Here is a 57,671-nt window from a genome sequence, read left to right as displayed (position 1 = left end):
GTAAGCCATCCGCAGCTGGTGAACAGTTACCTAAGTTACCGCCCAAAGTTGCCTGATTACGAATTTGTGGAGAGCCCATAGTCTGACAGGCCTGCCAAAGAGCATAGGCGTTCCGAAGAACCAGTTCACTCTTTCCTAAATCTGCAAACGTAGCCATGCTCCCGATGTTCAAAAATCCGTCGGTAATTTTGATCTCACGAAGAACTGATACTTTGCCTAAATCAATGATTCCGGAAGGCTGTACTTTACCTGTACGCATGTGAAGCACGAGATCAGTTCCCCCAGCTAAGAAAGTAGCCTCTGCTGTTTGAGCGATTTCTAGAGCATCTTCCACGCTGTGCGGTTGAAAATACTTCATTTTCTCACCTCATTTATAAATTTGAAGACACGAAAAAGCAACCTCTATTACAAGACTCTATGGCCATCCCTGGCTCATAGAGAAGCAATTAAGGTTGCTTCGTAGAAACCCTCGAACCAATTATCGAGGTTATATGAGTAAAGAAACATTATTTAATTAATTCTGGATTCTCGGATCAGTCAACACTTCTCAGTATGATAAGAATAAGGATTAAGAATCAGGAACAATTCTTTATGTTATAAAATTCGATATTAATCTAAAATATCCTTCTTTAAAGGTTCAAATAATTATTTACTATGTATCCACTATTTACCTATAAACATTATAAATCTCCAACTCACAAGAACACTTTCTTGATTCCCCGAGAACTGCAACTATAACTATTCTAATACAAAAAACAACCCTATCTCAACTCTAATAACCATGTCCGGCACATAGAGAAGCAATTACGGTTGCCTCGCAGAAAGCTTTATTCTATTATCAAGAATTTATTAGTGACTAAGCATTATGTAATCCATAGTTTGAATCTACTTTTTACTTCGATATGCCTGACTCTCTCTCGTCCGTTAGTTATACACTACAGCTAGAAAGATAGGATTCTACCACGATCTTGTTTTCTCGAAGTTCTGCACTGGAACCTTCCAGAAAGATCCCTCCCTTTTGCAAGGCATACCCTCGTTCTACAATTGACAAAGCTTTTAAAGCATTTTGTTCAACTAAAAGAATGGCCAGATTCTTTTCTCTTTTAATCCTTTCAATAACAGTATAAACTTCATGAACCAAAGCAGGAGCAAGACCCAGGGAAGGTTCATCTAGCAATAACACTTGCGGATCAGCTAAAAGCGCTCTCCCAATCCCCAGCATCTTCCGTTCACCACCACTCAGGGTACCTGCATTCCGCCGGAACCTCTCTTTTAGTTTAGGAAAGATTGTTAAGACTTCTTCCATTCTGTGGTTGATTTTTTTCTTATCTTTTTCGTAATAAGCCCCCATCAGCAGATTATTTTCTACAGTAAGTTTGGGGAATAATCCTTCCCGCTCCGGTACAATAGCGATTCCTGCCTGAATTACTTTATGTGAAGGCAGAAGATCAAGCCTTTGACCATTAAAATAGACCTCTCCCTTAATAGGCTTAACCATACTGATAATAGTTTTTAACACAGTTGTCTTTCCGGCCCCGTTAGCCCCTAATAAACAGACCGCTTCACCTTTCTCAACCTTAATACTTACCTCCATTAACATAGGAATCTGACCATATTTTGTACTGATATTGCAAAGTTCTAGCATGATCTTATCCTCCTAGATAAGCAGTTTGCACCTGCTCGTTCTTACAAATTTCTTGATAGGTGTCGTCGGCGATTTTCTTGCCAGCATTTAAAACAACAACCCTATTACAAATGCTCGAGATAACGTTCATATCGTGTTCGATAATGATCATACATATCTGCTGGTCGCCCTGGCGAATCTTTCCGATATCGTTGATGATTTGGGTTGTTTCTTCAGAGTTTAGCCCAGCTGTTGGCTCGTCAAGCAATAATAACCTGGGGTTACCAACGATTGCCCTAGCAATTTCAATTCTGCGCCGATCGATAAGGGCTATACTAGTAATGGGATCATAGGCTTTGTCAACTAAATCTGGATTGAAATGCTCAAGCAATTGCAAACATTTCTCAATATTTTGTCTAAGTTCTTTTCTGCATTGCTTCGGTTGAAGAATAGCTTGCCACCAAGTGGATTTCTTCTTACTGTAAAGACCAAGGAGCATATTATCAATAATACTAAGGTTTAGGCAAAGCCGATTAGTCTGGAAAGTGCGGGCTATACCTTTACCCCGAATAACATGGGCTCCCGATCCAGTAATATCTTCTTGTTGAAAGATGATTTTGCCGCTGGTTGGCCGATAAATTCCGCTTACCAGATTTAAAAAGGTCGTTTTACCCGAACCATTGGGGCCTAATAATCCTACTACCTCATCAGCAATTGCAAAATCTACTTCATCGACAGCCTTTAGTCCTCCAAAATTTATTGTAAGAGACTCTGTCTGCATAACTTTCATGGCCTTAATTGCCCCCCATTCATCCGTTAGAAATTAGGTTCTATCTTGCTGTCTCTTAATTTACCGTACTTTCTAATTCGCTTTGGCAGCAAACCTTGGGAACGGGCTAACAAAATAATGATTAAGATTAAGCTGTACATTAACATCCGGTAGTCAGCGAAATCGCGAAGTTTCTCATCAACTATGGTCAGCAGCATTGCTCCAAGGACAACGCCAAGTACATTGTCCATTCCTCCCAATAAAACCATGCAGATGAAGATGAGGGATATGGAAAAGTCAAAATTCTCCACACCAATAAAACTCGTATAATGTCCATATAAGGCGCCTGCTAGGCCGGCGAAAGCTGCTCCCAAAGCAAAAGCCAATAGTTTAATCTTAGTCTGATTAATTCCTTGGGTAACAGCCACAATTTCATCTTGTTCGATGGCATTCCAAGCTAAACCCACATGGGAATTATACAAACGTCCCGCTACCAAAACTGCCAAACCAAGAATGGCGAAAACCAAGTAGTAGTAATTTGCTTGATAAGGTAATTTCATACCGAATAACACGACAGATGTCTTGAAGGAAAACCCTGCGATATTGTAAGCAGGTATACCTGGAACACCATTGGGGCCGCCTAGCCAACTTGTATTAATGATCATCAGAGTAAATATGACCTGCAAAGCCATGGTAACAAGAGAAAGGTAATAACCGCGTGTTTTTAAAGCCGGGATACCAAAGAGCAGCCCCAGAAAAGCAGCCGCTGCCAATCCACTTACTGTACCCAGCCAGGGTGAAATGCTAAACTTCGTAACTAAGAGAGCTGAAGTATAGGCACCCGTTCCAAAAAACGCTGCAGTTGCAAAGTTTACCATTCCAGTACTACCCATCTGAAAGTTAAGCCCCAGAGCCACGACACTGTAGATTCCCCCCATGACAACAATATGGAGCAAATAATTGTTGCCCTTTAATAAAAATGGGAGGGTCAGGACAAACATGATCAACACGGCTATACCCAAAATCCTGTGTTCTCCAAAGGCTGTGTGAATTGCTTCAGCTTTGCCCATATATTCACCAAATACAATTAAGGCTAAACCTAAGCCTATGACAGTCAAGGCAACAAATAAGGATCCCACCAAGGCAAAATATAAAAACACACAAGCTAAGACACTAACGAGCAGTGTAACCAGACTATTTTTTGAAGCAAAAGCAGCTCTCTGCACTTGTTAACCTCCTCCTCTGGGGCATACTAGACCTTTTCGACTGTTTTTTCTCCAAGAATTCCTTCAGGCTTAAATAATATAAAAACGATGACCATCAAAAATCCGGCAACACCGGAATAGGCTGAGCCTCCGGGAATATAAGCGGTAACAAAAACTTCGATAAAGGCAATGAGCATGCCTCCAGCTATTCCGCCGAACATACTGCCTAGACCACCTACCACAGCAGCACTGAATCCTTTTAATCCATACATTGAGCCCATGTCAAAACGCACAACTTCAGAATAGGATGCTACCAGGAAACCACTGACCCCTAGTAAAAATCCCCCAATCAAGAAGGTCACCAAAATACTTAGCCGCCAGTTAAGCCCTACCATCATGGCCGCTTCTCTATTCTGAGACACAGCTTGAATAGATAAACCAATTTTAGTTTTATTGACAAACCAATAGAGCAGTGCCACTAGGAATACTGTGGCCAGAATAATAATAACATTTCGCCAGGATATCATAAGGCTGGAAGAAATTGTTCCACTAGGGAGCATCTGAGGAAAAGCCTGGGGATTTCTTCCTTGAGGATAGAAAATACCAATCAGTTCTCGAAGGACAATACCGGAAGCTATGGTACTGAGAAGGGGCATCAGCGGACTCTTCCCTTCAAAGGGTTTAATCACTAGACGATACATCAGCAACATGAGTAAGGCAGTGATCATTGCCCCCACGAAAACAATTACCACTGAAGAAACAGCGTGAGGGAGTATAGAGTCCAGAACAGGAAGCATTTGAGTTCCCATGAGCACCAAAATGCTAAATGCAGCAACAATCGCTACGTCTCCTGCTGAAAATACAACTATATCCATAACTCCAAAGAATAGGGAGAAGCCAATGGCAATCAATGAATAGGTAGAACCCAGCATTATTGCATTGATAACCTGAGATAAGAGAAGTGACAAAAGCCCCAACCTCCTTTTTGTTTAGTCTTGTTCACTAAGGGTACCCGGGTTAACACTTTGACATTTTGCTTCCGACTTAATTGCCTTAACGATTGCTGCATAACCAGTACAGCGACAAAGATTGCCCCTCAGATACTCGCGAATTTCCTCCTCATTAGGATTAGGATTTTCCTTAAGTAAGGCCTCACCAGCCAACAACATCCCCGGGGTACAAAAGCCGCATTGTACAGCGCCATGCTCAATGAAGGACTCCTGAAGGGGATGCAGTTGAACAGGATCACCCATCCCTTCTATAGTTGTAATCTCTTGACCGTCAACCGTTACAGCTAAAATAAGGCAAGCCAAGGCGGTTTGGCCATCTAAGAGCACTGTACAAGCTCCGCATTCTCCGATACCACAACCGTACTTGGTACCCATGAGGTTTAAATCATTGCGCAAAACATTGAGAAGGAGATCATTCGGCTTAACGAACAATTCTCGTACCCTACCATTAATAGTGATTTTAATTAACCTTTTCTCCATTACAGCTCACCTCCAGCCCGCTGCCATGCTGACCGTATACCCTCTTCCAGGATCACTTTACTTACTTGTTGACGATAGCTATTCGTTGACCGTTTGTCGGTAATCGGTTTGATTAGGCCAGCCGCGGCCTTGGCAGCTTTGACTATTAACTCATCGCTCATTTCTTCACCCTTAAGGATTTCTTCTGCCTCAGGTATTCTAATGGGTGTAGGCGCTACCGAGCCGAAGGCAATCCTACAATTGCCGATAATCTTGCCGGTGCGATTTAAACAGACTGCAACATTAATTTTGGCGATATCAGCTGATACCCTCCCCAATTTAAGAAAGCTGCTGCCAACTTGGTCTCCTAAATCAGGCAGGCAAATTTCTGTTAGCAGTTCATCACTCTCCAAAACCGTTTGACTAGGTCCTACAAAAAATTCTTCGACCGGAACAATTCGATCTCCCCGTATACTGGATAATTTCAGAGTTGCGCCATAGACCAGCAGTGGGGATGCAGTATCTGCAGCCGGTGACCCATTACAGAGGTTTCCGCCAATAGTCGCCATATTTTTTACTGAGGTAGCTGCCATTGAACGAACCGCTTCAAACAAAGCACTGTAATAGGCCTTGACCTGCTCATTCTTTTCAATGCTCCTTAAGCTGATCATGGGCCCGATCCTCAAGGTTTTCTTGTCTGAGATAAGATAATTCAGGGCTTCAATCTTCTTAACAAAAATAAGGTATTGGCATTGGAGCAGCCCACTTTTCATTTTTATCAATAAGTCAGTCCCCCCTGCAAGAATTTTAGCCTTGCCATTATACTTCGACAGACAGTTTAAAGCTTCCGCAAGGGTTGGACATTCCAGATATTCAAATTCTGACGCCAAGATTTTTGTATTAGTTTTCAACGGAGGTACCTCCTTCCAGGGCCTGCAGGATTCTTTCCGGTGTAATTGGAGTATGGTAAAATCTAATACCTATTGCATTGTAAATAGCATTAGCATAAGCTGCGGCCACGGAATTCAGCGCTGCCTCACCAATTCCTTTAGCCCCGAAAGGCCCGGTAGGCTCATAGGTATGGGCAAAATACACTTCAATATTATCCATTAAAGGCATCTCGCAGCTGGTGGGAATCTTATTATCCGTGATGAAGCCTCCACATAACAGCTTACCTGTTTCCAAATCATTTTCCGTACTTTCATAGGCAGCATATCCCAGCCCTCTGGATAAAGAGCCAATTAACTGGCCTTCCAGCATATCCGGATTAATAGGGGTTCCGGAATCCGCAAGCAGTATAGCCCTCGGAACCTTAACGATTCCTGTCCAGGTATCAACCTCCACCTCAATAAAATGAGCGACGAAACAAGGTGGGCAGTTTCTCTGCCTATAACTGTCCGAAACTGCTATGGTACCCCAACTATAAATTTGAGCAAGCTTGGCAACTTCACCAATGCTTATTTGTTTTTGTTTAAATCTCTTAACATGAATTATGGTTTTCTTTTCTTCCGGTTCATAACTCAAGTCCAAATCGTCAGGATTTTCCTCCAAAATCCGGGAGGCAAACTCTAAGAGCTTAGTCTTGACTTGTTTTGCCACGTGCAATGCAGCGCCGCAGCCACAGTAGACCCCTCGGGTGGCATGGGTATTCACATCATAGCCCGTTGTTCTGGTATCCACAATTGCCAGTTCTACTTTGTCATAGGGGACTTTGAGCAGCTCAGCAACTACTTTAACCGTGGCCTCCCCTGTGCCTCCGCCTAAATCCATCACCGGGGACAGTACATCTACCGTTCCATCTTCATTGATTTTAATCGTTGCACTGGAATAATCGATAACTTCTCCTGGTTTAGGACCGCCTGTGCCTGAAGTATGAAAACCACGAGCGATACCCACCCCTTTGCGGTAACGTCCAGTTTTGGCTTGGCTAGATCGACGCTCACTCCACCCTATTTTCTCAGCGCCCACCGTCAGCATTTCTTCGACACCGCAACTTTTAATGATGGATTTTACCGTGGGGCCTTGACCCCAAAATTCATCGCCAATACCTACATAGTTTTTCAGCCGAAACTCGATCGGGTCAAAACCGCACTCATTGGCTATAACATCCATATGGGACTCCACAGCGAAGTTAACCTCGGGATTGCCGTACCCTTGCATAGCACAGCCCGGTACCTTATTTGTATAGACTGCTGTCCCGTCAAATCGAAAATCCTGCCACTTGTATAAGGAAGCGTACCAGCCGGACATACAGCCCAGGAGAGGATACGAATTGATTTGATGGGCGCCAATATCTACAAGAACCCGCATATCTGCTGCTACTATTTTAGCGTCCTTCGTTACACCTACTTTTAACTTAATACGAGCTGGAAATTTCACGTGGTCATGGATATCATCTTCTCGACTGCTAACCAGCTTGACTGGACATCGGGCCTTCAAGGCTAAAGCGACACAAATGGGTATCATGGAATTCATCTGGATACTAGAACCAAAGGATCCGCCAATACTCAGTTTCTTGACGTTAATCTTGCTTAAAGGCAGCTCAAAAATTTGGCCCAGCAGTTGACGCACATTATGAATTGTTTGAGTTGTGGTCCAGATTGTAATGCCGCCGTTGGCTTCTGGTTGGCAAACCACAGTTTTAGTCTCCATTTGATGATGATAAATCCGAGGTAAATCATAGTCCCTTTCAACGATATAATCTGCAGCGGCAAAACCCGCCTCAGGGTCACCGATGACAATATTACGTTCGCAGGCTACATTATGCTTAACTTTAAGCTGTTGTTTTCCTAATAGGATTTCATCATAGAGAGATTCAGCCTCAGGCTTCATGGCCTCCTCAGGATCCAACACAGAGGGCAAGACATTATACTCAACTTTTATGGCCTGCATAGCTCGAAAAGCCAGTTCCTCTGTCTCGGCCGCTACAGCAGCTATAGCTTCACCAACATGACGGACACGCCTGGGTAAAACCTTGCGGTCACAGTAAGTCTTTTCAGGGATACTGACGGTTCGTTCATTATAAGTAAAGTCCGGGACTTCAGTAGGAGTTATACAAACTGCCCCCATGCTTTCAGCTTCCGAAGTATCAATCTTAAGGATCTCAGCGTGGGCGTGTTCACTTCGTAAAGTCACTGCGTATAACATATGCGGAACCACAATATCACTTGCAAAGGGTTCTTTACCGCAGACCTTGGCGATTCCATCTTTTCGTGGTAATACTTTGCCTATTACCTGAAAATCCATTTAATACTCCCCCTCAATCTGCTATCCATCTTCAACCTTTAAAGGCTTCTTACCGACTAAACAATTATCATTGAAGAGCCGGCAAGAAGTTATCCACTTTATTCCTTCATTGAGCCTTCCACTTCGTATAGTGGAAGTGCTGCCCCGTGCTCCACTTAGGTGGGGGTAGACTCTCCACCTAAGACTGGTTAATCAACAGGTTATTTAGCACCCGGCAATTTTCGTTCTCCACTCTTGTATTTTGAAGCGTCCCAAGCAACCCATTTTCCATCTTGAACAACTGAAATAGTACTTGCGATGTTGGTAGTTTGGCCCACTTCATTAAAGGTTGTGGTACCTAGTAGTCCGTCATGTTTAGCTTTAGTAATTGCATCTACTAAGGCCTTCTTATCTGGACCGGCTTGTTTCAGGGCTTCCACCACTATATTTGCTGCATCATAAGCATAGGGACCATAAGCACCATAAGGTTCTTTATAGCCGGCTTGTGTATAAGCTTCATCAAAGGCTTTACCGCCTGCCATCTCGCTTACGTCCTTACCAGGCTTAGTAGCAATAACCCCTTCAGCGGCTTCGCTGCCGGCGGTTTCAATGTATTTGTCATCCAAGATACCGGAGATACCCACGAGCAAAGTATTGTTTAATCCCAGTTCGTTAGCTTGACGTCGAACCATAGCGCCTTCCATCACGACTCCACCGAAGTAGATGGCATCGACATTTTGATTTTTGATTTTACTGAGAATAGGTCGGAAGTCTATTTGGCCTACTTGAATTTCGTCCACCGAAACTACTTCTGTGTCAGAGGATTTAGCCAATTCGTTTTTCCAAGCATCTGTGTTGCTTTTACCATAGGTGCTGGTATCTGAGATAATAGCCCACTTTTTGCGTCCTAAGTCATTAATGACAAAGTCCGCCAGAGGAGCGTTTTCTTGAACCTGAGTAGGGGCAACCCTTGTAACATAAGGATAGTTATCAGCACTTGTAAGTTTAGGCCCAATGGCTCCCCAGATAACCAAGGGAATCTCAGCTGATTTAAAGATGGGTATTGTTGCTTCTGCAACCGGGGAATTCCAGTGTCCCACTGCCGCTACGACATCCGGGTCTGCAACGGCTTTCTGCGCTGCTGAGGCTCCGGTCCCGGGATTGGAGGCATCGTCCAAATCCACAACTTCCAATTTATAGGCCAGTTTGCCAGAGTCATTGGCTTGTTTAATCGCTAATTGAAAGGCATTGCGAGCCCCAACCCCTTGCATGGCGTTAGAACCTGTCAAGGGCCCAAGAAATGCTATTTTGACTGTTTTAGTCTCCGTTTTAGGGGCACTCGCGGTTCCTTGTGTACCACAACCGGCAACGAGAGAAAATACCATTATTAAAGCCAACAACTTAATGGATAGTTTATTCAGTCTTTTCATTCTCAAAATCTACCTCCTCCTTTTTTGTGTACCACAATTTCCTTACCACCGTCTTACCACATCAACAACCTTACTTGACTAATCTGAAGGATCCCTCCTTTTTAGTTTTCTGCTATTCTCCAGTTACTTTTGGGAAATCTATTTAAACCTCTCCAAAGTAACCTAAGCAGTTGCAGCACAGCGTACACCATCGCCAAGGTTTAGCATGAGCTTACTTAATTCTGGAAAGCATGGCAAAAAGGATCTTCTCAGGAGTCGCCGGCAAGGAAGTGATTCTAACCCCGACGGCATCACGGATAGCATTAATAATTGCCGGAGCCATGGCATTACAGGCTGGTTCACCTATCCCTTTCGCACCATAGGGCCCAATTCCCGCGCCTGATTCCACTAAAATCGTCTCTATGTCTGGTACATCCAAGGCTGTCGGCAAAAGATACTCCGCTAAGGAATGGCTCTTTAGATAACCTTGCTCCACCACAAAGTTCTCTGTCAGCGCATAGCCAATGGAATCTACGCCGCCTCCCTCTAATTGTCCCTCAACATTAAGTGGATTGATGGCTTTACCAACGTCGTAGCAGGTTACAGCTCTTTCCACATTGACTTCTCCTGTTTCCTCATCGATGGCCACCTCAACGGCATAGGCTCCGAAGGTAAAATCTGCAAAGGTTTGTCCAGTAATCACATCTGAAACCGGAACCTCTGTAAAAGGCGCATTAAACTGAGCTTCACTGTATAGCTCATCTCCATCAGTAGAGCATTGCCCTATAACCGTGCTCAGGGCTAAATACTTATCGGGTTCGCTGATCCGGATGATTTTTTCATTTTCGAACTTCAAGTCTGTTTTATCTGCTTTTAACATCACTGACGCCTTGTTTATCAAGCGTTCCTTAACCTCTCGAGCTGCTTTTAAGGTCGCATTACCTGACATATAGAGTTGTCTAGTGGCCGTCGAAGTGCCAGCCAAAGGGGTCAAGGAGGTATCTGAAGTGAAAATTTTAATTTTTTCTAAGGGTACCCCAAGTTCTTCGGCAGCAATTTGGACTAAGGCCTGTGCCTGACCAGCACCCAGATCAGGAATACCCGAGCGCATCAGCACGCTGCCGTCAAGTTCAAGTTTAATGTAGGATCTGGAAGTGTCATGCAGGAAAGTTAGACGACCATAACTCATCATACCTACTGCCAAACCCCGACCAAGTTTAATGTGTTTACCAGGGTCTGCTCTTTTTGGGCCTAAGGCCTGCCAAGCTTTCTCCGCTACCTCTCGAACTGCTACACTCCCCCCAAAATCCGCCCCAGTTGTCAAAGTATCTCCTTGCTGCAGACAGTTCTTTAGTCGGATAGTCAAAGGATCTAAGTCTAGAATCCGCGCTAATTCATCCATTTGAGATTCATAGGCAAAATTAGGCTGGACAGCGCCAAAACCCCGATAAGCGCTGCTAAAAGGATTGTTTGTAAGAACAGCAACTGTGTCCACTTTGACATTGGGGATGTTATAGGGCCCCGCTGCATTCACTGTGGCATAGAGTAAAACCCAAGGGGATAGATAGGTGTATGCCCCGGAGTCGGCGATCAATTCTGCTTCCAATGCCACGAGCAGCCCGTCCTTAGTCGCCCCTGTTTTGTATTTCATGACAAAAGGATGTCGCTTGCTGTGAGCTAAAAAGGATTCCTCCCGTGTATAGGTCAGCTTAACAGGCCGCTTGGTTTTCCAGGTTAGAAGGGCCAGAAAACTTTCAACAGTAATATCTTCTTTTCCTCCGAAGCCCCCTCCTACCCAAGTACCAATAACCCTCACATGGTTATGAGGAATACCTAAAACCTCAGCGACAGTTCGGAAATGTTCTATGACTTGAGTGCAGACACGAATAGTGATGATTCCATTCTCATCCACCCAGGCCACACCGGATTCTGGTTCAAGAAAGGCGTGGTCTTTGAAAGGGACGCTATAGGTATTTTCGACAATCACATCAGCACTTTTAAAAGCTGTTTCAACGTCCCCCTGACGAATTTTAAATTGGGAAACCAGATTAGTGTCATTATCTCCGACGAGATAAGCGTCTTGTTTAAGGGCCTCAATGGGATCAAAAACTCCCGGTAACTGCTCATAAATTACGTCAATTAGAGCCAAGGCTTCTTCAGCAATTTTCTCACTGTCCGCTGCGACAAGAGCAATGGCCTCTCCTAAAAAACGCACCTTTTCTTCAGCTAACACTCGATATAAACCTTCAAAATTAGGTCCAATATCCGTACTCTGACCGAATTTGGCACGCAAATTATTGTGGGGTACATCTTTACCGGTCATGACCGCATGAACTCCCGGAAGTGACTTTGCCCGGGCAGTGTTGATGGAGATTATCATTGCCGCGGGATACTTACTGCGTAGAACTTTGGCATACAGCATTCCCGGCAGACTAAAGTCATCTGCATAGGCAATAGTTCCTTTAGCTTTGGTATAAGCATCAAACTTTGGCAGTCCCTTGCCAACAACGGATGTTTCCATATTCTTAACCCCCTTTTATACACTCGTGCCTGCAACAGCGGATACAGCATCAACGATTTTCTTATAACCGGTACAACGACAGAGATTACCCGCAAGAGCTGCCTTAATTTGCTCTCGGCTTGGATAAGGTTCCTGTTCTAAGAAGCTCTTGGCCGTAACCAGCATGCCTGGTGTACAAAATCCACACTGCACTGCGCCATGCTTAGCAAAGCTTTCCTGCAGATCATGCATTAGTTGATCGTTCTCCATACCTTTCAATGTCCAAATCTCTTGCTTATGAGCCTGGGCTGCCAGAACCAAGCAGGATTTAACGGTTTTCCCTGCAAAAACCACGGTACAAGTTCCACAGTCTCCTTTTTTGCACCCACACTTTACATCAAAGCTTCTGACCTTATCACGTAAAAATTCCAACAAAGATTCTTCTGGTAAAACAGACGCTCTAATATCGATACCGTTAACTTTCACCCTTATGGCAACTTCATTTAAGCGTGAGACTCCTGGGTCAATTGGGCGGACAGACTCGATTTCTACTTTAGAGGGGATCGACTCCCCTTCATCCTCTAAATCTTCTTGTACCGCCTGAGCCGGTTGTAAACTTTCAGCCCTGTCGTTGTCGTCCGAAAATTCCCTTTGAGCAAGTTCACTTCCGGGTGCGATGGCAGCTTCAATAGTACGTCGAAGCAAGACACCGGCTAAAAGTAATCGATATTCACGAGAAGCACGAATATCACCAATCGGATTTATTTCCGTCTGAACCAGTTCTGCAGCTTGGGCTAGTACCTCAGGGGTAATTTCTCGTCCGCATAAGAAAGCTTCGGTTTTCCTGGCCCGTACCGCTGTGGGAGCAACAGACCCCAAGGCAATTCTGGCTTTAGAAATAGTTCCATCCTTCATCTCAAGCACAACTGCAATATTAATCAGGGAAATGGCCATGGCCTTCCTTAAACCGAACTTGGTGAAAGAACCTAAGGGATTATTCCCTTGGAAAGACACGGAAAGGATTAATTCATCAGGCTTTAAGGCACTCTTTCCCGGTCCCACTAAAAATTCTTCTATTGGCAGATCCCTTCTCCCCGTTGTCAAACTCCCTACAGTTACAGTAGCCTCCAAGGCCAATAAAGGAACTACACCATCTGCTGCCGGGGAAGGTTTGGCCATATTTCCACAAAGAGTTGCCCGATTGCGAACTAAAGGATCAGCAAATTGACGGCAAGCTTGCCATAGAACAAAAGCATTTTCTTCAATTACCTCAGAATGGATTAATTGATCTATCGTCGTCAAAGCACCAATGGTTATTTTGTTGTCAATTACCTGAATACCCTTTAGTTCATCCAAACCACTAATATCTACCAGAAGACACTCAGTAATCTTTTTCGACTCAATATCAGGCAAAATATTAGTACATCCCGCTGCAACACGTGCTTTAACCCCTTGTTCCTGCAGAATACTTAAAGTCTCCTCCACCGTCTGGGGCGCTCGGTAAGTAAAACTGCTCAAAATTAATCCAGCCTCCTCTCAAAATTATAATTATATAGCTCGACTGTCCTTTTTTCTTATACTTACAATCGTCCCGGATCCCCCACTCCCGTTGAGGTGAGCAGATAGGCTGCCGCCATACGTTCACTGGCTTTTTCTCCAATTTCTAAGAGTTCTTTTACTAAAGAATCACGACGGGAATCAAGATGCTGAGTTGCCTCAAGTAAGCCAATGCTGAAATGGGCCTCTCCCTTTTTATGAAACACCGGAGTAGAAATTGCTGAAACCCCCGTCTCTATCTCTTCCACACAATAGGCAACTCGAGTTTGCGCAACTTCATCTAATTCTGCTCTAAGGTCTTGTAGGTCCAACTTCGTAAAATCCGTATAACGTTGTACCTGCTCTTTAGCAAATAAGGATGCAACAGCACTCGGAGGCTGATATGCCAGGATGGCCTTGGCGGCAGCTGTACAATGGAGAGGCATTCTTTGACCTACATGAACGAAATAGGCGGTTCGTCCTTCAGAGGGCTGCCTAGTATAGACGCAATAGACCTCACCAGCATCAAAACGGCACAGATGGGTATAGAGCCCTGTGCGTTCAGCAAGTAGGTCACAGTATTCCGTAAGCAGCGCGAAGGTATCCTGTCCTGCTAGAAACTTACTTCCCCAAACCATGGATTTAGGCCCAAGTCGGTATTTCTTAGTTTCTGAATTCTGACTGACCAAATTATGTTTAACCATGCTGGTTAACATCCTATGGAGAGTACCTTTACTCAGCTGTGTGCGATTGACCAATTCTGTAACGCCTAAGCCCTCCATTGAGGCTTCGCAAATTGAATCCATGACCATGGTCATACGATCTAACCACTCCACTTAAATCACCCCACTAATTTCTGAATCATTCTTAAGACTGTCTTGGAGGTTTAACCAATTTCCCTTGCGGTTCACCTATGACTTCCCCATCCTTCACGATCTGCCTTCCACGCAAAAATGTTGCCACTAAACAGCCTTTTATGAAGGTGCCATGAAAACCGGTTAGAGGTTGCTTACTATGCAATTTCTCGTTTCGAATCTCTGTTTCTTTAGTTAAGTCAATCAAAACTATATCTGCATCCGAACCAATCTCAAGGCTGCCCTTTTGGGGATAGAGATTGAAAAGTTTTGCCGGATTTTCTACCAACTTTTGAACAACAAACGGGAGAGTAATAGCTCCCCGGCTGACCTCATTGATCATTAGAGGAAGCATGGTTTCCACATCACACATTCCTGCCGGAACTGTAAAAAGATCCCCCTTCTTATCTGTCAATTTGTGAGGAGCGTGGTCAGAACATACCAGAGCCACCGTTCCCTCCTGTAGACCGGACCATAAAGCTTGACGGTCACATTTTCCTCTCACAGGTGGGTAGACCTTCATCGCTGGACCAACACGGTCATAGTCGCTGGAATCTAAGAAAAGATGATGAGAACAAGTTTCGGTTGTTACGGAGATCCCCTTTTTTTGAGCCTCTTTGACTAATTCGACACCCTCATGGGTAGAAATATGAGCAATATGTAATCTAGCACCGGTCACTTTGCTAAAAGCAATAGCTGTCGCGATAGCTACTTCTTCTGCAAGATTTGAACGGGCTTCAAGTAAAGCCGTGTAGTCACGACGTCCGGATTTTAGAACTCGTTCTGTCAGGGTTCGAACTAGTACGTGATCCTCTGCATGTATGGCAAGCAAGGCGCCTGTGCGGGCTACTTCTTCAAACAACTCATAGACCTCTCCATTGTTTAAGGGCGCTATAAGATCCGGCATGTCTGGCTTATAGTTATAGATTAATTCATAGGTTTTGCTATTCAAGGCGTAGCCCCAGAAAAACTTAAAGGCTATTGCTCCGGCTTCAACCATTTCGGCCAGTTTAGAACTATTCATCTTACCTAACGCTAAGCCCCACAAGGCAAAGTCTACATAGGCCCGATCACTAAAATAAGCTGCTTTCTCTCTAAAGCTCTGGGCATCCCTTACCGGAGGATTAGTATTTGGCATATCAAAAACAGTGGTAACCCCCCCCACGGCAGCAGCTCTAGTTCCATGGAGCATGTCTTCTTTGTCAATATAACCGGGATCTCGAAAATGACAGTGGACATCCAAACATCCTGGGATTATATGCAAACCTTCAGCATTATAAATTTCTGTTGCTTCAAGAAGTTCCGTTGTTACAATTGCAATCTTTCCATCTTGAATGTAAAGGTTAGCCTTTCTAATTTCCTTCCCGGAGACAATATGCCCGTTTACTATCCCAAGCTTGTACATAAATGAATATTCCCCCCTACTTCTTTTGGGATTTTGGCAAATCACTATATTACTCCAAGCATAACTTGTCGTTTTAGGACTTCACATAAAACTTCCACCCCAAGGAGCAGGTCTTCCTCATCTGTATCTTCGGCAGGGTTATGACTGATCCCGCCCCGGGAGGGTACAAATATCAGAGCAGAGGGACATAGCCGGGCCATGTTCATAGCATCATGACCTGCTCCGCTGGGCATAAAGCGGTAACTAATCCGTCGCTCCGAACAGACTTCGGCCACTGACTGATTAAGTCCAATGTTCATGAATACTGGTGCTTCGTCACCCAGAGAATTCCAGCTCCACTCCAATCTTCGCTTCTGGCAAATATAATCAAGGCTCATTCTAAGCTCATTAACCACCCGTTGTTTACTATCAGACTCTATACCACGCACATCAACTTGCAGACGTACCTCACCCGGAATTACATTCATAGCTCCCGGATAAACCTCACATACCCCGACAGTCGCTACTGTTCCATATCCCTCCTCAGCCAGTCCGCTTCGCTCGACGGCTAAAATAAACTCAGCCGCAGCAGGCAAAGCATCACGTCGATAAGACATCATCGTCGCCCCAGAATGAGATGCGATGCCAGAAATTGTTACTTGAAAACGGGTAGGAGCTGCGATACCTGTAACAATCCCTAGTTGTTCTCCATTACTCTCCAGTGTAGAACCTTGTTCAATATGTATCTCAATAAATAAAAGCAGATCGTCTCGAGCAGCTTCCGAAATCCGGTCAAATGAATATCCCCAAGATACCATAGCTTCATCAAATACTATCCCATCTCGGTCCATTAACCGGCGCACCTTATCTGCTTCCAGTTGTCCCGCCACGGCTTTGCTCCCAACTGTCGAAACTCCAAAACGTGAGGATTCTTCGCAAGCAAACACCACGATTTCTAGCGGAAAGTAAGGAGTTATACCTTGTTCCTTCAGAGTACGTACTGCTTCAAGAGCAGCGAATACACCATAGGTTCCATCTAATGGGCCGCCGTTGCGCACCGTATCTAAGTGTGAACCACAGAGAACTACCGGCAGATCAGGGTTCACCCCCTCCCAGCGTGCATAAGCGTTGCCCACCGAGTCAACTCGTGTAACCAAGCCGATTTTTTCACAAGCTTCCAAGAAGTACTGAACCGCACTTCGTTCTGCTTCAGTATAGGCAAGCCGGTTCCAACCGGCGGTTGTCTTCCCTATTTCATTTACCGCTTGCAAATAGTAGCTTAGCTGTCTATGACCAACTAATATTCTCTCCATCTGCCACCACCTCTGTTAATATTGGTTTAAAGCAGGCAACAGAAATTGCCAGGAAGTATCATACTTTTTGTTCCGCTGAGCGGTACGTTATTCCATTGTATGATTAAAAAAAATGATACAAATATTCTAAAATTTAAGATTAAATTAATAACGACACAAAGGTTTTTAATTAAGATCGTGTCATATTTATCATAAGCTCAGTCACTTAGTCAAAGGGAATAAAAAACGAGGATCTAAAAGGCGTAATCTAAACACCGATTAGAGCCTCGTTGCTCTTTTGATTAAGATTATGTGTATTATAGCTTACTTTATCAACTCTGTCTATAGTTTTCTATAAAATGTAATTCCACAAAAATTGTATTTGAGAAACCCTACGATTCTATGAGTTGTAGTTTTACTAAACTGGATTCCATGATACTTAACAAAACAGCTGCCCCAATAGTACGTGCTTTCTCTGAGATGGTCCAACAATACTCTTCTTGCCCACGAGGATCTACATCCCCAACCTTAACATTAGCAGTGATTTGAGTATTGGTCCTTAATAGACCTCTTAAAACACCATCAATCAAGGTTGAGACCTTTTCAGTCTGGGTACCATCTGAGATTTCTCCCAAACACTCTCCTGCTAAAACTTGTTCTCCGATAGCACGCTTCGCTATAAAGACCCCTGCCTGAGCAGAATAAACAACACGATCTCTGGAAATGCCTTTGATTTCACCTGGGATACCCGTATTGGGTTGAGCAGGTCCAGAATAAATAATCCTGCCTAGATTATGTCCTCGGTTCGTCTCTATAACAATATCTACATCTTCACCAGCTGTAAAACCCGGTCCCAAACCGATGGTCATGGGAGCCATTCTCCGCTTTGTTCCTAAGTTTTTTTTGGCCATGATAGCATCCACTAGTATTAGCGGTTTAAGCATCGGTAAGGTCTTTAAGTCAGGGTCGACTAAGATCGGGATTTCTCCTGCTTCCCAGGCGGCTTCACAATCTGAGGCTAAGGAATCTATCCGGCAAGCCGTAATTCCTTCAACTTCCCAGCGCCCTTCCTCAACAGCCGTTCCGAAACAAACGGGCCAGCGAACCATTAAAGGTTTAGCTACTTCCGTCATCACTACTCGAAACCCTGCCTTAGCCAGAGCCCAACCAACTCCAGAAGCTTGTTCCCCAGCTCCACGAATTAAAACCACCGGTCTGTTCCCACTGTCCATCCGTATCATTTCTCCTTATCCATGTGACAAAGCATGACAAAGGGACGGTCCTTTTTGTCACAAGTTTTCTAATACCACCAAAATTGCTCCGGAGCGTGTCAAGGAGACGGTCCTTTTTGTCACATGTTTGCGGATAACGCTTCGTATTGCTCAGGAGTATCGACGTCGCAAAATAAGCTTTCCTCGACAGGGTATTTGTACCATCGATCCGGGTAGCGATTTAAAACAACCTTTCCTCCTTGTTCCCCTTGGAGCTCTAACAGTTCCGGAAGATAGCGTTTATGAAAAAAAACAGGCGACCCGGCTTTATCCCCAGCAATCGGCACAAGAAAGTCTGGAAAGGACCTAAGTACCACATCTAAACAGCCTGAGAGGTCTTGAACCGTTATTCCTACCTGATCCCCGGGTAAGAATGCCAAACTATGGACCTCCTTTTTTAGGTTTTGCAGCCCAATCCTAATCGTCTCCGCTAGAGGTCGAGAACTAGGTGCATCATGCCATATTCCACCGTATCGTTCAAATTCAGTTATGCCCTCATCCGAAACATATGCTCCTATGGGTTGTCTTGAGACAACATGAACCTCAATCCTGCATTGGGGAGAGTTATGTTCCTGAAGCTTGATTGCCTCAAGAACTGTTTGTAAAACATACCCCAGGACAGTGGTCTCCTTCCACGGTAGTGCTAGTTTATCTCGACCCATTCGACTAGCTAAACCAGCTGCCATTACCACAAATCGAACCACAGTAGATCCCCCTCCTTAGCATCTCCCGCAGCTAAGCGTAAATGCCTCGGCCTCTTTTCGGCGGCAACAAGGCTTGGTTGAATTTCGCTCCATCTCTCTCTTAAATCGTTTAATAGACCAGCAGTATACACTGGATTGACTGGATTGACGCTGTTCAAGAGAATAACCCAGCACATATTTGCATATTGAGGATCAAAAACAGGAGATTTTAAAAAATAACTCCAAGCACTCTCTGCTTTCAAAACCTGCCCTAGAAGATCACGGCAAGCATGAGGTCTGTGAATGTCTTCTACTTGTAGAACCTTTCCCCATAAATTACGGTCCACCACTAACACTGCACATTCAGTATTCCTTGGAATTTGGGGTTCATAGAACTCCCAGCATTTTAATTTGAGCCCTCGAGCACCATCTCCTTCAATCACCCAATTTCGCAGGCTTGCCTCATCCAATGGTTGAGCTAAGATGGCCTCATCGACTGCAATAACTGAAGGACCTATCCATTTTCCACTTTCCCCCTCGACACTAGCATACCAAAACCAAGCGCCCTTTTGATGCGGGGGGGAATCATAATTCCTCCAGGGGATCATAGAGTCCTCCGGAAATACTTTCGTCGTCGTTGTAGCGACTACCTGCTGACCAGCGGCTCGGATTTCATGGGTCAAGGATCGGAGGCACGTAGTTTTTCCTCCGGCCCCAATAAACGTTGTAACGCGTAAACGCTGAGTCATATCCCACAGAGTTCCACTTATTGCCGAACCAATATTAGAACTTGTTACAAAAGTCATATTCTCTCCTATGCACTAGTCATTCCGGTTCTAAATTACCCTGACTTGCCTTCTTATACCGTAGGGGAAATTCATCAATCATGAATTTCCCCTAATAATTTACAAGTTTACGTCACTTTAAGAAACAGCAAGCCTTACGTCAAAATCTATTTCTTATAAGGCGTCTCTTTTAACGGCAAGGAACAACGCAGCTTACCATCAAATTTGTAATAGGCGGAGGCAACTGCTGGTGCGGTTGGAATTGAAGCAATCTCCCCTACTCCTTTAGCCCCATAAGCTAAGGGAGAAGAATTCTTTTCAATAATGACTGACTCAACTTCAGGCATCTCTGTCGAGCGCAAAAGTCCTAATTTGGCATACTTAACAGTTGGTACCCCATTATTAAGAGGGAAATCCTCACGTAAAGCATATCCTAAGCCCATGCAAACTCCACCTTCGATCTGCCCTTCGATGGCTTTAGGATTGATGGCCCGTCCCACATCATGGGCAGCAACAACTTTTTCAACCATTCCCTGTTCATTTAATAGAACAACGTGGGTTGCATAACTATAGGCAACATGACTAATTGGGTTTGGCTTATCTGAATCCATGGGGTCGGTTTCTCCGAAGTATTCTCCGTAGAACTCTTGGTCATCTAAGTCCTCAATCGACGAACCATGCATGGCTTGCTGCAATTTTAGAGCAGCTTGACGTACAGCCTCACCACTAAACATGGTCTGACGCGAAGCAGTTGTCGTACCTGAATTAGGGGTCAAACAAGTATCCGGAGCTCCGACTTCAATTACTTCTAAGGGTAGTCCTGTAGCTTCATGGACAATCTGAGTAGCAACTGTAGCAAAGCCCTGTCCAATGCAGGCAGCACTCGTGAGCACCAAAGCTTTCCCTTTTGAAACTTTTATTTTAACCCGTCCAGTATCAGGAAGACCTACTCCAATTCCAGTGTTCTTCATAGCACACGCAATTCCTGCTGCATGAGGGTGGGATTCATAAACTTCCCGTACCGCACGTAGTGTTTCTTTGATTGCTGTACCTTCATCTGTAATCTGACCAGTGGAATTTACCATTCCTGGTTCTAATGCGTTAAGGTAGCGAATTTCCCATGGAGATATGCCTACCTTTTCAGCAAGCAAATCCATATTAGTCTCAGCCGCAAATGAGGACTGAGGAACACCGAAACCTCTAAACGCACCTGCAGGTGGATTGTTGGTATAAACACAGAGACCAGTAATATCGACATTGTTTATTTGATAAGGACCGCTGGCATGTGTGCAGGCTCGCTGGAGAACGGCTGTGCCTAAAGAAGCATAAGCTCCAGTATCAGCAACAATCTTAGCCACCATAGCCGTTAGTTTCCCCTTCTCATCACATCCCGTCGTAACTTCTAACTCCATGGCATGCCGCTTGGGATGAACTAAGATACTTTCCTGGCGAGTGAAGGTAAGTTTAACAGGTTTTTGGGTTTTAATAGCCAGCAAAGCAGCGTGGTGCTGTACACTTAAATCCTCTTTTCCGCCAAAACCGCCACCGACCAGTTTACTAATTACACGTACTTTATCTTCAGGCAGACCAAGCATTGCCATAATGCCATGCTGATCATCGTAAACACTTTGATCCCCTACGTAAACAGTAACTCCACCATCTTCTTGAGGGATGGCTAAGGCACTTTCCGGTTCCATGAAGGCGTGTTCAGTCGGTGGAGTTGAATAGCGATTTGTAACGACATGCGCGGATTTAGCCAGGGCCTCCTCGGTATCGCCTCTCTTAATCTTAGTTACGCTCAATAAATTCCCCTTCTCGTGAATACGAGGAGCTTGGTCATCAAGGGCTTCATTCGGGCTAAGAATTGGTTTAAGCTCTTCATACTCCACTTTGATCAATTTAACTGCTTCTCTAGCTTGCTCCTTACTCTGAGCGGCCACGATAGCTATAGCATCCCCAATGTACCTCGTCTCTTCTCCAATCGAGACCATGGTTGGCCAATCATGAAAAATATGACCATGATGGCGGTCTGCTGGAATATCCTCTGCAGTTAGAGCAGCTTCTACCCCAGGATAGGCGAGTGCTTCAGATACATCGACGGCTTTTAGAATAGCTCGCGGGTATTTCGTCCTTAGAACCGCTGCATGCAGCATATTATCGACGTGCATATCATCGACATATTCCCCAGTTCCCATAGCCTTTTCCCTGGCATCCACACGTTGAACACTTGTTCCAATTCTAGCCCCAGACTGTAAAGACTTAGGGTTGATTTCTCCACGTAATACTTGAGCCGCTAAAAATATACCCAGCTCAATCTTTATATATCCTGTGCAGCGACAAATATTGCCACGAATACTCTGTTTAATTTCTTGAGCTGTAGGGTTAGGCTTCTTATCAATCAAAGCTTTTGCACTAATGATCATACCAGGTATACAAAATCCGCATTGAACTGCACCCGCTTCAGCAAACGCCCATGTATAGGCTTCCTTTTCACGCTCAGAGAGCCCCTCAACAGTTAAAAGCTTTTTTTCTGAGGCTTTGGCAACAGTTAGAATGCAGGCACGCATCGCTTTGCCATCAACCAATAGCATACAAGCGCCGCAGGCCCCTTCTCCACAACCGTTTTTTAAGGAAGTGATCTTTAAATCGTCTCGCAAAAAATCCAAAAGATTCTTATCCTCTTGTACAGAGTGAACCGCACCGTTAATATCGATACTATACATTATTACTCAACCTTTCTCTTAAGGAATGGCTTACGGGCTAAATAAATCCCCGTAGGTTTATCCGATCTTAAATGTCCGCCTTCGACAACTTGTTTTCCACGTAGGAATACGTGAACGGCTTTACCGGTCTGTTCAAAACCTTCATAAGGAGTATAATCGACTTGTTGATGGAGATTATCTGCCTTGATCACAGAAGAGACACGTGGATCCCAAACAATAATATCTGCGTCACTTCCAGGAGCAAGGGTCCCTTTTCGGGGAAATAATCCAAAAAGTTTTGCTGCATTCGTCGAGGTTAGCGCTACAAAGTCATTTAATGATAACTTTCCAGGCAAAACCCCATAGGTATACAACAATCCCATGCGGGTTTCAACCCCGGCTGACCCATTGGGAATTTTGCTAAAATCATTTAAGCCCTTATCCTTATGACCTTTATAGTTAAGCGCACAATGATCCGTAGCTATAACATCTAAGCTTCCGGCTTTTAAGCCTGACCACAACGCTTTTTGATGTTGAACCGGACGCAATGGCGGTGAAATTACATATTTAGCACCATTAAAACCTTCTAAACAATACTTGCTATCATCTAACAAAAGATATTGAGGACAGGTTTCAGCGTAAACCTCTTGCCCTTTCAACTTTGCATCATTCACTGCCTTAAGTGCCCCGCTACATGTGAGGTGAACGATATAGAGGGGAGCACCTGCTAACTGCGCAAGGGTAATGACCCGAGAGGTTGCTTCCTCTTCAACTATCGGCGGCCGTGACAGTGGATGATATTTTGGAGACGTTTTACCCTGTTCCACATGTTCGCGAACTAAATCATAGACGATATCACCATTCTCACAATGCACACAAATGAGTGCTCCAAATTCGCCTGCTTGTCGCAAAGCTTGTAACAAGGCTCCGTCATCGACTTGCAAAATGTTCTTATAAGCCATATATAGTTTAAAGGATGATATTCCTTCTTGGTGAATCAACTCTGGCATTTCTTGAGCAATTGACTCATTCCAATCTGTGATTGCCATATGGAAACCATAATCGACATAAGATCTGTCTTTGGCTTTTGTATGCCAGTTCGCTAAACCTTCCTTGAGCGTTTCTCCTTTAAATTGCGTAGCAAAATCTAGGATGGTTGTTGTTCCCCCCATAATCGCCGCTTTTGAACCCGATTCAAAATCATCGGATGTCGAAAAATCTCCCATTGGGAGATCAAAATGGGTATGAGGGTCAATTCCACCTGGAAATAAAAAGCAGCCATCCACATCTATTGCCTGGTCACCAGGTTGCTTGATATCACAGCCAATGGCCACAATTCTCTCGCCTTCAATGCGGACGTCTGCTTGATAAATATCTGCAGCCGTAACAATAGTTCCACCGTTTATTACAATACCCATATTCCATTCTCCTTTGCGAGCACGAAGTGCGATGTGCGATGCACGAACATCGGACTTAGAATTCCAACACGAAACTTTTGGTCTCTGTACCCTTGGATTTCGGACTTCGCACCTCGAACCTCCGCAGTCGTTCCCAAGGGAATCCTCTCTGCGCTTCTTCTACTTCAATTTCTAATGGGTCTTATCATCACTTATGAACCATGTGTATTTTGATTATTACTTGGGATGGGTTGTTAACCCATCCCAAGATTTTGAAACAAACTTGTCATTATTATATGTGAATTCGTTTAGGGATATATATGGGTTCCAGTTTTACCTGCGATGGCTTCTTCCAACGATTCTGGATTGGTTATGATCGCTTGTTTACCACCATTTTCAAGAAAGCCGATGACAGCCTGAATCTTAGGCAACATACTCCCCGGAGCAAAATGGTTTTCTGCAACATATTGCTTAAGTTCCGCCAGGGTTACCCTATCTAAAGCTTTTTCATTAGGCTTGCCGTAATTTAAATAAACGGTGGGCACGCCCGTCGATATTATTAAGACATCTGCCTTAATATCAGCTGCCAAAAGGCTCGTTGCAAAGTCCTTATCAATAACTGCGTCCACGCCCTGCAATGTACCGTCTTCACGCTTGATGACAGGAATTCCGCCGCCGCCAACGCTGATCACGCAGTAGCCATCCCGGACCAGTTTATTGATAACATTTTTTTCAACAATCTCTTGAGGTAGAGGGGAAGCAACCATCCTGCGGTACCCTCTTCCAGCATCTTCGACCATAACCCAGGATGGATTGCTTTTTTGAATCTCATCGGTTTGCTCTTTAGTGTAAAAAGATCCGATAGGTTTCGTAGGTTTTTGGAAAGCGGGGTCATTTTCTGAAACTATGACTTGAGTTACAACAGTGACAGCAGTTTTGTCAATGCCCCTCTTCTTGAATTCGTTATCCATTGCCTGTTGGATTTGATAACCGATGGCGCCTTGGGTGTCCGCCCCACAGCTAACCAAGGGTACCTGATGCATCGCTGCAACATCCTTAGCAATTTCTGATCTTCTTAAAATAAACCCGACTTGTGGACCATTGCCATGAGTAACAATCACTTCATAGCCCTGCTCGATCATACCGACAATATGTTTAGCAGTTTCTACAACAGCCGCATATTGATCTTCAACGGTCGCATGTGCGTTATCACGAATCAGAGAATTCCCACCAATTGCTACAACAGCTAATGTACTCACAATTATTTTCCACCTACCAATAGTGTCATAACAGCTTTAGCTGTATGCAAACGGTTTTCTGCAGCATCATAAGCGATGGAATGTGGTCCATCAATAACGGAATCTTCAACTTCGTTGTTACGGTCAGCAGGCAATGCATGCATATACATAACATCTTTGCTAGCGGTAGCCATTTTTTCTTCAGTACACTTCCAGCTCTTATTTGAAACGAGAGCATCGTCAATAACTGCCGTTGCGCCAGTAACAGAAGCACCAGTTTGGTCAGTAACCCAGTTGCCCCAGCTCTTAGGAATAACGATATCGGCATCTTTATATGCAGCAGCTTCATCATGCGTAATAGTTAAAGTACCACCATGCTTTTCAGCATTTTCTTTGGCTTGAGTAATAACCCACTCAGGAAGCTCCCAACCTTTTGGATAAGCAAGCCATACATCCATACCATAACGAGGGAAGAGAAGAACTTGAGTTACAGGAACAGAAATTGGTTTCTTATGACTCTCGGCGTATGCCCAGATGATGGAAATCTTTTTGCGTCTTAAGTCTTGGTGTTTTTCCTTAATGGTCAGTAAATCGGCCAAACCTTGGAATGGGTGATAAAGGTCATCTTGTAAGTTCATTACAGGAACTGAAGACCATTTTGCCATCTCAGTTAGGTACTGATTTCCTCTGCCCCAGTTGCAATAACGGCAAGCAATCATGTGTCCAAAACGGGAAAGGATAATCGCTGTATCCTTAGCAGTCTCGCCATGAGCGATTTGCATGCTGCTGGAATCCAAGAATCCTGCATGACCACCCAGTTGTGCCATACCAGCTTCCATTGAGTTTCTAGTACGAGTAGATTGTTCGAAGAACATTAAGAATCCAGTTTTGTTATGAAGATAGTTTGTGTCTTCACCCATAGCAAATTTTCTTTTAAGATCTAAAGAAACATCCAGCATTGTGTCTAATTCTTCTTTAGTAAAGTCCTCTAAGTTGATAAAATGTCTTCCTCTAAATACTGTATTCATTTATTATTCCTCCTAATTATGTTTTAAACTTATTACAGTAGCCATTATGACTACAAAACATACAAAACTTAAATCCGGGGCGCAGTAGCGTTTACCGAAGGTGAACGCCGAATCGCGACAAATCCCCCGTCGTCCCCAGCCCTCGTCGCCCCCTAGCCAGGCGGGGCGTTATTACAGAGAGAGCACTTTAGTGGAGTTGCGTAAGCGGAGGTTAGTGCTGAGGCGTGAAGAAACGTCGTGGTTCACATGCAGAAAGCACAAGGGTTTAGACGTTTTAGCCTCAGCACTAACCGGAGTAGCAACGGAACGTGTGCGAGCGACGTAATAACGCCTCGCCCTACTTCTTAATTCCTACTAAATTCTCCGTATCCTTCGGCATTTTGTCAGCATAATCCTTAACATAAATGGTAGGAATTGCTGCATACATCGCTGCACAATCAACGAGTTCCTTCTTCCAGGTCCGCTCATTTGGAGCATGTGCTTGATCTTCATGTCCTGGTCCAAAACCGATACAAGGAATTCCGTAGCGACCCATGATTGCAACACCATTTGTGGAGAAGGTCCACTTATCAACAATTGGATCTTTGCCAAATAATCCTTTATAAGCATCTTCTAGAGTCGTAGTTACAGGGTGTCCCTCTTCAATAAGCCAGGTTGGGAAATAGCACTCTGTTGGGTAAACCAAATTTGTATAAGATGGTCTATCGTACATGTACATGGTTACTTCAGCATTTGCTGCTTTGACTGAAGGAAGATTCTTGATTTGTTGAACTGCATATTCCCATGTCTCACCAGCTGTTAAACGACGGTCAACTGAAATCCAGCAGCTATCTGCAACTGCACAACGGGAAGGTGAAGTATGGAAAATTTCCGAAACCGTTAAGCTGCCTTTACCAAGGAACGGATGATCTAAGAGGTTTTCATGTAAGCTGCGTAATTCTTGGAGAATCGGTGCCATTTTGTAAATAGCATTGTCCCCACGCTCAGGAGCGGAACCATGACAACTAACACCTTTTGTCATGACCTTAATTTCCATCCGGCCACGATGACCGCGATAAATTTTCCCGTCCGTTGGTTCGGTGATTACGACAAATTCCGGTACAACCTTATCTTCGTTTATAATGTACTGCCAGCATAAGCCATCACAATCTTCTTCTTGCACTGAACCGACAACAACTAAAGTGTAATCGCCTTCCAGACCAAGATCCTTTATGATCTTACCAGCATAGACCATCGACGCCATTCCTCCGATTTGGTCAGAGGCACCACGACCGATAATGATCTCATCATCTTCAAATCCTTTATAAGGATCATATTGCCAATTCTCTAAGTTCCCTACGCCGACGGTATCAATATGTGCATCCATAGCAATTAGGTGTTTACCATGACCGATATAACCTAAAACGTTTCCTTGTGGGTCAATCTCTACTTTATCAAATCCGACTTTCTCCATCTCTTCCTTGATACGAAGTACGGTCCCCTTTTCATCACAGCTTTCCCCCGGGATGGCAATAAGGTCACGTAAAAACCGACTCATTTCTGGCTCGTATTTTTTTGCCAGTTCAAGAACCTTTGCAAATTCCATTTTCAAAATAATCCCCTTTCGATACACTTTAAATTAATGGGTAATTGCTCAATCACTCATTCGATGACTTGAGGTTTACATGGTATAGAATATTGCAAGAACCATGCCAAACCTGCTTTTAGGTTTTATTTTTTTATACTAGACAGAAAGTATAGCTTTTACCTATTCCTTCTGGAAGCATAGTGTTAGGAGGCCGCCTGCGCCTATATTTTTGAGTCAGCAAGCTTTCTTCATCGCGATTAAGCGTATCATTCCCCGGAATTCATTCTTTTATCACATGGTTCAATTCTCACTTTGAGACACTAAATACGAGAGGGGAAGCCAATGAAATCTCTGAAACAGTTGTCAATTCGACAATCTTCGGGCCTAGTCTCATTTTGATACATTAGTCTACCTTTGAAACGCGGAATTTAGAAAAAAGTCCGGTTCTCCCCAATTTCGTATTCCTTAATCTTACGATACAAAGATGCTCTGCTAATTCCCAATAATTTCGCAGCATCTTCCTTATGCCCATTGGCTTCGACAAGAGTTAACGCCTTCATAATCGCTTCTCGTTCCAGCACTTTTAGGTTTAAAGAGGAATCTTTAATATCCGCTTGATGTTCGACTTTGATCCTTTTAGGCAGCGTATCCGCCGTGATCATCCCCCCGGCAACCATAGTGACACAGTATTCAATAACGTTACCTAGTTCTCGGACATTTCCCGGCCAAGTGTAGCGGGACAAGATTTCGATAGCTTCTGAAGTGATTCCGCTAACCGAACGATCCGTCACGACAGAATAATAATCTAAATAGAATTGAGTTAGGATCGGAACATCCTCAAGTCGTTCACGTAGCGGTGGAATTGTTAAAGGAATTACATTTAAACGATAGTAGAGGTCTTCACGAAACTCTCCTGTTTTTACCATGTTATCTAAATCTCTGTGAGTAGCGGCAATTACACGTACATCAACAGGAATTGAACGGGTACTACCAATACGCTCAACTCTTCTTTCTTGCAATACTCTTAGGATTTTAACTTGTAAGTGAAGAGGCATGTCCCCAATTTCATCTAAAAAAAGTGTGCCATTATGAGCGAGCTCAAATTTTCCGAGTTTTCCGCCCCGCTTGGCCCCAGTAAAGGACCCTTCTTCATATCCGAACAATTCACTTTCTAGCAAATTCTCAGGAATCGCTCCGCAGTTTATGGCGATAAAGGTATGCCCTTTTCGTTTACTGCTCTGATGAATTGCCCGAGCAAATAATTCTTTACCTGTTCCACTTTCTCCTTGAATCAAAAGAGTGGCCTTACTGGGAGCGACATGCAACGCCAGTGCTTTTATGTCTCTCATCTTCCTAGAATCCCCGATAATCTGAGAGAAATGGGTTTCAATATCATTGACAGTAGCCGCCTTAACCAACTTCTTGATTTGCTGGATATCCCTCAGAGTAATAACTGCGCCTTCAATCGTTCCATCCTTTTTGATGGGTACAACGTCACAGTAAAGCTGTGTGGCTACCCTCTTCCCTTGGATGTTTCCGGAGAATGACTCGCCGCGTTCTACAGCAAGCCAAAGTTTTTTGTTATCCAACAAGTGATATAAAGCCTGTTCTTGTTGCGAATCAATGTCCAACATTTTGCCTGCCAAGGTATTATAATGGGTCACCTGTTGCTGATCATCGACCAGCAAGATGCCGTCATGCAGCAGATTTAGAACTGTAACTAATTGACTAGTCAAGAGCTCTCGATCATGGTTTTGTTTGATTTCTGTTGCCTTTCCAACCAGGAGTTCAGCCATTTTTTCCAGAAAGAGAAGCAGGGATTGCTTGTTATCCATGAGCCGCTTTGTTTGTTCTTCATCAAAGCTAACTAAACCAATAACCCCAATGATTTGATCCTCAATGCGTATGGGGATGGCAACCTCTGCAAACTCCATACAATTACCCTTACAGGGACAAGGCTGACAAAGTTTGTTGAAGCCAGGATTGTCTATGATTACCGGTGCTCCCGTTTTCATCACATGCCGATAAACAAAACCATCTTCCATAGGGCAATCGCATTGGCTTTTATACTTTCCCGTACCAGCAATTCGGATTAAATCAATATCTGCAATTTCTACTTCGATTTTTAGTGCTGCTGCAATTGCGTCTGCAGTTTGTTGGACAGTACTCTTGATCTTTCGCAGGTAATACAACATGCTTTACACCCCATATTATTTGCTTTTGCTTACATTATATACAACTATGTCCTTATTTCGGTTTACTTCCTACTTATAACTATTCTAAGTATACACCATTAACTTGACTATTAAAAAGGGAAAGGAAGCACTATATCTTTAAGAAATATCTTTAAGAAAAGCGCTTCCTTATCTACAAAAGAAATCTAATGCTTAAAAATTGATTAACGTCCTGCGGATGGCAATTCCCCATCCCATACGATGCTGCGATATTTATAGGGGTCGGTATTACCTTCTGTATTAAAGACTAAAATATGAGAGTTTTCATCCAGCTGGAGCGCTTCTCGTGCTTCCTTGAAGCTATTATCCATCATAAGCACACTGATCAATCCGGTAGTCACAGCTCCAGATTCACCAGAAATTACTTTTGGATCACCAAGCAATGGATTTGCTAACACCCGCATTCCTTTTGCTGCAACCCAGTCAGGGGAAGAAACAAACATATCGCTGTAATCCCGTAGGATATTCCACCCGATGGGGTTAGGTTCACCACATGCAAGTCCCGCCATAACCGTAGCCATTTCACCGCCGACCACCCGTGGTTTACCGTCGGCTGCAAGCGCAGATTTATATAAACAATCCGCCTGATCTGCTTCAACAATTACGGTTTTTGGACGATCCTCCTTAAACAGGGAGGCAAAATAACCTTGAACAGATCCGGCCAAAGCACCGACTCCAGCTTGAACAAAAATATGGGTCGGCTTCTCTATACCAAGGGTATTCAATTGTTCTAAGGACTCAGCTGACATGGTCCCATAACCTTGCATAATCCAGGTTGGAATCTCCTCATACCCTTCCCAAGCAGTATCTTGAACTACAACCCAACCATGCTTTTGAGCCTCTTCAGCAGTCATACGCACAGCGTCATCGTAATTCATATCTGTGATTTCAGCAAATGCGCCTTCAGATCTAATTCTTTCGAGTCGGTATTGAGAAGACCCTTTAGGCATATAGACCACTGATTTTTGGCGTAATTGTCGAGCTGTCCAAGCAATTCCTCGGCCATGATTTCCATCAGTCGTGGTAGCAAACGTAATATCTCCTAATAACTCTTTAACTTCTGGAGATGTGAGTACTTCAAATGGCAGTTGGCTAATGTCTTTGTTGAGCCGCTGAGCTAGGTATCTCCCAATAGCATATGAACCACCAAGGGCCTTAAAGGCATTTAAGCCAAACCGATAAGACTCATCTTTAACATATATCCCACCAACTCCTAGATTGTTAGCAAGTTTGCTAAGCTGACGCAGCGGTGTCGGTTGATAATCAGGAAATGTCCTGTGAAAATTAATTGCCTTATCAATAGCCATCCTATCAAAAAGTTCCGTTGAAACACCAGTTCCAAATTCCTTTGCCATACTATTTTTCGTCCATTGGATTCTATCATTCATGATTTATACCTCTCCCTTTTTTTATTATTGTGTAATAAAACTAGTTTTTTAATACAGTATCAAAAAACAATTTCTTGTTTTTGCTTATTGACCCTTCTATCTCCCCCTAAAACGAATTCATGACCATGACAACACTAATTATTCATGCAATTTTCATGCCAACTTTTGCGTCAGGGGGACGGTCCTTTTTGACACACTCTATTGCTAATTTAAATTTTCCCCTTCCTGACCCTCTTGAACAATTTCCCTATTTATACTTAAATCCCCATAAGTCTATTTGATTATAGTTCGCACACTTCATATATCTTATTTGAACTAGCCTTTTTCAGAGTTTAGACTACAACGACACAATTATTACTTTTTGCAATAAGCTTGCAATCCCTAGCAATAAATGGTTATCATAGAAGAAAGTGTTCATTAAGGAAGTGATTTTGATTGGATTTAGAGGAATGGGTAAAAATTGCGACTCTATATGGTTCTGAAAAACAAGCCATAAAAACTGCAAATATAGTCTCTACAACTGAAGCAAGGTTATTAAATCAACAAAGTGGCCCTCAGTATGAAGTAGAAACACGGATAGCCCAAATCGAAGATAAATGGCAAGTGTCTTGGCGTAAAATTTTTATTGGCAACAAAACAGGTTGTAGCGGAGGCTGTCAATCGTGCAGCAGTGCACCATCACCCGATCCTGGTAAGAAAAAAGGTAAGATTATACCATTCAGGAGACCTTCCATTTAGAAAAAGCAGCTCACTAGATTCCTTAGTATCTGGTGAGCTGCTTTTCAACAATCAACTTACGACTTTTTAATATCGGCTACCGACCCTCTCTACAATCCCCCGATTTATACCTAATAAGTCTCCAATACTCCTAATTAATAACTCGTCATCATTATCTTCGATAAAAAATCCTTGACTACTGTTGGGGACAAAAAGGACGTCCCCCTGTCATGCTTTCTTCAAGCCTCGCTCCTTTTGAACGATTTCGCTCGCGACTTGATGTGCCTTTTTTCGAATCTCCTCGGTATCCTGAGTAAGGAGTTGTCCCTTCTGAACGACTACCCTTCCGTTGACAATAGTGGTATCGACAAAACTATGATTTCCGCAGCAAACGATTGAAACTAAGGGATCGTGAGATCCTGCATAGGCGACATCTTGCAGGTCAATTAAAATAACATCTGCGGCTTTGCCTGCTTCCAAACGTCCAGTATCAGGACGACCAAGGACATCCGCGCCACCGCGCGTGGCACATTTTAAAGTCTGGTAAGCTGAAAGACCTTCATCTTTGTAACGCAGATGGTTCAGCAAGTAAGCTCTGCGGACCTCTTCCCACATATTCGAACCATCATTACTCGCACTTCCGTCAACCGCAATTCCTAGTTTAGCACCCGCTTTAACCAAATCGGATGTCGGGCAAATCCCACTTCCAAGTTTCATGTTAGAGCTTGGACAGTGCGCGACTCCAGATCCACTCTCAGCCAGTAGAGCAATTTCTCGTTCACTAAGATGAATGGCATGAGCAAACCAGACGTCCGGTCCTATCCAGCCCACATCTTCCATTAATTCAACAGGGCGACGTCCGTACCGTTCTAAACAAAACGTTTCTTCGTCAAGAGTCTCTGCCAAATGCGTATGCAGCATAACCCCTTTTTCTCTGGCCAAGATTTGCGACTGTCGCATTAAATCAAGGCTTACTGAGAATGGGGAACAGGGAGCGAGCGCTAGGCGAGTCATAGCAAAAGGAGCAGGATCGTGATACGCCTCAATCAGTCGCTGAGAATCTTTAAGAATGGTCTCTGCGTCTTGAACCACCTCATCAGGGGGTAACCCTCCCTCACTTTTGCCTAGGGACATAGAACCACGTGTGGCATGAAAGCGAATACCAATCTCCCGGGCCGCTGTAATTTGTGTGTCAATAAAATTACTAGCTTGCCCTCTCGGGAATACATAGTGATGATCGGTTGTTAACGTACACCCAGTACGCAGAAGCTCACTAAAACCAACCATGGCCCCATAATAGACTGCGTCCGGGATGATATGGCGCCAAAATTCATAAAGGTTAACAAGCCAATAAAACAGCGGCATTCCCTGTACCTCTGGCAGCCCACGAAAAAGAGTCTGATAGAGATGATGATGTGTATTTACCAAACCCGGGAGCACTACCATTCCTTTAGCATCGATAATTTGAGTCTTATCACTTGAGGTTGGATTCAAATTTTGTCCTACTGCAATAATTTTATTACCTTCGATTAGCAGATCAGAATTCTCTAGTATTTTGTCATGATCATCGAAGGTTAGAATATAGGAGGCATTTTTTATCAAAATCGACATAGAAGTACCCCTTTCTTTAAAAAGAGGCAGTGGTTCCTGCGCAAGAACCGCTGCCTCTAACTTCATAATTCATTATTGAATGATCAAAATAATTGTCACTGTTATAATAAGTGTGTCAAAAAGGACCGTCCCCCTGTCACGTTTTATACTGTGACGCCGGTTCTTGCATTAAACTCGTCAATTAAGCGATCTAGTTCTGGACCCATTTGATGGAGCTTACCCCAGTATTCGTCATAATCGTACCATTGTGCATTCAGATCATTGACATCATACTCTTGTTGCTCAATCCAAGTATAGTACTTAAGGTTATGGATACGCTTTCTGGTTAGGTAAGTTAACTCTTCCATGGTGTCTGTTCTAATGCCTAAAACATTTTTGTGATGATCAACGGCAGCATTAAGAGCGCTATATTTGTTTCCTCTTTCCTCTTCCATCTCACGCAATCTTGATTGATACATTTCAGCAGAGTCAGTAAGGACTGTCATAACAATATCATTTTCGGTTAGCTCATAATACTTAGCAAATTTAATACAGGATAGAATATTTGCTGCACCGGAGATTCCAACCCATGAAAGCTTCGAAATAACCTCTTCAGAAACTCCTTGTTCTCTTAAATATTCCTGTCCAGCTGGCTCATTAAAGAGACGGAACATTCCCAAGCTGTCATTGTCATCAATGGCAATCACCATATCCGTATTCTTGACATTGTGAACCCAAGGGATATGTTTGTCTCCGATCCCTTCAATTCTATGTTCACCAAAACCATTATTAAGCAGGGTTGGGCATTGTAATGCCTCCCCAACAGCAATTTTGGCATTTGGATATTGATCTTTTAAGAAATCTCCGCTACCAAGGGTTCCAGCAGAACCTGAGGTTAAGCAAACCCCAGCGAACTTGCCCTTCGAGCCAATTTCCGCTTTGATAATATCATGCATAGCGTTACCAGTAACTTCATAATGCCATAAATGATTGCCAAGCTCACCAAACTGATTAAAGATTACAACATTATCACGAGTTCTTCGGAGTTCCCAGGTTTTATCGTAGATTTCCTTAACATTACTTTCGCTGCCAGGGGTTGCAATAACCTCTCCTGCAACGGTTTTCAGCCACTCAAAACGCTCTTTACTCATATTCTCTGGCAAAATAGCAATCGACTTACATCCTAGTAGAGCGGAATTATAAGCTCCACCACGACAGTAGTTACCCGTTGAGGGCCAAACAGCTTCATGAAATTTAGGATCAAATTGTCCACTCACTAAACGAGGGACTAAACAAGCAAAACTTGCACCAACCTTATGAGCTCCCGTTGGGAAATACTTTCCTGACATTGCAAAAATCCTAGCTTTTACACCAGAAATCTCGGGAGGGATTTCAACATAGTTTGGCAACGGATTGAATAAACCGCCTTCCTTAACCGGCTGGTTTTTCCAGGATATTCTAAATAAATTAATAGGATCGACGTCCCATAAACCAGTCTTTTTTAACTTTTCTTTGACAGAAGCAGGTATTTTATTAGGGTCTTTCATCTGGGCAAGAGTAGGGATAACAATGTCTTTTTCTTTAACACTCTGAACTGTCTTTTTAAGTTGCTCTTCATTAATTGTTAAATCGATGAGACTTTTCATTAATAAACCTCCCTATATTTCGAGGCTCGGAGCTCGATTTCGAAGTCCGAATTCAAAACTTCTTTTTCGCTCCTCATCCTCTTGCTTTACGCAACAAAACTCACATTCAATGCCTTGTCTAACGGGTCAACTCTACTTATCCTGCCTCGTGACCACGCATCTTGCCTCGCACATCGATCAGATCTTACCTTCCAGCTTCACCAGAAGTTCGTTTAACGAAGGTTCTACTTTAATGGGTTCACCTACTGCTTTAATCGCGTTTGCAACATCTTTCAGACCATTACCGGTGACAATCGAAACCACTTTTTCATCGGCCCCGATTACCCCTTTTTCCAACAAAACCTTAAGTCCGGCAGTCCCCGTCACACCCGCTGGTTCCCCGAAAATGCCGCTGGTTCTGCCCAGTTCGCGCATGGCCTCTAAAATAGCTTCATCAGACACAGCAACCATAGTGCCGCCCGACTGGCGAACTGCATTTAAAGCCTTATCAGGATTACGCGGCACACCAACAGCGATACTATCGGCAATTGTATTCTCTTCCTTAGGAACCCAAGGACGATCTTCTAAGAAGGCATCAACGAGTGGACAACATCCTGTAGACTGAACTCCTGCGATTTTAGGCAGGCGATCGATCCACCCGGCATTGTAAAGGTCCTTAAATCCTTTCCAGACCCCTGCTATGGTGCACCCATCTCCTACGGAAAGCACAACCCAATCAGGGACTTCCCAATTTAATTGCTCAGCGATCTCCAAGGCGACTGTCTTCTTACCTTCAACTAGGTACGGATTAATCGCGGCGTTTCTATTATACCATCCAAAGCGATCGATCGCCTCTGCAGAAAGTCTAAAGGTATCTTCATAAGACCCCTGAACACTAATTACTGTGGCACCGAAGATCAGTAACTGAGCGATCTTCCCTTGCGGAGCACGGCTCGGGACAAAAATAACGGACTTAATACCCATAGCGGCGGCGCTGCCTGCCAAAGATGAAGCTGCATTACCTGTAGAAGAAGCAGCAACCGTCGGAGCTTTTTCCTCTACTGCTTTAATAACAGCAATAATCGAAGCTCGGTCTTTCAGGGAGGCCGTCGGATTCTGTCCATCATCCTTAACATACAGGTTACTCATTCCCAGACTCTTCCCTAAACCCTCTGGTTTATAAAGAGGGCTCCAGCCTACCCTTAGATGGGGCCGAGCAGAATCTGGGTAAATCGGCAGAAAAGGCATGTAACGAAAAATCGAATAGTCTTTGGACTGGCTTAATTGCTCACGTGATGTCAGTTGATTGATGACTTTGTAATCGTATTCGACATCCATGATGCCGCCCTTTTTCCCGCAAGTAGGACAAGTATAGGTTCCAGGCACGGCAGGGACTTGCTTTCCACAATCAACACAGCGGAGGCCTAACACGTTCTTCATTAAATTTCACCTCAAATTCTATTCCAAAGTGCTTGCGCCAACTCCCGTGATCGAGCACCAATGGCTTCTTCATCAATGTCAACGAGTTTCCTATCAAGCATACGTACTCGGCCATTAATAACTGTTGTCTCTACAGAACGTCCCGAGACTCCAAACAGAAGATGTCCGCTCCAGTTATCAGGACCTAGAGGAGTAGGAGGCACATAATCAACCACAATCACATCTCCCCAAGCACCCTCTGTCAATTCGCCAAATTTACCGCCGAACAAATCCGAGGCAATCTCAGGGTTATTACCATAAAGCATTTGAGGCACTTCGCCCCAAGCAACACTAGGATTAGCTGTGGCATGTTTATGAAGTACGTTTGCAACTTTACCACTTTCAAACATATCGCAAGTATAACCATCTGTTCCAAGGCCAACTTTTACCTCTTCACTAAGCATTTTTAGTACAGGGGTAACTCCCACGGCATTGCCCATATTTGATTCTGGATTATGGACAACTTGAGTCTGCGTAGTTTTTAAAAGCTCAATCTCATGATCATCGATATGTACACAGTGTACTGCGATGGTTTTCGGTCCTAAGATTCCAAACTTCTCCAATCGTTCTACTACACGTATTCCATATTTCGACAGACTGTCTTCTAAATCTTCTTTACCTTCGGCAACATGAACGTGAAATCCTGCTCCTAAGCGTTTGGCTTCCTCACTGCACTTAGTTAATGTTTGATCGGATAAGGTCAGTGATGCATGGAGCCCAAACATTCCTGCAACCATGGGGTCCGGTTGAGCCTGACATGCGGCAATAAAGTCAACATTCTCTTTAATTCCCTCTTGAGCAATGGCATCACCATCTCGATCAGAGACCTCGTAACAAAAAGCAGCACGAACGCCCATTTCTCTAGCCGCTTTAGCCAAAGTAGCTAAACTTCCGGTAATCGCCATCGGACTGGCATGATGATCTATAATCGTTGTCGTTCCAGTCTTGATGCATTCAATCAAGGGAGTCAGCCCACTGTAATAAACGTCATCAAGGGTTAATAATTTATCAAGTTTCCACCAAAGTCCCTCTAAAATATCTCCAAAGTTTTTAGGAGGCTTACTTTTGGCATCCATACCTCGCGCAAAGGTGCTGTAAAGATGCATATGGGTATTAATCATACCCGGCATAATAAGTTTTCCACGTGCATCGATAAACTCAGCCTCAGGAAATCGTTGTTTCAAATCTTGGGTTGTACCAACTTCAAGAATCTTGCTGTCTTGGATCAGAACTCCACCATTGGGAATGACTTGATTACTTTTACCAAGGGTTAGGACCATACCATTAGCGATTAAAAGCATAATTATCATCCTCTCTATTTTTACTTCACTGCTAATGACTAACTATTTGAATATCCGACCATAGCTTTTTCCCACATTAGACATGCACTTTAGCTCTGCTTGGTCGGATTAAAGTTATCGCTTTTAGAAAACACATAGCTCGACAAATACCACACCCGATGCACTTGTCTGCTTCAACTTGAGGAAATCCATCTGTCCAGATGATAGCCTGGTGTCCACCTGCACGACAAGCACTTAAGCAAACTCCACAGCCATTACATAATTCTTTATGAATTGTTGAAACAACTTGAATACCTCTTGGAAGTCGGGAATGTTCAACCAGATACGGAAGTGATTTACCAATTACTTCTGTTAAATTCTGAAAACCCTTTTCCCTCATCCAGCCTTCTAACCCCTGCTTAAATTCATCAATGATTCCTAAACCAAAACGCAAAACAGCAGTACATATTTGCAAGGTGTTAGCCCCAAGAAGAAGAAATTCAGCACCATCTTTCCAAGTCGTGATTCCACCACTAGCTGCGATATCAAGATCGACTTTCTGGGCAATTTCAGCAGTACAACGCAAAGCAATTGGTTTCAGAGCGGGTCCAGAAAGTCCTCCATAGGTTGAAAGTCCAGCGATATTTGGATAAGGAATCAAGGTATCTAAATTTACGCCGGTAATACTTTTTATGGTATTGATAGCACTTACTCCGTCTGCACCGCTTCGCTCAACCGCAACAGCCGTAGCTATTATGTCGGAATCCAGTGCCGATAGTTTTATGATAACGGGAACATCTCCTGCTGCTTCCTTAACCCAGCTGGCGATTTGCTCCGTCCCTACAGGTTCCTCTACTTTGGTGCACAGGGTCCATTCGGTTCCGTGGGGATGCCATATACTACATTCAATAATGTCTGCACCTGCAGCAATAAAACGTTTAGTTAAGGATTGCCAGTCCTCCTTGGCGAAAGCCATGATACTGGGAATAACAACTTTCGTCGGAAATCGTTCTTTGAGAATTCGCACATTTCTTTCGATAGTTTCGACGGAATGTTCGGATACAAGATCAATATTTTGAAGGCCAATAAAGGCAGCATCCTGCTCCACACGAGTAACCATTGGGAAAACCCGACTAACAACTCTAGAATCAACTGCTACAGTCTTTAAGACCGCCCCTGCCCAACCTGCTTCAAAGGCCTGAATCAATAGATCCAAATTATCCGTACTAGGTGAAGGGGCTAAGATAAAGGGGTTCTCATGTTTTATTCCGCAAAAATCAACGGATAAATCAACTGTCATTTTTCTAATCCCCTTCAATGTGTCCAAATTTATCTAGACTGAACCAAGTACGGGAAAGGGGGAGAGAGGAATCTCTCTCCCACCCAAGCCTATTACTCGCGAATTCCGGCATTCGCTTTAAGTTCATCTAGGTCTCCTGCTCCTTTGCTCCCATTAAAGAAAGCATTGAGGACGATAGCTGCGATCGAACCTAAGGTAATACCACTATGCATAATGGTCTGGCTCCACGCAGGGAAGTTCTGGAAGAAATTTGGAACCGTGACTGGGATTACACCAATTCCGATACTAATTGCAACGATGAAAATGTTTCTATGGTTGTGTTCGAAGTCAACTTTAGCGAGAGTCTTAATCCCACTTGCAGCTACGATCCCGAACATGGCGATTCCTGCTCCGCCAAGGACTGCGGTAGGCAAGGAGGCAATGATTGTAGCCATCTTAGGGAATAAACCCAAAACTACCAAGATCAAACCTGACATCGCGACAACGAAGCGACTCTTTACCCCTGTTAAGCCAACCAAACCAACGTTTTGAGCGAATGCAGTGTAAGGGAAGGCATTAAAGACACCGCCGAGTGCAGTCGCTAAACCGTCCGCTCTTAGACCTGCAGTGAGTTCCTCTTGACCGATCTTTTTGCCGACCATTTCACCTATAGCTAGGAAGTCTCCGGTGGACTCAACCATAACGACCAACATAACCAGAATCATGGCAATGATTGCGCCGATATCGAAGGTGGGATAACCAAAGTAAAATGGTGTTGTGATACCTATCCAATCTGCTTTAGCCACTTCGGAAAAGTCAACAAGCCCGAAGGGTATGGCTACTATAAGACCGACAACCAAACCTAGCAGTACGGCGATATGAGAGACAAATCCAGTGAACATTTTGTTGATCACCAGAATGCTTACGAGAACAACAAAGGCAATGAAAATAAATGTTAAGGAGCCAAAATTAGGGTTCCCCACTCCGCCACCGGCCCATTTTATACCTACCGGTAAGAGAGAAATACCGATAATGGTAATAATCGTCCCGGTAACAATCGGTGGAAAGAAGCGGATTAATCGACTAAAGAACGGTGCAGCTAAAAACGTAAATATACCAGCTACAATAACAGCCCCGAAGATCATGGTCATGCCACCAGTCTGAGCCATAATGACCATCGGCGTTACTGCTGCAAAGGTTACCCCTTGGATAACTGGAATTTTAATTCCGATTTTCCAGATCCCTAAAGTCTGGAGTAAGGTAGCAATACCACAAGTAAATAAGTCTGCGTTAATTAAAAACGCGGTTTGTGCTGGGGTTAAACCAGCTGCTGCAGCAATAATCAAAGGTACTGCAACCGCTCCAGCGTACATAGCGAGGACGTGCTGTAATCCGTACACAAAAAGTTTTCCGGGAGGTAACATTTCATCAACTGGTGCGACTCCATTGTTGGTATTTGCCATTGTTAACTTTCCTCCTTATTTTCAATGCGGTGAGATTTCAACTAAACTACAGTCACCTCCTTATAATCCTTGTCCTTGAGAAAGTCCCGCAACTAATTCAAGGGGTCTGCTTTGCTCGTACCTCTTAAGAATCTTTGAAAACCGTTTTAGCAAGGTTGGTGGGCAAAGCATTGAATTTTGGGTCAAGGGTCCTTGCAAGGCATTTTTTGCGCCTCATACTTTAGTTTTAGTAGCAAATTTCGTGCCAACTCGACAGATTGATCTAAGGTTGCCTAGAAATCGACTCTTTCCTCTTTAACCCTTTTGTCACCTTTATCAAAGTAATAATGTGAATGGTGATTTTCGAGTCATACAACCAAGAAAATGCCGATATGACAGGCTCTCACTCCATTACGGAACCTTATCATTATGATAAGGTTCCGTACCTTAATGATAAAATTTTTCGATGTGAGAATTACCTTATTTAATTACGAAGATAAATCCTACAATTGAAACAAATTTGCCATAAACTTATGTAGTTTTCGATTCTAGAGAGGTCGAATTGTTAAGTTCGACCTCTCTCAATATGTGCATTAGTTTAAAACTTTATACAGATAGTCATGGTCTTTATAAACTGTCCAAATAAAGGCAGCAACCTTATCATCGATGGGCACATCTGTATTGCCTGATTCATCGAACGTCACTTTGGAAACTTCCTCCTCAAGACGAAGCATAAACTCACCATTAGCACCCTCATTGATGAAGTAGAATCCAATACTAGGACTATTCATGAAATCCTTCTCAGTCCAGAACAGAGTTAATTTAACCTTATAAGGCTCACTTGAATACGGACAGAAGGTTCCGCAGTTTCCGCAGACATTGCACATTCCATCAACGTGTAAAATCTGATTTATATTTTCCAATCCTTTTCCATTAACAGGAATCATAAGATTAGCACGGTTTGGGCAAACCTCGGCACAGATATTACAAACTTTGTTGCACTCTAAGCATCGCTCTGACTCTAGTTTGTGATCAGCTACCGGTTGCATAACCCCTTTCTTTTCGGATATATCAAGGAGCTGCCTCTCGTTATTAAAGGAAATCTTATTTACGTATTCTTGCTTGAATTCACGATTCTCTTTTCCTAAAATCGCTCTGGCAGCAATCGTCCCGTGCTTGGCCGCACCAACCACTGTCCAAGGCCCAACGAGGGCATCCCCACCGATATAAACGTTCTCTACATTGGTTTCCAGTGTGTCTTCATTGATATTGATCTTACCTTTGTCATTAACCTCGATACCGTTTTGCTTTAACAAATCATAATCCACCAGTTCCCCGATAGCAGACAAGACTGTATCTACCGCTAACTCCTCATAGGCACCCTCAATAGCCACAGGTTTTCTACGGCCGGAAGCATCCGGTTGACCCAGCTCCATCTTCTGACACTTCAAGACCCCTCCGCTCAGTGAAACAGGAGCCAGAAGTTCTTTAAAGATAACTCCATCTTCCTCAGCATAGATTAACTCTTCGTGATCAGCAGGCATATACTCTTTGGTTCTGCGATAAATAATGTAGACCTTTTCAACACCCTTAACTCTTAAAGCAGCCCGGGAAGAATCCATTGCCGAGTTTCCACCGCCGACAACAGCTACATTTTTGCCAAGGTTTAAAGCATCTTTATCAACCTTATAAGCTTCTAAGAAGGGGATTGCACCCATTACACGATCTTGATCCCCTTCAATGGTAAAGTTATTGGTTTTACCAGCACCGATGGCTACATAGACATATTTAAATCCCTTAGCTTTGTAATCCTCGACAGAGAAATTTGGATCAATGCCAAATTCGAACTTAACACCCATTTTCTCGATAAGTTTAAGGTCCTTCTCAATGGCCTCGTAAGGAATCCTAAAGTCAGGAATCACATATTCCACAGTTCCGCCGGCTTTCTCCCTCTTGTCGAAGACAGTAACCTCCATACCACCTTTGGCGAGGAAATATGCCGCCGCAAGTCCTGACGGACCAGCTCCGATGACAGCAACTTTAGCCGAGGATTCCGGTGTAAGAGCGGGGATTTTCTGCATATAGACATCATACCCATTTTCCGCAGCGACTAATTTCTGTCCGCGGATATGAACGGATTCATCATAATCCAATCGAGTACACTTAGTCATACAGTTATGACTGCAAATCGTTCCTGTAATAAAGGGGAATGGGTTCTTTGAAACAATTACATCAAAAGCTTCCTCATAACGCCCTTCTCCTACTAAGCGCAGATACTCAGGCACATCCTGTTCAATAGGACATCCTACGGTACAAGGGGCTATAAAGCAATCGAAGACAGGCAGCTTAAGTTCTGTTTTACGATTGATCATATCCCTGGTTTCTTTAATATGGTTAGCATCCTCAAAGGAACTTTCGGCTAATGCTTTTAACTTTTCCATATCAAGTTTTTCAGACTCCTGATCCGTCATCATAGGATCTAAGAGCTCTGCTAATTGTTTAAAGCGCAAATAGGCCCCCGGTTTCAGCAAGGTCGTAGCCACTGTAATGGGTTGAATCCCCGTCTCAAAGATCCGGTCGATATTGAAGGCGTCCGCACCGCCGGAAAAAGAGATTTTAAGATCCCCATCAAACTCCGCAGCCAGCTTGTAGGCCAGATTGATGGTTAGAGGATATAAGGACCGACCTGACATATACATTTCTTCCCCAGGCAGTTCAGACTTTGTAATTCGACAAGGTAAGGTATTGGACATTTTGACCCCGAAGTCTTTTTGCTTTTCTTTAGCAAATACTTTAAGGCGTTTTAACATTTCAACCCCATCATTGAATTGAAGGTCATGGGTAAAGGATTCTTCCTTAATTTGAATATACTTGTAACCCATCTTATCGAACGTGTCTCTTACGTATTGATAGCCTAATAGTGTAGGGTTCATCTTGACAAAGGTATGCAATTTCTTTTCACTAATCAAGTATTGTATAATCGCTTCAATCTCCTGGGGAGGGGTTCCGTGCATGGTCGATAAGGTTATGGACGTGCAAATATTAGGTGATATCTGCTTAATATAAGCTTCATCAAGCTTTTTAAACTTATCAACATTATCCAAGAGAGAAGCCAGACACTCTTTAAAAATCGGAGTATTGGAAGCATCTTTAAGTCCTTCAATAAAGGCGTCTACTTTTGGAGATTGGATTCCCTTCAGGTCATATCCAACGCTCATATTAAACATAAATCCACGATCACTTTGGTTAAAAAACTCCTTTTGCAGGATATGGAGTGCAAACCAAGCTTTTACATACTCATCAAAGGCTCCCATAATTGGAAGTTCTGTAGACCATTCCGTGTTATAACACTCATCCTCAGCCAATATACACGGCTTCGGAATCTCTAACTCATCCATTATTTGAACGGATTTTAACTCAAAGAAGCGGCTGCCGCTAAGATAAGACGCAATTATATTTTGTGCTAACTGGGTATGTGGACCAGCTGCCGGACCAACGGGAGTCTCCATAGTCTCCCCGAAAAGCTTAAGGCGTTGGTTGTTTTGCTTATGAAAAAACTTGACCTCAGAAACTCCAAAAATTGTTTGAGTTCGTTTATATTCCTCAAACATCCAGTTGACCAGTTTATCAAAGGGAATCTGGATCATTTTATCATTCATAAATTTTTCAGTCATTATTTATCATTCCTCAATTCTTCCTAGAAATTTATCAACTATACTTCAGAGAAAGATAAGACTTCCTCTGAAGTAAGATTAGTATTATTCCCCTTTATAATGAGGACTGTCTACACATGTACAGACATGTCCTTCTAAGGATTTTTCGGCGGCTTTTAAAATGTTTTGGTATCCTGTACACCTGCACAAATGCCCTGAAAGCTCCCGTTTTAACTCTTCACGAGTGTAGTCTTTTCCACTCTCTTTTAAAGCCGTTGTGGTCAAGATAAGGCCAGGGGTACAGAATCCACACTGTACAGCTCCCTCGTCTACGAAGGCTTTTTGCACATCAGAGAGTTCTCCATTTTTTTCAGCGACACCCTCAATGGTCCGAATATCCTTCCCATCTGCCCAAACTGCTAAATAAATGCAGGTATCCGTAGGAACACCATCAATAAGGACACTGCAGGCACCACATTCTCCTACCCCACACCCTTGCTTAGCACCCGTAAAACCTAGATGACTTCTCAAAACATCTAACAACGATTCACGTACATCCACTTCAAAATTGTAAGCTTTACCATTTACCGTAAAGGCAATTCGTTTAAACAACTTCCGCACCTCCTGCGCTCACAACGGCGGTTTTTAAAGCTCTTTGGGTGAGCTCCTCCACTAGATGTTCCCTATATTCTTTGGAAGCCCGCCATGAGGTTCTAGCCTTTGTAGATTTAACCGCCAGCTTCCCTATCTCTGCAAGGGTTTCTGATGAGATTTCCTTGCCCTTGGCATATTCTTCCGCCTCAAGGCATCTTAAAGGCGTTGGTCCCGCAACCCCAAGTCCAATCCTAACCTCATCAAACGTTACGCTTTCCACTTTGCAAAGGACAGCCACTCCAAGGGTGGCAATATCCATGGCTTCACGCATAGCAAACTTGATATAATGCCCACCGAAACCCTTATAATCTTCTGGTGCAATAAGAATCTCAGTTAATATTTCTCCGGGATTAAGGGCAACTTTGCCGGGTCCTAGATAGAACTCACGGATTGGAACGACACGCTCTCCAGCTTTGCTTTCTAGTTTAAGCTGAGCATTGAGGGCAAACAACGATGAGGCACTGTCTGCAGAGGTAGCACCGTTACAGACGTTTCCGCCAATGGTCGCAATATTTCTAATCTGCGGCCCCCCCATAGAAATAGCCGCTTCCGTTAAAATCGGTGCTGCGTCCTTAAGAATAGGATTGTGAAAAATCATAGAAAAGGTAGCCATTGCACCGATAACGATTGTCCCATTATCCGCTATACTAATCTTTTCTAAGGACTTAATCTTGCGAAGGCTTAAGAGCTCAACATCTTCAAGTTGCCCTCCGTGCATCTTGATGAGCATGTCTGTCCCGCCTGCAATAATCTTTAAATTAGGGTTGTCCGCAAGAAGCGCAGTTGCCTCGCTTACGGTTTCAGCATCATAGTAGCCTTTAATATCGTACATCTTATCACCGCCTTACTAGATTAATCCCTGTTCTTTAAACTTTTCAAAAACCCGCTGTGGATTCATGGGTATCCTATTGAAGGCAACATCCGTAGCATCCAGTACGGCATTACGAATTGCAGGTGCAGGAGAAACAATCGGAGGTTCTCCTAAGGATTTGACACCAAAGGGCCCAGTGGGATCTTCTTTTTCAACAAAGGCTGCGCCAATATCCGGAGTATCCATGATTGTTGGAAGTTTATAATCCAGCAAATTATTATTGAGAGGTTTACCCGTCTTCTCATCAAAGAGTAATTGTTCTGACAGAGCATAACCTATGGCCATGCTGACTCCGCCATGAACTTGCCCCTCAGCTAAAAGAGGATTAATGATCTTACCGGAGTCATGGACATTGTAGATTTCTAAAATCTTAATTTTCCCCGTCTTCATATCGACTTCTACTTCAGCAAACGTTACTCCAAAAGGGATCGCATTAATGCGAGCATTATTTGAAACATCACTTGTTATAGGTTGAGCATTAACCCTGTCATAATAGGATTGCATCGCAACTACTTCCAGCTCAATGACCTTTTCTCCCGAATCTTTGAAGACAACGGATTGCTCCTTAAGGTCTAACAGATGAGCAGGAATATCTGTCATACTGCTTGCGACAGTAAGAACTTTCTTTTTTACCTCTAAAGCCGCTTTTTCCACAGCCATCCCGGATACATAGGTTTGTCTCGAAGCATAGGACCCCGTATCAAAGGGAGTAATATCCGTATCTTGGGTACTTATCACATGTACCATATACATGGGAATTCCCAGGACTTCGGACACCATTTGAGCAAAGACCGTATCGCTTCCTTGGCCAATTTCAGTGGCACCCAGCTGAAGCTGAACCGAACCATCTTGATTCATGACAATTCGAGCACCCGCTAGTTCTAAGGCTACAGGATAGGTTCCTGAAGCATAGCTAAAGCAAGCCATTCCCAACCCTCGACGGATATCTCCAGTTTGTTCCTTGTACAAGGCTTTCTTGGCATCCCACTTAATTAACTCTCTGCCTTTGTCGATGCACTCACGGATACTGCAGCTTCTAATTGTATTTTTACTTAATGGGTCAACATGACCCTCTTTTACTACATTTTTCTTCCTAATCTCAATGGGGTCCAAGTTAAGCTTTTTCGCTATGTCTTCAATATGGGATTCAAAAGCAAAAAAGATTTGGGGTGTTCCATACCCTCGCATTGCCCCAGCCACCGGCAGATTAGTATATACGGTTAGAGGCTCATATTTTAACGCTTTTGTCGGGTAAAGATAACGGAACTTTCCTCCCCCACTGCTGGCGATAGAATGTCCATGAGAGGCGTAAGCCCCAGTGTTGGAAACGGCCGAAATATAAATACCATTAATTTTTCCGTCATTGTTAATTCCTGTTTTGATTTTAAATTTAAATGCATGACGAGTGCGAGTATCGATCATCGCCTCTTCCCGGGATAACTCCAGCCTTACAGGACGACCGCCCACAGCCAAGCTCATTGCTGCATTCAATGGCTCGATGCAGACATCTTGCTTATTACCAAACCCGCCCCCAATATATGGCTTGATAACTCGTACACGCCCCCAGGAAATGCCTAGAGATTGGGCGACAATCCTGCGCACAATATGAGGGATTTGTGTAGAGGTCATGATAACAATCCTGCGATCCGAATCAACATAAGCATGGGATACTTGATTTTCTAAATGACAGTGCTGAACTATGCTTGTTTCATATTCACCTTCAATAACATGATCGGATTCCTTTAAAGCTTCTTCAATATTGCCCATTTCATATCCCTTTGAGGATATGATGTTTCCCTCGCAATCATCATGAATTAAAGGCGCTCCTTCTTTAAGCGCAGCATCCGTACTAGTCAAAGGCTCTAAAACTTCGTATTCAACTTCAATCAGCTTTAACGCCTTTGAGGCGATCAAGTCGTCGGTAGCAACTACAGCAGCAATATTATCTCCTACAAATCTGGCCTTCTGAGTCAAAATATTTCGATCTTCTTTATCCCGGTGGGTTTCTTCGAGGGCATAAGGATGCCCCGCCGTGCTATATTTAAGTTCTGCAACACCTACTTCATCTGTAGCCATTGCCTCAATTATGCCGGGAATAGCAGTCGCAAAACGAATATCCGGTAAATCTTTGTACGTAAGTACAGCCTCAACTCCAGGTAGCGCTTTAGCCTTACTTACATCAATCGATTTAACAATGGCATGCGCATAGGGACTGTGCAGAATCTTCCCAACTAACATATTTCTTTCAGAAAAATCATCTGTATATTTGGCCTTGCCTGTCACCTTGGCTACAGCATCGACTCTTCTAACACTTTTTCCTACAACTGTATAAGCCATTTTGTTTCCTCCCGTCCCTAACAATTTTTTACCCATTAACGGTTCTAGCATATGTAACTGTGCAAAATTCATGCCAACCAACCAAACTGTCGAAAAATGAGTAAACAACGCGTTTTCGTATTTAACTTAAAAAGGCCCAGTTATCACATTGATAGGTGATGGTCATTTTAAAGCCCTTAAGCCCCTATGCATGCCCAAATTATCAAATTGATAGGTTAATTATCATTATAGTAAGCATTAATCATTTTGATATCCCCATTTAATAGTCACTCAATGTTATAACGGGCAAGTTTTCGATAAAGTGTTGCTATCCCAATCCCTAAAGCCTTTGCCGCTTTTTCTTTGCCTTGAACCCCTGCACCAAACATTTGATAACAGCGCTTAATAGTCTCCCGTTCAACCTTTTCAAGATTGAATTCATCCTCTTCATTTTGGGTCTTGATATTCTTGAGTCTCGGAGAAAGATGCTCCTCAGTTAAGGTTGAATCTTTAGCTAAATTCATTGCATATTCAATGATGTTCTGCAATTCACGAACATTGCCCGGCCAACTGTATTCCATAAGCTTTTGTCGGAATCCATTGGATATTAATTTTACGTTCTTATTCAGTCGTTGATTAAACCCTTCAATAAAGTGTTCACACAAGATTTGCAAATCTTCTTTTCTGTCCCGTAAAGGTTTAATGTCGATTGGAAAAACATTAATTCGATAGTAGAGATCTTCACGGAACTCGCCCTTGGTCATCATTTCCTCAAGGTTGCGATGAGTGGCCGCAATAACTCGAACATCCACAGGGATTGGAACTATTCCACCAATCCGTTCAATTTGACGTTCTTGCAGTACCCGGAGAATTTTTGCCTGCAAAAATAATGGCATATCCCCTATTTCGTCAAGAAAAAGTGTACCTTTATTGGCTAACTCAAACTTTCCGATTTTCCCCCCTTTACGCGCACCGGTAAAAGCACCTTCTTCGTACCCAAAGAGTTCACTTTCCAGTAGAGCTTCCGGAATTGCTGTACAGTTAATCGCCATAAACATGCCTTGTTGCCTAGAACTGAGATTATGAATTGAGCGAGCCAACATTTCCTTACCTGTTCCACTTTCCCCGCGGATCAAGACCGTTGATTGACTCTCTGCAACAACCTTAGCTCGTTCTCGAATCTGACATACTGTGTCACTCACACCTAAAATATCATCAATAGTGTACCCCGCATCTTGTAAGGAAAGGCGATGGACAATTCGTCCTATTTCGTCAAAAGGCCGAAGGGTTACACCAATACTTTTAACTCCATCTTCACTATCAATGGGCAACGCTCTTAAAATCATTTGCACTCGATTCTTTTTGGTTTCTAAATGCACTTCCCGTTCGACCACTTCATCCCCATTGGCCCCTACTCTGAGAATATCCAGGACAATTTGCGGTGCGAACAAGCTCTTTAAATGACTCTTTGGAGTAAGCAAATTTGCACTGAACAGACGCTTAGCAGCTTGATTATAGTGAAGTACATTACCCTCGAGATCGACAGTAATTAACCCTTCTTCCAAACAATCGATAATAGAATTAAGATAATGGTTTGCCGAAACCAATCCCGCTAAAAATTCCTGCTCTTTCATTTTAAGCGCTATAGTTTCTGCCATTTTTGTTAGGAAAATTAAGTATGATTGTTGATTTTCCTGGATTAGTGTAGCTTGTGCCTCGGTAAAGCATATTAGACCAATTACCCCTACTGCTTTATCATCCAAATTGATGGGCGAAACAACCTCATACTTCTCAGAGCAGTTCCCACGGGCTTTACACGGGGCACATAAGGGATGAACACCTGGTGTTTCTATCACAAATTGGTGACCGGTCCGTAAGACTTCCTGGTAAATATACCCCTGCCGATCCATAGATTGACCGACCCCTTTTTGATACCTGCCTGTCCCAGCGATACGCATCAGTTTATGATCCGCTATCTCAATATCGATCTTCACAACAGTAGCGATTGCTTCTGCAATTTGTTGTGCATAATCTTTAACGGCCATAAGTTCAACCATTAAGCTACCCCCATTAATACTATTATTTCTCATAAAGTCTTTTAATATGACAAATAGTTACTTCTACTTACTTTTTCCCTTATATTTATTATTCGTTTCAAAATGATAATATCCTTTATTTATTTATCACTTTGATAAAACTTAATTGTTATTCCCAAAAGCTAATAGCCGTAGCTTATAACACCAACATAATAGAAGAGGCCGATTACTAGAAGATTAAATAAGATTAAGAGTGGTGACCCCACTCTGAATTTTGTGCGTGTGGTCTTGTGATGGAAAAATTTCATTCCCGCATAAAGCCCTACTCCTCCCATTAACCCCCCCATAAGGAGTAAACTTGATTCTGAAATTCTCCAGCGGTTCATTTTTGCCCGTCGTTTATCCCTTCCCATGGCAAGAAAAACGTAACAGTTCCAAACAAAGTAGGCCCCTAAAAATACTTCTATGCTCATTTGCATCTCCTCCTTCGATTCTCCTATCCTTCCTAGCAAAGGGTTTGTCAAAAACTCCAATGAAAAACTCCTACCATAATGTAGGAGTTTTCAAGTCTTTCATAATAAGTTATTATTCTATCATAGATCATCCATTGACCATAAACGGGATTCGGTACAATATAACGGTAGCTTTCGCTGGTGAATATATTGTTAAAAATTGAATTGACAAACCACCTATCTTCTCATATAATAATCAATGTTACGCGGTCGTGGCGGAACTGGCAGACGCGCTAGATTCAGGTTCTAGTGCTCGCAAGGGCATGGAGGTTCAAGTCCTCTCGACCGCACCACTTTAAAAATTGCTGTACACACATTTTTACACACATATGTACAGATATGAAAGATAAAATAAGAACCGAGACAGAGCTCTCGGTTCTTATTTTTTATTCTTCAATATAAAAACTATCCAAACTAATCCTAAATAAGGTACGTATTTTATGGGCTACCCTCGCTGGAGTTTTGCCGAAATCATCTTCATATTCCCTGTAGCATTCTTCCGTAAGACCGCAATGATTTGCTAACTCCTTAATACTATACCCGCTCGATTCCCTGGCGGATTGTAATGTAATCATGACCATATTCTGTTTCCCTTCATTTCCCGCTTGCAAAAGAAGGTTACTACTGGATATAATCAAAGGATAAGAACCCCTTCTTCGGAAGCGTGTTTCTTAGTAAGGAAGTCCGGAACTCTTGACGGGGTGTACGGGCTTCCTTGTTGTTTTCTACCTTCGTCTCGCTCGCTTCTTTCCACCACTGGGTTTCCTTATTGGTTCGATCCTTAGTCCATTATCCCCGACCAATACCCTGTACTTCTCTCCCTGTAACTGAACAATCTCACCAGCCTCAAGACCTGAAGCATCCAACTCTCCACCCATGTTGATCCTACGTCTAGTCCATGTCTCCCCATCATCCACGCTGACCTTAACTTCAACCTGTGTACTACCCTCACTAAAGCTTGCAGCATAGCCTTCATTATAGCCTGCAGCATAGCTTTCATCGCGGCCTTCACTATAACTTTCATCGTAGCCTTCATAATACCCTTTATCGCAGCTCACATCGTCATGCGTTTGCACTTCCAATTTGATCCCCTCCTCAAAACTTTTATTATTTTCCCTTGAATGCATGTTACTTTGCGTTCAAGAGGAATAATGTCGAACTATTAAAATAGTCATTGATACATAGCCCTAGGCATAATCACCTCATGCACTCCTCTTCCAGGCATCTTTAGGTCTCCCATAAGTACCGCCTGATAGATCGCTCGTTTACCAAAGCGGGCTCGGATACTTTCAATGGCGTCCTCCACCCTTTCCCTACGTTCCCTTTTAGTGGGGTCGTCAAATAAATTTAGTTGCTCCGGCATTGACTTTGAAACTAGGTTAATCGCTCTCACTGTTATGGACCGGACATGGGTGTGCCAGAAATAGTTTTCTTCAAACATTGAACGAGCCTTGAGGGCGATCTCCATTGGGCTTTGGGTCACTGTGTCGAGCTGTGCCTGGTGTTGTTTATACATAAGTCCGTTGTCTTTAATCGTAATCTGAATCCCTCGAGCGCATAGTTCATGAACCCGCAGTTTATGCCCGACATCCTGGGACAGCTCCAGCATAACCTTCCAGACCTCCTCGTTGTTTTCCAGATCGGCGGTGCAAGTGATGCCATGCCCGATGGATTTTACCGGCGAGTGGTAACCCGCGTTCATGACACGGGAGGTATCTTGTCCGCTGGCGAAAACCCATAACTGCAAACCATTTTTACCAAAAAGTCTCTGCATGAACTGGTGACCGGTGCTCACGATATCCCCGATGGTATGCAGACCATAACTCGCTAGTTTTTTCCGTGTAGCCCTTCCAACGAAGAGCAAGTCACTGGCGGGGAGCACCCAGACCTTTTCCTTAAAATCCTCCTTACTGATGACGGTGATAGCATCCGGCTTTTTCATGTCTGAGCCGAGCTTAGCAAAGATCTTATTGAAGGATACGCCGATGCTTACCGTCATGCCCAACTCTTCGCGGATAGTTTTCCTGATCTCTTCGGCTATTTCGATCCCGGATCCCTTCAGACTCTGGCTGCCGGTCACATCGCACCAACACTCATCCATCCCATATGGTTCCACCTGATCCGTATACCGCTGATAGATGGCTCTCGTCATCTTCGAATATTTCAGATACTGTTCATACTGCGGCGGTACTACGATAAGGTTCGGGCACAGCCGCTTCGCCTCCCAATGACCATCCCAGTTTTTACGCCCGCTTTTTTAGCCAGTTCCGACTTTGCGAGCACGATACCATGCCGATCCTCTGTGCTTCCACAGACGGCAACTGCTTTCCCCCGCAGTCTTGGGTCAAGCATCATTTCAACGGAAGCGTAGAAAGAGTTCAAATCGCTGTGCAGAATAACTCGACCCATGTCCAACCTTCTATCACCTTCTCATCGTAAAACTTCACTATACCTCTTAAAAATACTGCGCATTTCTCTTGACACAGAACTATTTGAGGAAGTATGATGAATACATCTTCTCCGTACTTCTACTTTAGGTTAGCAGTTATACGAAGTTGTGTCAACGAAGTTTCAGAATTTTGGTAATGTATATCTTTACAACTTCTCATTGAAAGGAAATGGCGTGTTATGAAAAGTTTTGGTGAAAAAGTAAAAGAAGCTCGCGAGATTATGGACATGAGCCAGGCAACGTTGGGAGAAAAAGTTGGAGTGTCTCAACGTTCCATCACTGCTTATGAAACGGGTAATGCAAAACCTCGGGGCGGAACAGTGAGAAAACTCGCCCGAGCTTTAAATGTGTCTACCGATTATCTTCTCAACGACGATATTGACGACCCACAAAGCGGGATCGCCAAAGATCCCCATCTCGAGAACATCCGCGAAACCCTCGGCTCACGTGCGGAAGCAGAAGCAAAGGTTCTTCTCGAAAAGAATACGGCACTCTTCGCCGGTGGCGCTTTGTCCCAGGAAGGAAAGGATGCCTTCTTCGAAGCGATTATGACAGCCTATGTCACCTGCAAAGAAGAAGCTCGTAAAACCTATGGCAGAAAGAATAAAGGGGAATAACCCAAAAACCGCCTTATTGAGGCGGCAAAAGACATACTTATGAACTGTCAACACTATGAACCTTTAAACGGTATTAACAGGAGATGAGGATAATGCTACGAATCAGCGAGGATGTTGATGTATGTCTATTGAAACTATTTCCAAAGAAGTGAAGCGTATCCGAAAAAAATATGCTGAGAAAGATCCCTATGCTCTCTGCCGTGCCATGAAAATCTCCCTGATATTTAAGTCCATGGGAACAGACTGCGAATCGTGCAAGGGATTCTATTTTTATCAGTCCAGAAAACAGGCCATTGTAATCAATAGTGATCTGCCCGAAGAACTGCAGCGCATCATACTGATGCATGAAATCGCTCACGCCGTACTGCATCGTAAATCGTCTGGTATTAAGGCCTTTCATGATTTTGCCCTTTTTGATGAAACGTCTATCTTTGAGTATGAGGCTAATATTTTTACCGCGGATTACCTTTTAGAGGATGACGAAGTACTCAGCCTACTAAATGAGGACCTTTCATTTTTCGGAGCAGCGTGTCGTCTGAATGTACCTGCGGAACTGCTGGACTTTAAATTCCGGGTCCTGAAACGGAAAGGATACAAAATCATCGATCATCCGATGATAGCAAGTTCCAATTTTCTTAAGAAAGTATAGTGGTGGAAAATGGATGATATAAAAGTTTATGTGGAAGTAGTGGTTGCTTTTGCCCCTGACGGAAGTCTATTGCCAAGGTCTCTCACTTGGGAAGACGGGCGTCAATATGTCATTGACCAGGTATTGGAGGTCCGCCCTGCACCCGCTATGAAGGCTGGCGGTCAGGGGGATCGTTATACTGTCCGTGTCCAGGGCAGGGACAGATATCTCTTTTTCGAGCGTAATGCCAGTCTCGGGGGTAATAACATCGGGCGGTGGTTTGCAGAACGACGCAATGCAAATTAATACTTCTTCGAAAGGCTGACGTTCGCTTGACGTGACTAAGGCTTGAAAGGGTGTTTGCCAACATGCAGTTTAGTGAAAACCTAAAATTATTAAGAGAGAGACATAATCTTTCTAAGATTCAGCTGGCGAAAAATAATTGGTACGACTGATCGTGCTCTATATAACTACGAAGCTAATGTCCGGATCCCTAAGCTCGATGTTGTTACCAAAATGGCAAATGTTTTTGGCATAACAGTGGACGCTCTCGTTAGTAATCAGGAACAGATATCTTCTTCTACTGATGCTGCTAGAGAGGCGTTTTTACAGACCGCTAAAAAGCCTTATAGAAGTCGAGGCAAAAAAGAAGCAGAAGCACTGTTAGTACGTGCTTCCGCCTTATTTTCAGGTAGCGATCTAGACGCGGAGTCCAAAGACAAATTCTTTCGAGCCCTAACTAATGCTTTTCTTACTGCTAAGAAGGAAGCGCTCAACACATATGAGGTAAAACAAAATAAGTAAAGCTAAAAGGTTAGAACAATGAGGTTATTCCTTCTCTCGTGGTTAAATGCCTTTTTAGATACCCAATACTTCCCACCTGACTGTAAGCTTTTCCCATGTTAGACTTGCATTAGAGGTGGAATTATGTTTATTAGTCCTATGCTTCTACACAAAGTGGATAGCCCTTTTAATGATGATGACTGGCTTAGTGAGCTAAAATTAGACGGTGTCCGTTTTATCTATTCCACTATGAACGGATCACACTTTTATACTCGACATGAGAACGAAGTAACTGAACGCTTTCCCGAACTTGTTACATCCCAGATACCCAAGGGTACGATTCTCGACGGTGAAATCGTTATTTCAGATGAAAATGGTAAGCCCCATTTTGAGGAATTAATGAGTCGGTTTCAAGTTAGTAGTCCAAAGCGAATATCTAGTATATCTCGGACCAAGCCAGTAACATTCTGTGCGTTTGATGTGGTCTATTATAAGGGTAGAAAAATAAGCCACCTACCCCTTTTAGATCGAAAGGAAATTCTTAATGAAGTACTGCCCGACGACTTCCCGCTGATCACGAAAGTTCCCTCCATCGCGGGAAATGGTAAAGCACTGTTCGATCTAGTTAAAGAGCAAAACCTTGAAGGAATTGTCCTTAAAAAGAAAGACTCCAAATATGAGCTTGGAAAACGATCTCAAAACTGGTTGAAGGTCATTAACTATCAGTATGCAACGGTAGGAATTACTGGGTTTAGAAAATCAGAGTTTGGTTGGCTACTCCAGTTCCCTAACGGAAAACCAGCTGGCATTATGGAGCTTGGTGTTCCTACTGAAGCCCGAATGGCAGTTTACCGTTTATCTAAAATGGTAGCATGTAAGGAAGTAAATGATTTCGTTGTCTTTCCTGAACCACTAAAATGCAAGGTAAAATATCGAGAATTGACCAAGTCTGGATATTTAAGGTTGCCTTCATTTATTGAGTTTGCGAGTTAAGTGGACATAGCTAAAGGGCCCAGCATTAGTGCTAGGGCCCTTCCTATAATTTCTTTAGCATCCTTACTACACAACTTATAAAACATAACAACTGTCACTATTTTAATTCTCTTAGTTTCTAGCTCATCTAATACACATTCTCCATTCAAAACCCCAATAATCTGCCTATGTTATTCGATAGATTCACTGATGAGATGTCTTAGCGCCATTGTTTGCAAAAAATAGATCCACAGTGTGCATCAAAGACTTGGACCCAGAGCAAGAGACTTGACATGGGGATGTTGATGCTACCCTAGCGCAAAGGGATGGGGCTTACCTCAGATGCTGACATCATATATGCCTCATCCCTCGACCCATTGAAGCATCTGACATGGGGTCCCATGTCAAGTCTCGACCCTAGAGTGCGGTTATGAATTTACAAGCCAATGGACATGAAGCACCATCACTGCTGCATAAGCAATCAGAACAACCCCCAACGAATATGTAACAAACTTGCGCGATCTATTCCGTATCTTCCAAAATATAAAACCTAGAATAACAGGCAGCATCAACTTGACAGCCATAAATACAATTGGACTTTTTCCAATTAGCCATTCCATGACCGGATTTACTTCTTCGATGGCACCTAGTACTAACCCCCAAAGTGTCAATGTACCATCGAGTAGACTTAGTATTATGAATGCCATACATCCGAAGATGATTGCATTATCTCTTGAGTTAAACTTACTACGCTCCATCTTCAGAAGAGCTTTCCTTGTGCTTGGTTTTTCGCGTGTAGTCTTTCTTTGATTTATGGGGGCGTGTGCCAGTATTAAAGAGAGACCGTGTTCTTGGCTTACGGATCTTTGATTTCTTTTTCATACATATTTCTCTCCAAGTTAAAAACTATGTTAGTAATTACAAAACGCTCAATCCTTGTGGAATTTAGGACAAAAAATTGACCTACACTCGGCGAGTTCATTATGTAGTCGTACCTTCTTTTAATGCTACCATTAATAACATAGGGTACAGCTAACGGTGCGCTTCCATTTTGCTCCTTCTTATATTTCACAAACTCTTCGTCATTCTGAGCATGCCCATATTCTATAAGAATCTTGTAGATTATTACAAACTCAATCCACTCAGAAATTCACTTAACTTATTAATTAAATTCAATTAGACATGTAGATAATTACCCCGATAAATTA

General features: G+C 43.4%; 47 protein-coding genes, 1 tRNA gene, 1 pseudogene and 1 riboswitch (1 of these 50 only partly in view). Of the genes and pseudogenes, 8 read left to right on the top strand and 41 right to left on the bottom strand.

Annotation, left to right across the window (positions count from 1 at the left end):
- The 21 genes from HGJ98_RS11195 to HGJ98_RS11095 form a co-directional block, all read right to left on the bottom strand.
- Positions 1–358, bottom strand: the 5' portion of a protein-coding gene (locus HGJ98_RS11195) for an FAD binding domain-containing protein (protein ID WP_291351387.1). 485 nt of this gene lie to the left of the window's left edge; the window shows 358 of its 843 coding nt (coding positions 1–358); its start codon is at positions 356–358; the stop codon falls past the left edge of the window.
- A 57-nt stretch (positions 359–415) separates the two neighbouring features.
- Positions 416–515, bottom strand: a riboswitch (purine riboswitch).
- Between the two features lie 413 nt (positions 516–928).
- The gene (locus HGJ98_RS11190) at positions 929–1,645 is read right to left on the bottom strand and encodes an ABC transporter ATP-binding protein (protein ID WP_291351385.1); all 717 of its coding nucleotides are present in this window, start codon (positions 1,643–1,645) and stop codon (positions 929–931) included.
- Between the two features lie 4 nt (positions 1,646–1,649).
- Positions 1,650–2,414 (bottom strand): ABC transporter ATP-binding protein, encoded by a 765-nt coding sequence (locus HGJ98_RS11185; protein WP_291351383.1) that lies wholly within the window; start codon positions 2,412–2,414, stop codon positions 1,650–1,652.
- A 26-nt stretch (positions 2,415–2,440) separates the two neighbouring features.
- The gene (locus HGJ98_RS11180) at positions 2,441–3,619 is read right to left on the bottom strand and encodes a branched-chain amino acid ABC transporter permease (protein ID WP_291351381.1); all 1,179 of its coding nucleotides are present in this window, start codon (positions 3,617–3,619) and stop codon (positions 2,441–2,443) included.
- A 26-nt stretch (positions 3,620–3,645) separates the two neighbouring features.
- Positions 3,646–4,566 carry a branched-chain amino acid ABC transporter permease gene (locus tag HGJ98_RS11175; protein WP_291351379.1) on the bottom strand — a complete coding sequence of 307 codons (921 nt, stop codon included), beginning with the start codon at positions 4,564–4,566 and terminating at the stop codon, positions 3,646–3,648.
- A 21-nt stretch (positions 4,567–4,587) separates the two neighbouring features.
- Positions 4,588–5,088 (bottom strand): (2Fe-2S)-binding protein, encoded by a 501-nt coding sequence (locus HGJ98_RS11170; RefSeq protein ID WP_291351377.1) that lies wholly within the window; start codon positions 5,086–5,088, stop codon positions 4,588–4,590.
- Positions 5,088–5,978, bottom strand: a complete 891-nt coding sequence (locus HGJ98_RS11165; protein ID WP_291351375.1) for a xanthine dehydrogenase family protein subunit M — start codon at positions 5,976–5,978, stop codon at positions 5,088–5,090. The genes HGJ98_RS11170 and HGJ98_RS11165 overlap by 1 nt, the downstream gene beginning before the upstream one ends.
- Positions 5,968–8,313 (bottom strand): xanthine dehydrogenase family protein molybdopterin-binding subunit, encoded by a 2,346-nt coding sequence (locus HGJ98_RS11160; protein ID WP_291351373.1) that lies wholly within the window; start codon positions 8,311–8,313, stop codon positions 5,968–5,970. The genes HGJ98_RS11165 and HGJ98_RS11160 overlap by 11 nt, the downstream gene beginning before the upstream one ends.
- Before the next feature lie 200 nt (positions 8,314–8,513).
- Positions 8,514–9,722, bottom strand: coding sequence for a branched-chain amino acid ABC transporter substrate-binding protein (locus HGJ98_RS11155; RefSeq protein WP_291351371.1), 1,209 nt, complete (start codon positions 9,720–9,722; stop codon positions 8,514–8,516).
- Between the two features lie 211 nt (positions 9,723–9,933).
- On the bottom strand, positions 9,934–12,222 hold the full coding sequence (locus tag HGJ98_RS11150; RefSeq protein ID WP_291351369.1) for a xanthine dehydrogenase family protein molybdopterin-binding subunit: 2,289 nt from the start codon (positions 12,220–12,222) through the stop codon (positions 9,934–9,936).
- 15 nt (positions 12,223–12,237) lie between these two features.
- Positions 12,238–13,719, bottom strand: a complete 1,482-nt coding sequence (locus HGJ98_RS11145) for an FAD binding domain-containing protein (RefSeq protein ID WP_291351367.1) — start codon at positions 13,717–13,719, stop codon at positions 12,238–12,240.
- A gap of 62 nt (positions 13,720–13,781) precedes the next feature.
- Positions 13,782–14,573, bottom strand: a complete 792-nt coding sequence (locus HGJ98_RS11140) for an IclR family transcriptional regulator (protein ID WP_291351366.1) — start codon at positions 14,571–14,573, stop codon at positions 13,782–13,784.
- 31 nt (positions 14,574–14,604) lie between these two features.
- Positions 14,605–15,996 (bottom strand): dihydroorotase family protein, encoded by a 1,392-nt coding sequence (locus tag HGJ98_RS11135; RefSeq protein WP_291351364.1) that lies wholly within the window; start codon positions 15,994–15,996, stop codon positions 14,605–14,607.
- A 44-nt stretch (positions 15,997–16,040) separates the two neighbouring features.
- Positions 16,041–17,288 carry a Zn-dependent hydrolase gene (locus HGJ98_RS11130; RefSeq protein WP_291351362.1) on the bottom strand — a complete coding sequence of 416 codons (1,248 nt, stop codon included), beginning with the start codon at positions 17,286–17,288 and terminating at the stop codon, positions 16,041–16,043.
- Positions 17,289–17,659: 371 nt separating this feature from the next.
- Entirely contained in the window at positions 17,660–18,499 is an 840-nt protein-coding gene (gene yqeB, locus HGJ98_RS11125; RefSeq protein WP_291351360.1) for a selenium-dependent molybdenum cofactor biosynthesis protein YqeB, read from the bottom strand.
- A gap of 119 nt (positions 18,500–18,618) precedes the next feature.
- Positions 18,619–19,242, bottom strand: coding sequence for a nucleotidyltransferase family protein (locus tag HGJ98_RS11120; protein ID WP_291351358.1), 624 nt, complete (start codon positions 19,240–19,242; stop codon positions 18,619–18,621).
- Positions 19,224–20,027 carry a selenium cofactor biosynthesis protein YqeC gene (gene yqeC / locus HGJ98_RS11115; RefSeq protein WP_291351356.1) on the bottom strand — a complete coding sequence of 268 codons (804 nt, stop codon included), beginning with the start codon at positions 20,025–20,027 and terminating at the stop codon, positions 19,224–19,226. The genes HGJ98_RS11120 and yqeC overlap by 19 nt, the downstream gene beginning before the upstream one ends.
- A 146-nt stretch (positions 20,028–20,173) precedes the next feature.
- On the bottom strand, positions 20,174–22,729 hold the full coding sequence (gene xdh / locus HGJ98_RS11110; protein WP_291351355.1) for a selenium-dependent xanthine dehydrogenase: 2,556 nt from the start codon (positions 22,727–22,729) through the stop codon (positions 20,174–20,176).
- Positions 22,730–22,731: 2 nt separating this feature from the next.
- Positions 22,732–24,126, bottom strand: coding sequence for a dihydropyrimidinase (gene hydA / locus HGJ98_RS11105; protein ID WP_291351354.1), 1,395 nt, complete (start codon positions 24,124–24,126; stop codon positions 22,732–22,734).
- Positions 24,127–24,413: 287 nt separating this feature from the next.
- Entirely contained in the window at positions 24,414–25,364 is a 951-nt protein-coding gene (gene arcC, locus HGJ98_RS11100; protein ID WP_291351352.1) for a carbamate kinase, read from the bottom strand.
- Positions 25,365–25,366: 2 nt separating this feature from the next.
- Positions 25,367–26,371, bottom strand: coding sequence for an ornithine carbamoyltransferase (locus HGJ98_RS11095; RefSeq protein WP_291351350.1), 1,005 nt, complete (start codon positions 26,369–26,371; stop codon positions 25,367–25,369).
- 190 nt (positions 26,372–26,561) lie between these two features.
- Here HGJ98_RS11095 and HGJ98_RS11090 point away from each other — a divergent pair, with 190 nt between their 5' ends.
- Entirely contained in the window at positions 26,562–26,696 is a 135-nt protein-coding gene (locus HGJ98_RS11090; RefSeq protein ID WP_291351348.1) for a hypothetical protein, read from the top strand.
- 12 nt (positions 26,697–26,708) lie between these two features.
- Here HGJ98_RS11090 and HGJ98_RS11085 read toward each other — a convergent pair whose 3' ends face one another.
- The 3 genes from HGJ98_RS11085 to dpaL all read right to left on the bottom strand — a co-directional run bounded on the left by HGJ98_RS11085 (position 26,709) and on the right by dpaL (position 31,560).
- Positions 26,709–27,956 (bottom strand): YgeY family selenium metabolism-linked hydrolase, encoded by a 1,248-nt coding sequence (locus HGJ98_RS11085; RefSeq protein ID WP_291351346.1) that lies wholly within the window; start codon positions 27,954–27,956, stop codon positions 26,709–26,711.
- A gap of 410 nt (positions 27,957–28,366) precedes the next feature.
- Positions 28,367–30,133 (bottom strand): sigma 54-interacting transcriptional regulator, encoded by a 1,767-nt coding sequence (locus HGJ98_RS11080; protein WP_291351344.1) that lies wholly within the window; start codon positions 30,131–30,133, stop codon positions 28,367–28,369.
- Between the two features lie 203 nt (positions 30,134–30,336).
- On the bottom strand, positions 30,337–31,560 hold the full coding sequence (gene dpaL / locus HGJ98_RS11075) for a diaminopropionate ammonia-lyase (RefSeq protein WP_291351342.1): 1,224 nt from the start codon (positions 31,558–31,560) through the stop codon (positions 30,337–30,339).
- Positions 31,561–31,995: 435 nt separating this feature from the next.
- On the opposite strand from dpaL, the gene HGJ98_RS11070 reads away from it, so the two are divergent.
- Positions 31,996–32,298 (top strand): hypothetical protein, encoded by a 303-nt coding sequence (locus HGJ98_RS11070; protein ID WP_291351339.1) that lies wholly within the window; start codon positions 31,996–31,998, stop codon positions 32,296–32,298.
- Between the two features lie 207 nt (positions 32,299–32,505).
- Here the strand turns inward: HGJ98_RS11070 and HGJ98_RS11065 are convergent, their stop codons facing one another.
- The 12 genes from HGJ98_RS11065 to HGJ98_RS11010 all read right to left on the bottom strand — a co-directional run bounded on the left by HGJ98_RS11065 (position 32,506) and on the right by HGJ98_RS11010 (position 50,975).
- Positions 32,506–33,888 carry an 8-oxoguanine deaminase gene (locus tag HGJ98_RS11065; protein WP_291351337.1) on the bottom strand — a complete coding sequence of 461 codons (1,383 nt, stop codon included), beginning with the start codon at positions 33,886–33,888 and terminating at the stop codon, positions 32,506–32,508.
- 143 nt (positions 33,889–34,031) lie between these two features.
- Positions 34,032–35,513, bottom strand: a complete 1,482-nt coding sequence (locus HGJ98_RS11060; RefSeq protein ID WP_291351335.1) for a pyridoxal-phosphate dependent enzyme — start codon at positions 35,511–35,513, stop codon at positions 34,032–34,034.
- A gap of 177 nt (positions 35,514–35,690) precedes the next feature.
- The gene (gene thrC / locus HGJ98_RS11055) at positions 35,691–36,932 is read right to left on the bottom strand and encodes a threonine synthase (RefSeq protein WP_291351333.1); all 1,242 of its coding nucleotides are present in this window, start codon (positions 36,930–36,932) and stop codon (positions 35,691–35,693) included.
- An 11-nt stretch (positions 36,933–36,943) separates the two neighbouring features.
- Complete coding sequence (gene ssnA / locus HGJ98_RS11050; RefSeq protein WP_291351331.1) at positions 36,944–38,272, bottom strand: putative aminohydrolase SsnA; 1,329 nt, start codon at positions 38,270–38,272, stop codon at positions 36,944–36,946.
- A gap of 76 nt (positions 38,273–38,348) precedes the next feature.
- Complete coding sequence (gene preA / locus HGJ98_RS11045; RefSeq protein WP_291351329.1) at positions 38,349–39,551, bottom strand: NAD-dependent dihydropyrimidine dehydrogenase subunit PreA; 1,203 nt, start codon at positions 39,549–39,551, stop codon at positions 38,349–38,351.
- A 92-nt stretch (positions 39,552–39,643) separates the two neighbouring features.
- Positions 39,644–40,993, bottom strand: a complete 1,350-nt coding sequence (locus HGJ98_RS11040) for a nucleobase:cation symporter-2 family protein (protein WP_291351327.1) — start codon at positions 40,991–40,993, stop codon at positions 39,644–39,646.
- A 572-nt stretch (positions 40,994–41,565) separates the two neighbouring features.
- Positions 41,566–44,646, bottom strand: coding sequence for a putative selenate reductase subunit YgfK (gene ygfK, locus HGJ98_RS11035; RefSeq protein WP_291351325.1), 3,081 nt, complete (start codon positions 44,644–44,646; stop codon positions 41,566–41,568).
- A gap of 84 nt (positions 44,647–44,730) precedes the next feature.
- The gene (gene xdhC, locus HGJ98_RS11030; RefSeq protein WP_291351323.1) at positions 44,731–45,237 is read right to left on the bottom strand and encodes a xanthine dehydrogenase subunit XdhC; all 507 of its coding nucleotides are present in this window, start codon (positions 45,235–45,237) and stop codon (positions 44,731–44,733) included.
- Positions 45,230–46,111 (bottom strand): xanthine dehydrogenase FAD-binding subunit XdhB, encoded by an 882-nt coding sequence (xdhB, locus tag HGJ98_RS11025; RefSeq protein WP_291351321.1) that lies wholly within the window; start codon positions 46,109–46,111, stop codon positions 45,230–45,232. The genes xdhC and xdhB overlap by 8 nt, the downstream gene beginning before the upstream one ends.
- A gap of 15 nt (positions 46,112–46,126) precedes the next feature.
- Positions 46,127–48,487 (bottom strand): xanthine dehydrogenase molybdenum-binding subunit XdhA, encoded by a 2,361-nt coding sequence (gene xdhA, locus HGJ98_RS11020; protein WP_291351318.1) that lies wholly within the window; start codon positions 48,485–48,487, stop codon positions 46,127–46,129.
- Between the two features lie 266 nt (positions 48,488–48,753).
- Complete coding sequence (locus tag HGJ98_RS11015) at positions 48,754–50,523, bottom strand: sigma 54-interacting transcriptional regulator (protein ID WP_291351316.1); 1,770 nt, start codon at positions 50,521–50,523, stop codon at positions 48,754–48,756.
- A gap of 161 nt (positions 50,524–50,684) precedes the next feature.
- On the bottom strand, positions 50,685–50,975 hold the full coding sequence (locus tag HGJ98_RS11010; protein WP_291351314.1) for a DUF1294 domain-containing protein: 291 nt from the start codon (positions 50,973–50,975) through the stop codon (positions 50,685–50,687).
- A 245-nt stretch (positions 50,976–51,220) separates the two neighbouring features.
- On the opposite strand from HGJ98_RS11010, the gene HGJ98_RS11005 reads away from it, so the two are divergent.
- Positions 51,221–51,307 (top strand) — tRNA-Leu (locus HGJ98_RS11005).
- A gap of 93 nt (positions 51,308–51,400) precedes the next feature.
- Here the strand turns inward: HGJ98_RS11005 and HGJ98_RS11000 are convergent.
- The 4 genes and pseudogenes from HGJ98_RS11000 to HGJ98_RS10985 all read right to left on the bottom strand — a co-directional run.
- On the bottom strand, positions 51,401–51,652 hold the full coding sequence (locus tag HGJ98_RS11000; protein ID WP_291351312.1) for a hypothetical protein: 252 nt from the start codon (positions 51,650–51,652) through the stop codon (positions 51,401–51,403).
- Positions 51,653–51,739: 87 nt separating this feature from the next.
- On the bottom strand, positions 51,740–52,090 hold the full coding sequence (locus tag HGJ98_RS10995; RefSeq protein WP_291351446.1) for a hypothetical protein: 351 nt from the start codon (positions 52,088–52,090) through the stop codon (positions 51,740–51,742).
- A 95-nt stretch (positions 52,091–52,185) separates the two neighbouring features.
- Positions 52,186–52,716, bottom strand: a complete 531-nt coding sequence (locus HGJ98_RS10990) for a hypothetical protein (RefSeq protein WP_291351445.1) — start codon at positions 52,714–52,716, stop codon at positions 52,186–52,188.
- A 300-nt stretch (positions 52,717–53,016) separates the two neighbouring features.
- Positions 53,017–53,366: pseudogene (locus HGJ98_RS10985) on the bottom strand (DNA polymerase IV); the annotation flags it as partial.
- Positions 53,367–53,642: 276 nt separating this feature from the next.
- Here HGJ98_RS10985 and HGJ98_RS10980 point away from each other — a divergent pair.
- From HGJ98_RS10980 to HGJ98_RS10960, 5 genes are all read left to right on the top strand, one after another.
- Complete coding sequence (locus HGJ98_RS10980; RefSeq protein ID WP_291351310.1) at positions 53,643–54,080, top strand: helix-turn-helix domain-containing protein; 438 nt, start codon at positions 53,643–53,645, stop codon at positions 54,078–54,080.
- Between the two features lie 121 nt (positions 54,081–54,201).
- Positions 54,202–54,729 carry an ImmA/IrrE family metallo-endopeptidase gene (locus tag HGJ98_RS10975; protein ID WP_291351309.1) on the top strand — a complete coding sequence of 176 codons (528 nt, stop codon included), beginning with the start codon at positions 54,202–54,204 and terminating at the stop codon, positions 54,727–54,729.
- A gap of 9 nt (positions 54,730–54,738) precedes the next feature.
- Complete coding sequence (locus HGJ98_RS10970) at positions 54,739–55,014, top strand: hypothetical protein (RefSeq protein WP_291351307.1); 276 nt, start codon at positions 54,739–54,741, stop codon at positions 55,012–55,014.
- Between the two features lie 102 nt (positions 55,015–55,116).
- Positions 55,117–55,512: a helix-turn-helix domain-containing protein gene (locus HGJ98_RS10965; protein WP_367142721.1), complete on the top strand. Its 396-nt coding sequence runs from the start codon at positions 55,117–55,119 to the stop codon at positions 55,510–55,512.
- A gap of 123 nt (positions 55,513–55,635) precedes the next feature.
- A complete protein-coding gene (locus tag HGJ98_RS10960) occupies positions 55,636–56,484 on the top strand; it encodes an RNA ligase family protein (protein WP_291351306.1) in 849 nt (282 codons plus the stop codon).
- 407 nt (positions 56,485–56,891) lie between these two features.
- Here HGJ98_RS10960 and HGJ98_RS10955 read toward each other — a convergent pair whose 3' ends face one another.
- Positions 56,892–57,221, bottom strand: a complete 330-nt coding sequence (locus HGJ98_RS10955; RefSeq protein WP_291351305.1) for a DUF5658 family protein — start codon at positions 57,219–57,221, stop codon at positions 56,892–56,894.
- Positions 57,222–57,671 lie beyond the last annotated feature (450 nt).

Source organism: Desulfosporosinus sp. (assembly GCF_014237355.1).
In the GTDB taxonomy this organism is placed as follows: domain Bacteria; phylum Bacillota; class Desulfitobacteriia; order Desulfitobacteriales; family Desulfitobacteriaceae; genus Desulfosporosinus.
This window is presented reverse-complemented; position numbering and strand designations above follow the sequence as displayed.

What these genes read in the sequence shown, in the direction of transcription:
- xdhA (WP_291351318.1), bottom strand. Translation starts at nt 48,487, where the DNA reads ATGGCTTATACAGTTGTAGGAAAAAGTGTTAGAAGAGTCGATGCTGTA.
- HGJ98_RS10975 (WP_291351309.1), top strand. Translation starts at nt 54,202, where the DNA reads ATGTCTATTGAAACTATTTCCAAAGAAGTGAAGCGTATCCGAAAAAAA.
- HGJ98_RS10960 (WP_291351306.1), top strand. Translation starts at nt 55,636, where the DNA reads ATGTTTATTAGTCCTATGCTTCTACACAAAGTGGATAGCCCTTTTAAT.
- HGJ98_RS11170 (WP_291351377.1), bottom strand. Translation starts at nt 5,088, where the DNA reads ATGGAGAAAAGGTTAATTAAAATCACTATTAATGGTAGGGTACGAGAA.
- ygfK (WP_291351325.1), bottom strand. Translation starts at nt 44,646, where the DNA reads ATGACTGAAAAATTTATGAATGATAAAATGATCCAGATTCCCTTTGAT.
- HGJ98_RS11185 (WP_291351383.1), bottom strand. Translation starts at nt 2,414, where the DNA reads ATGAAAGTTATGCAGACAGAGTCTCTTACAATAAATTTTGGAGGACTA.
- HGJ98_RS11190 (WP_291351385.1), bottom strand. Translation starts at nt 1,645, where the DNA reads ATGCTAGAACTTTGCAATATCAGTACAAAATATGGTCAGATTCCTATG.
- xdh (WP_291351355.1), bottom strand. Translation starts at nt 22,729, where the DNA reads ATGTATAGTATCGATATTAACGGTGCGGTTCACTCTGTACAAGAGGAT.
- ssnA (WP_291351331.1), bottom strand. Translation starts at nt 38,272, where the DNA reads ATGCTTTTAATCGCTAATGGTATGGTCCTAACCCTTGGTAAAAGTAAT.
- HGJ98_RS11010 (WP_291351314.1), bottom strand. Translation starts at nt 50,975, where the DNA reads ATGAGCATAGAAGTATTTTTAGGGGCCTACTTTGTTTGGAACTGTTAC.
- HGJ98_RS10990 (WP_291351445.1), bottom strand. Translation starts at nt 52,716, where the DNA reads ATGAACGCGGGTTACCACTCGCCGGTAAAATCCATCGGGCATGGCATC.
- HGJ98_RS11060 (WP_291351335.1), bottom strand. Translation starts at nt 35,513, where the DNA reads ATGAAAAGTCTCATCGATTTAACAATTAATGAAGAGCAACTTAAAAAG.
- dpaL (WP_291351342.1), bottom strand. Translation starts at nt 31,560, where the DNA reads ATGAATGATAGAATCCAATGGACGAAAAATAGTATGGCAAAGGAATTT.
- yqeC (WP_291351356.1), bottom strand. Translation starts at nt 20,027, where the DNA reads ATGACTTTTGTAACAAGTTCTAATATTGGTTCGGCAATAAGTGGAACT.
- HGJ98_RS10955 (WP_291351305.1), bottom strand. Translation starts at nt 57,221, where the DNA reads ATGGAGCGTAGTAAGTTTAACTCAAGAGATAATGCAATCATCTTCGGA.
- HGJ98_RS11155 (WP_291351371.1), bottom strand. Translation starts at nt 9,722, where the DNA reads ATGAAAAGACTGAATAAACTATCCATTAAGTTGTTGGCTTTAATAATG.
- yqeB (WP_291351360.1), bottom strand. Translation starts at nt 18,499, where the DNA reads ATGGACAGTGGGAACAGACCGGTGGTTTTAATTCGTGGAGCTGGGGAA.
- thrC (WP_291351333.1), bottom strand. Translation starts at nt 36,932, where the DNA reads ATGAAGAACGTGTTAGGCCTCCGCTGTGTTGATTGTGGAAAGCAAGTC.
- HGJ98_RS10980 (WP_291351310.1), top strand. Translation starts at nt 53,643, where the DNA reads ATGAAAAGTTTTGGTGAAAAAGTAAAAGAAGCTCGCGAGATTATGGAC.
- HGJ98_RS11135 (WP_291351364.1), bottom strand. Translation starts at nt 15,996, where the DNA reads ATGTACAAGCTTGGGATAGTAAACGGGCATATTGTCTCCGGGAAGGAA.
- HGJ98_RS11040 (WP_291351327.1), bottom strand. Translation starts at nt 40,993, where the DNA reads ATGGCAAATACCAACAATGGAGTCGCACCAGTTGATGAAATGTTACCT.
- HGJ98_RS11130 (WP_291351362.1), bottom strand. Translation starts at nt 17,288, where the DNA reads ATGGAGAGAATATTAGTTGGTCATAGACAGCTAAGCTACTATTTGCAA.
- HGJ98_RS11085 (WP_291351346.1), bottom strand. Translation starts at nt 27,956, where the DNA reads ATGGAATTTGCAAAGGTTCTTGAACTGGCAAAAAAATACGAGCCAGAA.
- HGJ98_RS11015 (WP_291351316.1), bottom strand. Translation starts at nt 50,523, where the DNA reads ATGGTTGAACTTATGGCCGTTAAAGATTATGCACAACAAATTGCAGAA.
- HGJ98_RS11065 (WP_291351337.1), bottom strand. Translation starts at nt 33,888, where the DNA reads ATGTCGATTTTGATAAAAAATGCCTCCTATATTCTAACCTTCGATGAT.
- HGJ98_RS11160 (WP_291351373.1), bottom strand. Translation starts at nt 8,313, where the DNA reads ATGGATTTTCAGGTAATAGGCAAAGTATTACCACGAAAAGATGGAATC.
- preA (WP_291351329.1), bottom strand. Translation starts at nt 39,551, where the DNA reads ATGACAGTTGATTTATCCGTTGATTTTTGCGGAATAAAACATGAGAAC.
- HGJ98_RS11150 (WP_291351369.1), bottom strand. Translation starts at nt 12,222, where the DNA reads ATGGAAACATCCGTTGTTGGCAAGGGACTGCCAAAGTTTGATGCTTAT.
- HGJ98_RS11095 (WP_291351350.1), bottom strand. Translation starts at nt 26,371, where the DNA reads ATGAATACAGTATTTAGAGGAAGACATTTTATCAACTTAGAGGACTTT.
- HGJ98_RS10970 (WP_291351307.1), top strand. Translation starts at nt 54,739, where the DNA reads ATGGATGATATAAAAGTTTATGTGGAAGTAGTGGTTGCTTTTGCCCCT.
- hydA (WP_291351354.1), bottom strand. Translation starts at nt 24,126, where the DNA reads ATGGGTATTGTAATAAACGGTGGAACTATTGTTACGGCTGCAGATATT.
- HGJ98_RS11080 (WP_291351344.1), bottom strand. Translation starts at nt 30,133, where the DNA reads ATGTTGTATTACCTGCGAAAGATCAAGAGTACTGTCCAACAAACTGCA.
- xdhB (WP_291351321.1), bottom strand. Translation starts at nt 46,111, where the DNA reads ATGTACGATATTAAAGGCTACTATGATGCTGAAACCGTAAGCGAGGCA.